The organism is Micromonospora sp. LZ34, assembly GCF_052981855.1.
Genome location: NZ_JBRIQN010000020.1, coordinates 56776 through 112930, shown reverse-complemented (window position 1 = coordinate 112930; position 56155 = coordinate 56776). Strand labels below are relative to the sequence as shown.

Sequence of the window (56155 nt, the reverse complement as noted above, 5' to 3'; positions counted from 1 at the left end):
CCCGCTCTACATCGAGCTGCCCACCAGCGTCGTGCTCGAGGTGACCTACACCGAGCCCGGCCTGCAGGGCGACCGCTCCACCGGCGGCAACAAGCCGGCCACCGTCGAGACCGGCGCGACCGTGCAGGTGCCGCTCTTCATCACCACCGGTGAGAAGATCAAGGTCGACACCCGCGACGGCCGTTACCTCGGCCGCGCCTGATGGCCGAGGGTCCCAAACAGCAGATGCCGGCGCGCCGCAAGGCGCGCAAGCGGGCGCTGGACGTGCTCTACGAGGCCGACCTGCGCGACCGGCCGCCGGTGGAGGTGCTGGCGGGCTACCTCGAGCGGATCGAGAAGCCCCGCCCGGAGCACCTCGACTACACGGTGAGCCTGGTCGAGGGCGTCGCCGCCCACCTCGACCGGATCGACGAGCTGATCGCGAGCTACGCCGAGGGCTGGACGCTCGACCGGATGCCGGCGGTCGACCGCAACCTGGCCCGGACCGCCGTCTACGAACTGCTCTACGTCGACGAGATCGACGACGCGGTGGCGATCAGCGAGGCGGTGGAGCTGGCCCGGCAGATGTCGACCGACGACTCGCCGCGCTTCCTCAACGGCGTGCTCGGCCGGATCGCGGAGTACGCCACCCGCTGACCGCGGCCGGTCCGCCGCCCGGGTGAAGCGACACCGACCACGAAAGGGCCCGTGCCGGACGGCACGGGCCCCTTCGGTGCGACAGCGGTCAGGAGGCGAAGAAGGCCCGCGGGTCGGCGACCAGCACACCGTGCTCGGTCAGCCGCTCGATCAGGCCGGACGGCGAGGCGTCGTAGACGATCGCCAGCGCGCGCAGGTCGTCGGCGCGGATGGAGAGCACCCGGCCGTTGTAGTCGCCGCGCTGCTGCTGGATGGCACGGGCGTACCGGGCGACGTAGGCCAGGTCCTCCGAGGCCTCGTCGTAGAGCCGCTCCAGGTCCAGGACGATCTTGCTGGTCGGCTCGTGGCGCACCCCGCTGCCGTCGGGCAGCAGCTCCGAGACGGGAACTCGGTAGAAGTCGGCCAGCTCGGCCAGCCTGGACACCGTGACGGCCCGGTCGCCGCGCTCGTACGAGCCGACCACCACCGCCTTCCACCGCCCGTTCGACTTCTCCTCCACCCCCTGCAGGGACAGGCCCTGCTGCTGGCGGATGGAGCGCAGGCGGGCGCCCAGCGACTTGGCGTATTCAGAGGGCATTCGGACACTCCCAGTGCTGCTCGGGGTTCTCCCAGCTATCGCTACGGAGCGTGACGGTACGGGGATTGCGACACCTGGTCAAGTGGTCGTGACCTTCCCGTTGGGTACGCCGGGGGAGTTATCCCCATTTCGCCGGGCTGACCAGGTGCTCAGTGGCCGGCGGCGGTCCGGGCCGTGACCACTGGTAACGTGGCTGAAGCCCTCGCCGGGCCGGGTGCGGTGCGGCGGGAGGTTCCGACGTCCTTTAACGACCCGTCCCGTGAGGCGGGGAAGGAGGTCCGCCGTGGCCTACCCACCGGCTGCCCGGTCGCCGATCGCCCGACAACCCTCGGTGAAGGTGATCCTCACCAGCGCCGACGTCCAGCGCGTGGTCGACCGGATCGCCCACCAGATCCTCGAGAAGACGCAGGGCGCCGCCGACACCGTACTGCTCGGCATCCCCACCCGGGGCGCCCCGCTCGCGAAGCGGCTCGCCGCCCGGATCAGCACCTTCGAGGACGTGGCCGTCCCGGTCGGCGTGCTCGACATCACCCTCTACCGCGACGACCTGCGCCGGCACGCCACCCGCGCGGTCGGGCCCACCCAGTTGCCGCCCGGCGGCATCGACGGCAAGCGGGTCGTCCTCGTCGACGACGTGCTCTTCTCCGGCCGCACCGTGCGGGCCGCCCTGGACGCGCTCAACGACGTCGGCCGCCCGGCCTCGGTGCAGCTCGCCGTCCTGGTCGACCGCGGCCACCGGGAACTGCCGATCCGCGCCGACTACGTCGGCAAGAACATCCCGACCTCGCTGGCCGAGAGCGTCAAGGTGACGCTCGCCGAGACCGACGGCGCCGACGAGGTCAAGCTGTACGGGGGGACGCCCGCATGATCCGGCACCTGCTCTCCGGCGGCGACCTGGACGCCGCCACCGCCACCCAGATCCTGGACACCGCGGCCGAGATGGCCACCGTCGCCGGCCGCGAGGTCAAGAAGCTGCCCGCGCTGCGCGGCCGCACCGTGGTCAACCTCTTCTACGAGGACTCCACCCGCACCCGGATCTCCTTCGAGGCGGCGGCGAAGCGGCTCAGCGCCGACGTGATCAACTTTTCCGCCAAGGGGTCCAGCGTCGCCAAGGGCGAGAGCCTGAAGGACACCGCGCTGACCCTGCAGGCGATGGGGGCCGACGCGGTGGTGGTGCGCCACCCCGCCTCCGGCGCCGCGCACCGGCTCGCCAACTGGGTCGACGGCTCGGTGGTCAACGCCGGCGACGGCACCCACGAGCACCCCACCCAGGCGCTGCTGGACGCGTACACCATGCGCGCCCGGCTGGGCCGGCTCGCCGGCCTGTCGGTGGCGGTGGTCGGGGACGTGCTGCACAGCCGGGTGGCCCGCTCCAACGTGCTGCTGCTGTCCACCCTCGGCGCCAAGGTGACCCTGGTCGGGCCGCCGACGCTGATCCCGGTCGACATCGCGCAGGCGCTCGCTCCCGGCACCGCCGTCTCCTACGACCTGGACGCGGTGCTGCCCGCCTCCGACGTGGTGATGATGCTGCGGGTGCAGCGGGAGCGGATGAACGACTCCTACTTCCCGTCCGCCCGCGAGTACGCCCGCCGCTACGGCCTGGACGGCCCGCGGATGCGCCGGCTGCCCGAGCACGCGATCGTCATGCACCCCGGCCCGATGAACCGGGGCATGGAGATCACGCCGGAGGTCGCCGACTCGCCCCGCTCCACCATCGTCGAACAGGTCGCCAACGGGGTCTCCGTCCGGATGGCCGTCCTCTACCTGCTGCTCGGGGGGAACAACTCATGACCACGTACCTGATCAAGGGGGTCAGCGTGGTGGGGGCCGCGCCAACCGACCTGCTGATCCGCGACGGCGTCGTCGCCGAGGCCGGCGCCGGGCTGACCGCCGCCGGCGCGACGGTGGTCGACGCCACCGGACTGGTCGCGCTGCCGGGCCTGGTCGACCTGCACACCCACCTGCGCGAGCCGGGCCGGGAGGACGCCGAGACCGTGGAGTCCGGCTCCCGGGCCGCCGCCCTGGGCGGCTACACGGCGGTCTGCGCGATGGCCAACACCTCGCCGGTGGCCGACACCGCGGGCGTGGTCGAGCAGGTCTGGCGGCTCGGCCGGCAGGCCGGGCTGGTGGACGTGCAGCCGATCGGCGCGGTCACCGTCGGGCTGGCCGGCGAGCGGCTGGCCGAACTGGGTGCGATGGCCGACTCGGCGGCCCGGGTACGGATCTTCTCCGACGACGGGCACTGCGTGGCCGACCCGCGGCTGATGCGCCGGGCGCTGGAGTACGTCAAGGCGTTCGACGGGGTGATCGCCCAGCACGCCGAGGAGCCCCGGTTGACCGAGGGCGCGCAGATGCACGAGGGGGAGGTCTCCACCCGCCTCGGGCTGACCGGCTGGCCGGCGGTGGCCGAGGAGGCGATCATCGCCCGGGACGTGCTGCTCGCCGAGCACGTGGGCAGCCGGCTGCACGTCTGCCACGTCTCCACCGCCGGCAGCGTCGAGGTGCTGCGGCACGCGAAGGCCCGCGGGGTCCGGGTCACCGCCGAGGTGACCCCGCACCACCTGCTGCTGACCGACGAGCGCGCCGAGACCTACGACCCGGTCTACAAGGTCAACCCGCCGCTGCGCACCGCCGCCGACGTCGCCGCCCTGCGCGCCGCGCTGGTGGACGGGGTGATCGACATCATCGCCACCGACCACGCCCCGCACGCGGTGGAGGACAAGGAGTGCGAGTGGGCGTACGCCCGGCCGGGCATGCTCGGCCTGGAGACGGCGCTGTCGATCGCGCTCGACGTGCTCGGCCCGGAGTGGGACCTGATCGCCGAGCGGATGTCGCGCATCCCGGCCCGGATCGCCGGGCTGGACTCGCACGGCATCGACCCGGCCCCCGGCGCGCCGGCCAACCTGACCCTGGTCGACCCGGCCGCCCGCCGGGTGATCGAGCCGGCCGAACTGGCCAGCCGCAGCCGCAACACCCCGTACGCCCGCATGACGCTGCCGGGTCGCATCGTGGCGACCTTCCTCTGCGGCGAGCCGACGGTCCTGGACGGAAAGGCTGTCAAGTAGATGACGAAGCGCAGGCCCGCGATCCTGGTGCTGGAGGACGGGCGGACGTTCCACGGCGAGGCGTACGGCAGCGTCGGCGAGACCTTCGGTGAGGCGGTCTTCAACACCGGCATGACCGGCTACCAGGAGACCCTGACCGACCCCTCCTACCACCGGCAGGTGGTGGTGCAGACCGCGCCGCACATCGGCAACACCGGCGTCAACGGCGAGGACGACGAGTCCGGCCGGATCTGGGTGGCCGGCTACGTGGTCCGCGACCCGGCCCGGATCGGCTCCAACTGGCGGGCCACCGGTGGGCTGGAGGACCGGCTCGCCACCGAGGGCGTGGTCGGCATCAGCGGGGTGGACACCCGCGCGCTGACCCGGCACCTGCGCGAGCGCGGCGCGATGCGCGTCGGGGTCTCCAGCGTGGAGACCGACCCGCGGGCGCTGCTGGCCCGGGTCCGGCAGTCCCCGCCGATGGTCGGCGCCGACCTCTCCGCCGAGGTGAGCACCGCCAAGCCGTACGTGGTCGCCGCCGAGGGCGAGCACCGGTACACGGTGGCCGCGCTGGACCTGGGCATCAAGCGCAACGTGCCGCGCCGGCTGGCCGCGCGCGGGGTCACCACGCACGTGCTGCCCGCCGGCTCGACCATCGATGACCTGCTGGCCACCGGCGCCGACGCGGTCTTCTTCTCACCCGGCCCCGGCGACCCGGCCACCGCGGACGGGCCGGTCGCGCTGGCCCGGGAGGTGCTGCGCCGCGAGATCCCGCTGTTCGGCATCTGCTTCGGCAGCCAGATCCTCGGCCGGGCGCTGGGCTTCGGCACCTACAAGCTCGGCTACGGCCACCGCGGAATCAACCAGCCGGTGCTCGACCGGGCCACCGGCAAGGTCGAGGTGACCAGCCACAACCACGGCTTCGCGGTCGAGGTCCCGGGCGCGCGGCAGGGCGCGGTGGTGCCCGACCAGGTGATCGAGACCGGGTTCGGCGGTGTCCAGGTCAGTCACGTCTGCCTCAACGACAACGTGGTCGAGGGGCTGCGGGCGAAGGACGTGCCCGCCTTCACCGTCCAGTACCACCCGGAGGCGGCGGCCGGCCCGCACGACGCGGAGTATCTCTTCGACCGCTTCGCCGAGCTCATCGAGGGCCGCAACCACAGCGAGGGGCGCACGAATGCCTAAGCGGACCGACCTCAAGCACATCCTGGTGATCGGCTCCGGGCCGATCGTGATCGGGCAGGCCTGCGAGTTCGACTACTCCGGCACCCAGGCCTGCCGGGTGCTGCGCAGCGAGGGGATCCGGGTCAGCCTGGTCAACTCGAACCCGGCGACGATCATGACCGACCCGGAGTTCGCCGACGCCACGTACGTCGAGCCGATCACCCCGGAGTTCGTCGAGCTGGTCATCGCCAAGGAGCGCCCGGACGCCGTGCTGCCCACCCTCGGCGGGCAGACCGCGCTGAACACCGCGGTCGCCCTGCACGAGTCCGGCGTGCTGGAGAAGTACGGCGTCGAGCTGATCGGCGCGAACATCGAGGCGATCCGCCGGGGCGAGGACCGGCAGCTGTTCAAGGACATCGTGGCCAAGGCCGGTGTCCGGCTCGGCCTCGACGACCCGGCCGGCCTGGTGCCCCGGTCCCGGGTCTGCCACTCGATGGACGAGGTCGAGGCCACCGTCGCCGAGCTGGGCCTGCCGGTGGTGATCCGGCCGTCGTTCACCATGGGCGGCCTGGGCTCCGGCATGGCGCACACCCCCGAGGAGCTGACCCGGATCGCCGGCGCCGGGCTGGCCGCCAGCCCGGTGCACGAGGTGCTCATCGAGGAGAGCGTGCTCGGCTGGAAGGAGTACGAGCTCGAACTCATGCGCGACCGTCACGACAACGTGGTGGTGGTCTGCTCCATCGAGAACGTGGACCCGATGGGCGTGCACACCGGCGACAGCGTCACCGTCGCCCCGGCCATGACCCTGACCGACCGGGAGTACCAGCGCCTGCGCGACCTGGGCATCGCGGTGCTGCGCGAGGTCGGGGTGGACACCGGCGGCTGCAACATCCAGTTCGCGGTCAACCCGGCCGACGGCCGGATCGTGGTGATCGAGATGAACCCGCGGGTGTCCCGCTCCTCGGCGCTGGCGTCGAAGGCGACCGGCTTCCCGATCGCGAAGATCGCCGCGAAGCTGGCCATCGGCTACACCCTCGACGAGATCCCCAACGACATCACCCTGAAGACCCCGGCCGCGTTCGAGCCGACGCTGGACTACGTGGTGGTGAAGATCCCGCGGTTCGCGTTCGAGAAGTTCCCCGGCGCCGACCCGGAGCTGACCACCACGATGAAGTCGGTCGGCGAGGCGATGAGCCTGGGGCGCAACTTCACCGAGGCGCTGAACAAGGCGATGCGCTCGATGGAGACCAAGGCGGCCGGGTTCTGGACCCAGCCCGACCCGGCCGGCGCGACGAAGGAGAACACCCTCGCCGCGCTGCGGATGCCGCACGACGGGCGGCTCTACACGGTGGAGCGGGCGCTGCGGCTGGGCGCGTCGATCGCCGAGGTCACCGCGGCCTCCGGCGGGATCGACCCGTGGTTCCTGGACCAGATCGCCGCCCTCGTCGAACTGCGCGCCGAGATCGTCGCCGCCCCGGTGCTCGACGCCGACCTGCTGCGCCGGGCGAAGCGGGCCGGTCTGTCCGACCGGCAGCTGGCCGCGCTGCGTCCGGAGCTGGCGGCCGAGGACGGGGTACGCACCCTGCGGCACCGCCTCGACATCCGCCCGGTCTACAAGACGGTGGACACCTGCGCGGCCGAGTTCTCCGCGGTCACCCCCTACCACTACTCCTCGTACGACCAGGAGACCGAGGTGGTCGGCTCGGCCCGGCCCAAGGTGCTGATCCTCGGCTCCGGGCCGAACCGGATCGGGCAGGGCATCGAGTTCGACTACTCCTGCGTGCACGCGGTGATGGCGCTGCGCACCGCGCCGGTCGTCGCCGCCGCCGGGTCCGGCGCCGCCGGCTACGAGACCGTCATGGTCAACTGCAACCCGGAGACGGTCTCCACCGACTACGACACCGCCGACCGGCTCTACTTCGAGCCGCTCACCTTCGAGGACGTGCTGGAGGTCTGGCACGCCGAGGACACCTCCGGCAAGGCCGCCGGCGGCCCCGGCGTGATCGGGGTGATCGTGCAGCTCGGCGGGCAGACCCCGCTCGGGCTGGCCCAGCGGCTGAAGAACGCCGGGGTGCCGGTGGTCGGCACCTCGCCGGAGTCGATCCACCTGGCCGAGGAGCGGGGCGCCTTCGGCGCGCTGCTGGCCCGGGCCGGGCTGCGTGCGCCGGCGCACGGCATGGCCACCTCGTACGACGAGGCGAAGGCGATCGCCGAGGAGATCGGCTACCCGGTGCTGGTGCGGCCCTCGTACGTGCTGGGCGGCCGGGGCATGGAGATCGTCTACGACGACCCGACGCTGCGCGACTACATCGGCCGGGCCACCGAGATCTCGCCGGACCACCCGGTGCTGGTGGACCGCTTCCTCGACGACGCGATCGAGATCGACGTGGACGCGCTCTGCGACGCCGACGGAGAGGTCTACCTCGGCGGGGTGATGGAGCACATCGAGGAGGCCGGCATCCACTCCGGCGACTCGTCCTGCGCGCTGCCGCCGATCACCCTGGCCGGCTCGCACCTGGCCGAGGTCCGCCGGTACACCGAGGCGATCGCCCGGGGGATCGGCGTGCGTGGCCTGCTCAACGTGCAGTACGCGCTCAAGGACGACGTGCTCTACGTGCTGGAGGCGAACCCGCGCGCGTCCCGGACGGTGCCGTTCGTCTCGAAGGCCACCGCGGTGCCGCTGGCCAAGGCGGCGGCCCGGATCGCGCTCGGCGCCACCATCGCCGAGCTGCGCGCCGAGGGGCTGCTCCCGGCCGGCGGGGACGGCGGCTCGCTGCCGGCGGACGCCCCGATCGCGGTGAAGGAGGCGGTGCTGCCGTTCAAGCGGTTCCGCACCCCCACCGGCAAGGGCGTGGACTCGCTGCTCGGCCCGGAGATGAAGTCGACCGGCGAGGTGATGGGCATCGACACCGCCTTCGGGCACGCCTTCGCGAAGAGCCAGTCGGCGGCGTACGGCTCGCTGCCGACCGGCGGCAAGATCTTCGTCTCGGTCGCCAACCGGGACAAGCGCGGCATGATCTTCCCGGTCAAGCGCCTGGCCGACCTCGGCTTCGAGATCGTCGCCACCACCGGCACGGCCGAGGTGCTGCGCCGGCACGGCATCGCCTGCGAGCAGATCCGCAAGCACTACGAGGCCGGCGAGGGCGAGGACGCGGTCTCGCTGATCCTCGGCGGCGACGTGGCGTTGGTGATCAACACGCCGCAGGGCTCGGGGGCCAGCGCCCGTTCGGACGGCTACGAGATCCGCAGCGCCGCCGTCACCGCCGACATCCCGTGCATCACCACCGTGCCCGGCGCGGCGGCGGCGGTGATGGGCATCGAGGCCCGTATCCGCGGCGACATGCAGGTCCGCCCCCTCCAGGAGTTGCACGCCGCGCTGCGGGCCGAGCAGTGATCTTCGAGCGGGCGGTGCGGCCGGGGCTGTTCCGGATCGGCGGCGGGGACGCCGAGGCGGCGCACGAGTGGACGCTGCGCCGGCTGGCGGGACTCTCCCGCCGGCCGGCGGCGCTGGCCGCCCTGCGCGCCCGGTACGCCGTCCGGGCGCCGCGCACGGTGTTCGGGGTCGAGTTCCCCAACCCGGTCGGGCTCGCCGCCGGGATGGACAAGGACGGCGTCGCGCTGCCCGCCTGGCCGGCGTTGGGCTTCGGCTTCGTGGAGGTCGGCACGGTCACCGCGCACCCGCAGCCGGGCAACCCCCGGCCCCGGCTGTTCCGGCTGCGCGCCAGCGAGGCCGTGGTCAACCGGATGGGCTTCAACAACGCCGGGGCGGCGGCCCTCGCGGCCCGGCTGGCGGCGCTGCCCCGCCCGCTGGGCGTGCCGCTGGGCATCTCGCTCGGCAAGTCCAAGGTGACCCCGCTAAACGAGGCGGTGGCGGACTACCAGGCCTCCTACCGGGCGCTGCGCGGGCACGGCGACTACTTCGCGGTCAACGTCTCGTCGCCGAACACACCCGGGCTGCGGGCGTTGCAGGACCGGGGGCACCTGGACGCGCTGCTCGCCGCGCTGGTGGGGGAGAAGCCGGTGCTGGTGAAGATCGCCCCGGACCTGACCGAGCCGGCCATCGCCGAGCTGCTGGAGGTCTGCCTGGCCCGGGGCGCGGCCGGGGTGATCGCCACCAACACCACGCTCGCCCGGGACGGGTTGGCCCCGGCGGACCGGCCGCGCGGCGCGGAGGCCGGCGGGCTCTCCGGGCGGCCGCTCGCCGCCCGGGCCCGGGAGGTGGTCGCCTTCGTGCACCGAGAGACCGGGGGCCGGCTGCCGATCGTCGGCGTCGGCGGCATCGTGGACCCGGATGACGCGGCCCGGATGTTCGACGCCGGCGCCAGCCTGGTCCAGCTCTACACCGGCTTCATCTACCGGGGCCCGGCCCTGGTCCGGGCGGTGGCCCGGGCGTCGGCCGCCGCTCCCGCGCCGGCCGGGACCGCGAGCCGGTGAGCCGCCGTCCCGGCGGGGTCCGACCCGCGGCGACGGAGTCCGCCGGCCGCGCCCGGCGCGGGGTGAGAGGACAGCAACCAGGAGGGACCCCCGCCGGCGCCCTTTGCTCTGCTTCACTCCACGCAACATTTTGGGGCAGCGACCTGTGCGTCCGTTGAAGCAGAGCAAAGGGCTCGGGTGGCAGGTCGGGTCCGCCGGCAGCGCATTCGACGAGGCTACGAGGGAGCGCGCGTGACACCCGACGAGATCCTGGCCGCGGACCGGGCGCACGTCTGGCATCCGTACGCGGCGCTGCCGCCGGCCAGCCCGCCGTACGTGGTCGACGGCGCGCAGGGCGTACGGCTGCGGCTGGCCGACGGCCGGGAACTGGTCGACGGGATGTCGTCGTGGTGGGCGGCGATCCACGGCTACCGGCACCCGGTGCTGGACGCGGCGGTGACCGACCAGCTCGGCCGGATGAGCCACGTGATGTTCGGCGGGCTCACCCACGAACCGGCGGTGCGGCTGGCGCAGACGCTGGTGGAGCTGGCCCCGGACGGGCTGGAGCGGGTCTTCCTGTGCGACTCGGGCTCGGTCAGCGTCGAGGTCGCGGTCAAGATGTGCCTGCAGTACCAACGGGCCACCGGCCGGCCGGAGCGCCGCCGGCTGGGCACCTGGCGGGGCGGCTACCACGGCGACACGTTCCACCCGATGAGCGTCTGCGACCCGGAGGGCGGCATGCACCACCTCTGGGGCGACGTGCTGCCCCGGCAGGTCTTCGCCCCGATCCCGCCGGGCGGCTTGGACACGCCGCCGGACCCGGCGTACGAGGCGGCGCTGGTCGACGCGGTGGAGCGGCACGCCCACGAACTGGCCGCGGTGATCGTCGAGCCGGTGGTCCAGGGCGCCGGCGGGATGCGCTTCCACCACCCGCACTACCTGCGGGTGCTGCGCGAGGTGACCCGCGAGCACGGGGTGCTGCTGATCTTCGACGAGATCGCCACCGGCTTCGGCCGGACCGGCACCATGTTCGCTGCCGAGCACGCCGGGGTGACGCCGGACGTGATGTGCGTGGGCAAGGCGCTCACCGGCGGCTACCTCACCCTGGCCGCGGCGCTGTGCACCCCGGAGATCGCCCGGGGCATCTCCGCGGCCGGCGTGCTGGCGCACGGCCCGACGTTCATGGGCAACCCGCTGGCCTGTGCGGTCGCCAACGCCTCCATCGGCCTGCTGCGGACCGGCGACTGGGCGAGGGAGGTGGCGAGGCTCCAGGCGGGGCTGCGGGCCGGCCTGGAGCCGCTGCGCGGCGCGCCGGGGGTGGCCGACGTGCGGGTGCTGGGCGGGATCGGGGTGGTCCAGCTGGACCACGAGGTGAACCTGGCCGCCGCCACGGCCGCCGCGGTGGGGCAGGGCGTCTGGCTGCGCCCGTTCCGCGACCTGGTCTACACCATGCCGCCGTACGTCACCGACGACGCCGACCTGGCCCGGATCGCGGCCGGCGTGGCGGCCGCGGTGAAGGCCGGCTGACCGCCCGGTCCGGGAACCCGGGCCGGGTACGCGGGCGGCCGACGCGGCCCGCGCGAGGAGCGAGGAGAGGAAGAGACGTGGAGAGCTTCGGCGCCCGCCTGCACCGGGCCGTCACCGAACGGGGCCCGCTCTGCGTGGGCATCGACCCGCACCCGGGGCTGCTGGCCCGCTGGGGGCTGCCCGACGACGTGACCGGACTCGACCGGTTCGCCCGGACCGTCGTGGAGGCCCTCGGTGACCGGGTTGCGGTGGTCAAGCCCCAGTCGGCCTTCTTCGAGCGGTTCGGCTCCCGGGGTGTCGAAATTCTTGAGTCAACTATCCGACAGTTACGGGATTCCGGTTCGCTCGTTCTGCTTGACGTCAAGCGTGGCGACATCGGCTCGACGGTCGCCGCGTACGCCGCCGCGTACCTTGATCCATCCAGCCCCTTGTATGCCGACGCGGTTACCGCGAGCCCGTACCTCGGGGTCGGTTCGCTCGCTCCGATGTTCGAGCTGGCCGCCGCGCACGGCGGAGGGGTCTTCGTGCTGGCGCTCACCTCCAACCCGGAGGGAGCCGCCGTGCAGCGGGCCCGGGCGGCCGACGGGCGGACCGTGGCGCAGACCGTGATCGACGAGATTTCCCAGCTCAACGCGGGTGCGGAGCCGCTCGGCAGCTTCGGTCTGGTGGTCGGGGCGACGATCGGCGACACCGGCCACGACCTCTCCGCGGTGAACGGTCCGCTGCTCGCTCCGGGCCTCGGCGCGCAGGGCGCCACCGCCGCGGACCTGCGCGTGGTGTTCGGCTCCAGCCTGCCCGCGGTGCTGCCCTCGTACTCCCGGGAGGTGCTGGGCGCGGGCCCGGACGTGGCCGCGCTGCGGGCCGCCGCGGAGCGCGCGCTGGCCGGCTGCCGGGCCGTCCTGGCTGCCCGTTGACTGACTGACGGCTCGGTCACTTTGTGGTGATCATGGCGCGCCCACGTTGCCGAAAGCTCCGTTGACCGCTAGTTTTCCCCGCGCTGGGAACCACGAACCCCTTGGTTCACAGCGACACCACGTTTCACAGATGCGGCGGTGCGTCCCGCCCGTCGCGATAGGGACCTGAGGAGTACTGGTGCCGCTCCCGTCACTGACCCCCGAGCAGCGCGCAGCCGCGCTGGAGAAGGCTGCGGAGATCCGCAAGGCCCGCGCTGAGCTGAAGGAGCAGCTCAAGCAGGGCAAGACCACCCTCGGAGCCGTCCTCGAGCGGGCCGAGTCCGACGACGTCGTCGGCAAGCTCAAGGTGTCCGCCGTCCTGCAGGCGATGCCGGGTATCGGCAAGATCCGGGCCACCCAGATCATGGAGAAGCTCAAGATCGCCGACAGCCGTCGCCTGCGTGGTCTCGGCGAGCAGCAGCGCAAGGCACTGCTTGGAGAGTTCTCCGCCAACTGAGCCTGGCGGCGTGTAGAAACAAGCAGTGAGCACGGAAGGCGAGGCGCGCCCGGCGGCTCGGCTCACTGTCCTGGCCGGACCTTCGGGCACCGGCCGGGAGAGTGTCGTCGAGCTGGTCCGGGCGCGTTCTCCCGCCGTGTGGACCCCGGTGCCGGCCACCACCCGCCAGCCCCGCGCGGGCGAGCGACCCGGCACCGACCGGCTCTTCTGCGACCCGGCCGAGTTCGACCGGATGGCCGCGGCCGGCGAACTGCTGGAGTGGAGCCGGATCGGCCCGTACGCGCGCGGCACCCCCGCGGCGCCGGTGCGCGCCCGGCTGGCCGCCGGGCAGCCGGTGCTGCTCCCGCTCGACCTGCCCGGCGCGATCGGCGTCCGGGCCGTGGTCCCCGACGCCTGCCTCGTCCTGCTCGTCCCGCCCGGTTTCCGGCCGGCGCCGGCCACCCTGGCGGAGACCGACGCCGTCGTGGTGCACGACCTGACCGAGCGGGTGGTCACCGAGCTGGTAGGCTTGCTCGGTTCTTCCTTACCGGCTCCGGCCCGTTCGCCGCTGAGCGGTCGGGTGACGTAGCCGCGTCCGCGCGGTTCTCCAGACGCAGAGGTTAATTCGTGGGATCCATCGCCAACCCCGAAGGCATCACCAACCCGCCGATCGACGAGCTCCTCGAGAAGACGACGTCGAAGTACGCGCTGGTCATCTTCGCGGCCAAGCGCGCGCGTCAGGTCAACGCCTACTACAGCCAGCTCGGTGAGGGCCTGCTGGAGTACGTCGGCCCGCTGGTCGAGACCACCCCCCAGGAGAAGCCGCTCTCCATCGCCATGCGCGAGATCAACGCGGGCCTGCTCACCGCCGAGCCGACCGACCAGCCGTAACCCGCCGCGCGTCGATGTCCGCCCGGATCGTCCTCGGGGTCGGTGGCGGCATCGCCGCCTACAAGGCGTGCGAGCTGCTGCGGCTGTTCACCGAGTCCGGCCACCGGGTCCGGGTCGTGCCGACCGCGTCGGCGCTCCGCTTCGTCGGGGCGCCGACCTGGGCGGCGCTGAGCGGGCAGCCGGTCGCCGACGAGGTCTGGTCGGACGTGCACGAGGTGCCGCACGTGCGCCTCGGCCAGCAGGCCGACCTGGTGGTGGTCGCGCCGGCCACCGCCGACCTGCTCGCCAAGGCCGCCCACGGCCTCGCCGACGACCTGCTCACCAACACCCTGCTCACCGCCCGCTGCCCGGTGGTGCTGGCGCCCGCCATGCACACCGAGATGTGGGAGCACGCGGCCACCGTCGCCAACGTCGCCACCCTGCGCGCCCGGGGCGTGCGGGTCATCGAGCCCGCCGTCGGCCGGCTCACCGGGGCGGACACCGGCAAGGGCCGGCTGCCCGACCCGGCGGAGATCTTCGCGGTCGCCCGCCGGGCCCTCACCCGTGGTGTCGCCGCCCCGGCCGACCTGGCCGGCCGCCGGGTGGTGGTCACCGCCGGCGGCACCCGGGAGCCGCTGGACCCGGTCCGCTTCCTGGGCAACCGGTCCTCCGGCAAACAGGGCTACGCGTTCGCCCGCACCGCCGTCGCCCGGGGGGCCCGGGTCACCCTGATCTCGGCCAACGTCGGGCTGCCGGATCCGGCCGGCGTGGACCTGGTCCGGGTCGGCACCACCGAGGAGTTGCGCCAGGCCACGCTCGCCGCGGCCGACGCGGCCGACGCGGTGGTGATGGCGGCCGCTCCGGCCGATTTCCGGCCGGCGACCTACGCGACTGGCAAAATCAAGAAGTCGGACGACGGCAGCGCGCCCACCATCGAGCTCGTTACCAACCCGGACATCGCCGCCGAGCTGGGGCAGCGCCGTCGGCCGGAGCAGGTGCTGGTGGTGTTCGCCGCCGAGACCGGCGACGCCGAGGCCAACGGCCGGGCCAAGCTCGCCCGCAAGCGAGCCGACCTCATCGTGATCAACGAGGTCGGGCCGGACAAGGTCTTCGGCGCCGAGACGAACGCGGCGACCGTCATCGGCGCGGACGGCTCGGTCAGCCGGATGCCCGAGCAGTCCAAGGAGGATCTCGCCGACGGCGTCTGGGACCTCGTGGTGACCCGGCTGGCCGGTCCTTCCTGACCGTTGGTACCGAACGCTGACCAGCGCGCGCTCCGCGGACGGTGGTGACTACACTGCCGCGGAACGACTTTTCCTTAGCTTAGGAGTGCCGTGACACGCCGCCTCTTCACGTCCGAATCGGTCACGGAAGGCCACCCGGACAAGATCGCCGACCAGATCAGTGACGGGATCCTGGACGCGCTGCTCAGTCAGGACCCACACAGCCGGGTCGCGGTGGAGACCCTCATCACCACCGGCCAGGTGCACGTGGCCGGCGAGGTCACCACCAAGGCGTACGCCGACATCCCGACCATCGTCCGGGAGACCATCCTCGGGATCGGCTACGACTCGTCGAAGAAGGGCTTCGACGGGGCCTCGTGCGGCGTGAGCGTCTCCATCGGCAACCAGTCCCCGGACATCGCCCAGGGCGTCGACAACGCCTTCGAGCTGCGCACCGGCGCCTCGGAGAGCGCCCTGGACGCGCAGGGTGCCGGTGATCAGGGCATGATGTTCGGCTTCGCCTGCTCGGAGACGCCCGAACTGATGCCGCTGCCGATCGCGCTCGCGCACCGGCTGGCCCGCCGCCTCTCCGCCGTACGCAAGGACGGCACGATCCCGTACCTGCGCCCGGACGGCAAGACCCAGGTCACCATCGAGTACGACGGTCTGCGCCCGGTGCGGCTCAACACGGTGGTCGTGTCCAGCCAGCACGCCGCGGACATCTCGCTGGAGTCGCTGCTCACCCCCGACGTGCGCGAGCACGTCATCGCCCCGGAGCTGGAGAGCCTCGGGCTGGACACCGAGGGCTACCGGCTGCTGGTCAACCCGACCGGCCGGTTCGAGATCGGTGGCCCGATGGGTGACGCCGGCCTGACCGGCCGCAAGATCATCGTCGACACCTACGGCGGCTACGCCCGGCACGGCGGTGGCGCCTTCTCCGGCAAGGACCCGTCGAAGGTGGACCGCTCGGCGGCGTACGCGATGCGCTGGGTGGCCAAGAACGTGGTGGCCGCCGGCCTGGCCGAGCGGTGCGAGGCGCAGGTCGCGTACGCGATCGGCAAGGCGCACCCGGTCAGCCTCTTCATCGAGACGTTCGGCACCGAGACGGTGCCGGTCTCCTCGATCGAGAAGGCCGTGACCGAGGTGTTCGACCTCCGCCCGGCCGCCATCATCCGGGACCTCAACCTGCTCCGCCCGATCTACCGGCAGACCGCAGCGTACGGCCACTTCGGCCGGGAACTGCCCGACCTGACCTGGGAGAGCACCGACCGGGCCGCCGACCTCAAGTCGGCCGCGGGAGCCTGACCGGCACCAGGCGCAGCGACCGGCGACCCGCGGACGGGTCGCCGGTCGCTCGCGTCTGCGTGGACGTACCGCTGGCCCACCTGGACCGGCCCTTCGACTACCTGGTGCCGGCCGAGCTGGACGCCGACGCGGCCCCGGGGGTGCGGGTGAAGGTCCGCTTCGCCGGCCAGCTGGTCGACGGCTGGCTGTTGTCCCGGGGCGACGACTCCGGGCACACCGGGCGGCTGGCCTACCTGGAGAAGGTGGTCTCGCCGGAGCCGGTGCTGGCCCCGGAGGTCGCCCGGCTGGCCCGCGCGGTCGCCGACCGGTACGCCGGCAGCCTCGCCGACGTGCTCCGCCTGGCCGTGCCGCCCCGGCACGCCCGGGTGGAGAAGGACGTCCGCGCCCGGGCCGGCCTCGCGCCCGGCGGCGAGTCCGCCGCGCCGGACGGCGCTGGCCCGGAGCCCGCCGACCCGGCTGCCGTGCCGGAGCCCGGCGGTTCGGACGCCGCGGCCGAGCCCGGCGGCCCGGATGCCGCGCCGGAGCCCGCCGGGTCGGAGGCCGCGGCGGAGCCCGTCGGCCCGGTGGCCCCGCACGACCCGGACGGCTGGCGGGACTATCCGGCCGGGCCGGCCCTGCTCCGGGCGCTGGCCGACGGCCGGGCGCCCCGGGCGGTCTTCTCGGCGCTGCCGGGGGAGGACTGGCCCGCCCGCTACGCCGAGGCGGTCGCCGCGACCGTGGCCGGCGGCCGGGGCGCGGTGGTGGTGGTCGCCGACAACCGCGACCTGGACCGCCTCGACGCCGCCCTGACCGCCACCCTGGGCCTCGGGCGGCACGTCTGCCTCTCCGCCGCGCTCGGTCCCGCCCGGCGCTACCGGGCGTTCCTCGCCGCCCGGCGCGGCGACGTGCCGGTGGTGATCGGCACCCGGGCGGCGATGTTCGCCCCGGTCGACCGGCTCGGCCTGGTCGCCATCTGGGACGACGGCGACGACCTGCACGCCGAGCCGCGGGCCCCCTACCCGCACGCCCGGGAGGTGCTGCTCACCCGCGCCCAGCTCGGCGAGGCGGCCGCGCTGGTCGGGGGGTACGCCCGCACCGCCGAGGCGCAGTTGCTGGTCGAGACCGGCTGGGCCCGGGAGGTGGTGGCCGACCGGGCCACCCTCCGGGCCCGGATGCCGGCGATAGCGCCGACCGGCGACGATCCTCAGTTGGCCCGCGACCCGCAGGCCGCCACCGCCCGGCTGCCCAGCCTCGCCTGGACCACCGCCCGAGACGCGCTGCGGGCCGACCTGCCGGTGCTGGTCCAGGTGCCCCGCCGCGGCTACCTGCCCGCGGTGGCCTGCGCCGACTGCCGGACCCCGGCGCGCTGCCCGCACTGCGCCGGCCCGCTCGCCCTGCCGTCGGCCGCCGGCACCCCCGCCTGCCGCTGGTGCGGCCGGGTCGCCGCCGCGTACGCCTGCCCGGAGTGCGGCGGGCGGCGGCTGCGCGCCTCGGTCACCGGCGCCCGGCGCACCGCCGAGGAGCTGGGGCGGGCCTTCCCCGGCGTGCCGGTCCGCACCTCGGGGCGGGAGGAGGTGCTCGCCGCCGTGCCGGCCGGCGCCGGCCTGGTGATCGCCACCCCGGGCGCCGAGCCGGTGGTCGAGGGGGGCTACGGCGCGGTGCTGCTGCTCGACTCGTGGGCCCTGCTCACCCGGGCCGACCTGCGCGCCGGGGAGGAGGCGCTGCGCCGCTGGCTGGCCGCCGCCGCGCTGGCCCGCCCCGCCGCGGCCGGCGGCCGGGTGGTGGTGGTCGCCGACGGCGCGCTGGCCCCGGTCCAGGCGCTGCTGCGCTGGGACGCCGCCTGGTTCGCCGGCCGGGAGCTGGCCGAGCGGCGCGAGCTGGGCTTCCCGCCGGCGGTGCGGATGGCCAGCGTGACCGGCCCGCCGGCCGCGGTCGCCGACCTGCTGGCCGAGACGCGGCTGCCGGCGGACGCCGAGCTGCTCGGGCCGGTGCCGGCCGACGGGGAGAAGGAGCGGATGCTGGTCCGGGTGCCCCGGGCCCGGGCCGCCGCGCTGGCGGAGGCGCTGCACTCCGCCGCCGGGGTGCGCACCGCCCGCAAGGCCGCCGACCCGGTCCGCCTCCAGGTCGACCCGCTGACGCTCTTCTGAGCGCGCCGGCCGCCCGGCCACCGGGTCACCGGGTCGCGGATCCGGGCCGCCACCCGCCCTGGTCGCACCCGGTGTCCGGGAAACCGCTGGCCGCGAGGTGGTAGCATCGCCCGTCATGCCCGGGCGTACGACGGCTCCAGGTCGCCGCACGGCGTCGGACGCGCCGAGCGGGAGCTGTCGCAGGATGGCGACGATGGCGGGAACGCGTCGGTCGGACGCGGTGTCGAGGATCTCTAACAGCCGGTGATCAGGGGTGGACCAGTCGTGACCGTTCGTCAGTCGATCGTCTTCAACGGTGACCTCGGCAGCGGCAAGAGCACGGTGTCGGTGGAGATCGCCAAGCGGCTGGGGCTGCGCCGGGTCAGCGTCGGCGACCTCTACCGCGAGATGGCGCAGCAGCGGCAGATGACCGCGTTGCAGCTCAACCTGCACGCCGAGCTGGACCAGGCGGTCGACGGCTACGTCGACCAGCTCCAGCGGGATATCGCCGCCTCGGGCGAGCGCCTCGTCATGGACTCCCGGCTGGCCTGGCACTTCTTCACCGACGCGGTCAAGGTCCACATGATCACCGAGCCGACCGAGGCGGCCCGCCGGGTGCTGGCCCGCCCGTCCGGCCCGGCCGAGAGCTACACCTCGCTGGAGGAGGCCCGGGCCAAGCTCAAGGAGCGCAGCGAGAGCGAGCGGAACCGGTTCCTGGTCCGCTACGGGGTGGACAAGGCCCGGCTGCGCAACTACGACCTGATCTGCGACACCACCCGGGCCTCGGCCGCCGAGGTGGTCGAGCACATCATCGACGCGTACGAGGGCCGGCTCGGCGCGGACGTGCTGCGCGACGCGCCGCCGCTGCTGCTGCTCGACCCGGCCCGGGTCTACCCGACCGAGGACATCGCCACCCTGCGCGGGCTCTGGGACTCCGAGTTCGTCGGCGAGGTCGCCTCCGCCGGGGACGAGGCGCTGGAGCCGCTGAAGATCGGCTACACCGGTGAGTACTTCTTCGTCGTCGACGGGCACCGCCGGCTCAGCGCCGCCCTGCAGAACGGCTTCCACCTGGTGCCGGCCCAGCTGGTCGCCGAGGTGGACGAGCCGGTGGTCGGCGGGATGAGCGCGGTGGAGTACTTCACCGCCCAGGTCCGGCCGGGCATGGTCTACGACTGGGAGGCCGCCCACAAGATCGAGCTGCCGCTGCCGGAGCACGCCCGGCACGCCGGCGACGCGGTGCTGGCCGGGGACCCGGCCGCCGGCGCCTGACCCGACCGGCGTCAACCGGGCGGCGGCACCGGCGCGTCGGCCGGCGACGGCCGGGCCGCCACCGCCGCCGCGAAGTCCCGCACCATCGGGTGCGGCTCGTCGCCGTCGCCGGCCAGCTCCGGCTGGAAGAGGGTGGCCAGGAAGAACGGGTGCCCGGGCAGCTCGGCCACCCGCACCTGCCCCTGCGGGTCGTGCCCGGTGAACCGGATACCGTGCGCGACCAGCGTCTCCAGGTATCGCGGGTTCAGCCCGTAGCCGCACTGGTAACGCTCCGTGCTGCGGTCGACGCCCATCGCCCGCTGCGCCAGCGAGCCGGCGGCGAACACCACCGGCGCCTCGTGGCCGCGCAGTGCGCAGGCGAGCGGCTCGATCAGCAGGTCCCCGGCGCCCGGCGCGTTCTCGCCGTGGGCGACGTCGGTCAGGCCGCAGACCGCGCGGGCGTACTCGAGCAGGGTGTGCTGGAACCCGCCGCAGGTGGCCAGCAGCGGGATGCCACCGGTACGGGCAGACCGCACGGCGTGCAGCGCGCCCTCCTCGCTGCGGTAGGGGCTGCCCGGCAGCAGCCAGATCCCGTCGAAGTCGCCGAGCCGGCTCGCCGCCGCGTCGTCGGTGGGGATCCAGTACGCGTCCAGGTCGATCCCGTGCCGGTCGCGGAGCGCGGCCAGCAGGGCGGGCACCCGGGCGTGCGAGCGGACGGCGGGGGAGCGGTCGCCGACGAGGGCGAGCCGGGCAACGGCGGAGGTCATGCCGCCCATCGTGGGCACCCCGACCGGATCACGTCCAACGATGATCCGTACTGGCCGGATCAGGGACACTTATCGGTCGTGGACCCGCACCTGCTGCGCACCTTCACCGCGGTCGCCCGCCTCCGGTCCTTCTCGGCGGCCGCCGCGGAACTCGGCTACACCCAGTCGGCGGTGAGCCAGCACATCGCCGCCCTGGAGACCGACCTCGGGGTACGCCTGCTGGGCCGCCGCCCGGTGGCGCCGACCGCCGCCGGGACCCGGCTGCTCGGGTACGCCGAGCCGATCCTGCTCCGGCTCGCCGCGGCCCGGGCCGACCTGGCCCGGCTGGCCACCCCGCGGCCGGGCCCGCTGCGCGTCGGCGCCACCCCGCTGGTGGCGGCGACGGCGGCGCGCCTCGCGGCCGGCGAGCGGCGCACCGCGCTGACCCTGCACGTCACCACCCGCGCCGACCTGCCGCGCCGGGTCGCGACGGACGAGCTCGACCTCGGGCTGCGCGACGGGTTCGCCGCCCCCAACGACCCGCTGCCCGGCACCGACCTCGGGCCGACCGAGGTCCGGGTGCACGGGGTGGAGCCGGCCGTCGTGGCGCTGCCGCGGGCCCACCCGCTGGCCGCCCGCCGGTCCCTGGCGCTCGCGGACCTCGCCCTCGCCCGCTGGGTCGACGCGCCGGAGGTCGCCGTGCCCCTGGCACAGCTGCGCGGCGCCACCGGTGCGGACGGGTTCCACGCCGACGTGAGCTACCCCGGCACGGACGTCGCCGGGCTGCTGGCGGCGGTGGCCGCCGGCCACGGGCTCGCCGTGCTCCCCGCCGGGGTGGTGCGGGGGTGTGCCGACCTGGTCGGGGTGGACCTGCAGGCCCCGCGCCTGGTGCACCGGGTGGAGCTGCTCCGGCCGGCGCCCGTGCCGCGGGATCGCCGGCCGGCCGGATCGGGGGCATGATGAGGTCCGTCGATCGGGCACCGGGAGGCCGACCATGGACGCTGCCGAGGCACTGACGCTGCTGATGTCGCCGCAGGGCCGCGTCGACCCGTACCCGACCTACGAGCGGCTGCGCGCGTTCGGGCCGGTGATCGAGGCGGCCCCGGCGTACTACGTGGTGACCGGCTACCAGGAGGCCGACGAGATCCTCCGCGATCCCCGGTTCGGGGTGCTCGACGACGCCCTGCGCGACGCGTACTGGCCCGGCTGGCGGGACAGCCCGGCGGTGGTGTCGATCTCCCGGTCGATGCTGCGCACCAACCCGCCGGACCACAGCCGGATGCGCCGGCTCGCCTCCGGCGCGTTCACCCCGCGCCGGATCGGGGCCCTGCGCGAGGTGGTCGCCGCCCAGGCCGACGAGCTGGTCGACGCGCTGCGCGAGCGGGGCCGTGACGGCGCGCCGGTCGACTTCATGACCGAGTTCGCCTACCCGCTGCCGGTCGGCGTGATCTGCGCGCTGCTCGGCGTGCCCGCCGCCGACCGGCCGCTGTTCCGGCGCTGGGCCGCGGACCTGACCGGGGTGCTGGAGCCGGAGATCACCCCGGCCGAGCTGGCCGTCGCCGACCAGGGCGCCCGCGAACTCAGCGCCTACTTCGCGGAGCTGGTCGCGGCCCGCCGGCGGGCCCCGGCCGACGACCTGACCACCGCGCTGGTGCAGGCGCACGACGCCGACGGCGGCCGGCTCTCCGGCGACGAGCTGCTGGCCAACCTGGTGGTGCTGCTGGTCGCCGGCTTCGAGACCACCACCAACCTGCTCGGCAACGGCCTGGTGGCGCTGCTGCGCCACCCGCACCGGGCCGACGCGCTGCGCGCGGACCCCGAGCTCGCGCCCGACTACGTCGAGGAGATGCTGCGCTACGACTCGCCGGTGCAGCTGACCAGCCGGCTCGGCACCGCCCCGGCGACCGTCGGCGGCGTCGCGCTGCCCACCGGGAGTTGGGCCCTGCTGCTGCTCGGCGCGGCCAACCGGGACCCCCGGCGCTACCCCGAGCCGGCGCGCTTCGACCCCTGGCGGGCGCAGCAGCAGCCCCTCTCCTTCGGGGCCGGCCCGCACTACTGCCTCGGCGCCGGGCTGGCCCGGCTGGAGGCCCAGGTCGCCTTCCCGCTGCTGCTGCGCCGGCTGCCCGGCCTGGCCCTGGCCGGCGAGCCGCGGCACCGCACCCGGCTGACCCTGCGCGGCTACGACACCCTGCCGGTGCGCGTCGCGGCGGTGGCGCCGGGCACCGATCGCGGTACGCCGGCCGGGAGCCGTCCCGGCACTCCGTAGACTGGTACGGCACAGTTCGTCCCACCGTGAAGGAGCCACCCCGCGTGACCGTCCAGCCCATCCGTCTGTTCGGCGACCCGGTGCTGCGCACGCCGGCCGATCCGGTGGTCGACTTCGACGCCGAGCTGCGCAAGCTCATCGCCGACCTGACCGACACCATGCGCGAGCAGAACGGCGCCGGCCTCGCCGCGCCGCAGCTCGGCGTGGGGCTGCGGGTGTTCACCTTCGACGTCGACGACGTGCTCGGTCACCTGGTCAACCCGGTGCTCGAGTTCCCCGACACCGAGGAGCAGGACGGCCCGGAGGGCTGCCTGTCCATCCCCGGGCTCTACTTCGACACCAAGCGCCGGCAGAACGTGATCGCCAAGGGCTTCAACGGCTACGGCGATCCGCTGCAGATCGTCGGCACCGGCCTGATGGCCCGCTGCGTGCAGCACGAGACCGACCACCTCGACGGCGTGCTCTTCGTCGACCGGCTCGACCCCGCCGGGCGCAAGGAGGCGATGAAGGCGATCCGCCAGGCCGAGTGGTACGACCCGGCCGCCCCGCCGACGGTCAAGCTGAGCCCGCACGCCGCCGGCAGCAGCCCGTTCGGCCTGGGTCGGTGACCGCCCGGTGCGTGTGATCTTCGCCGGCACCCCGGCCGTCGCCGTCCCGGCCCTGGCCGCGGTGGCCGCCTCCCGCCACGAGCTGGTCGCCGTGGTCACCCGGCCGGACGCGCCCGCCGGGCGGGGCCGTGGCCTGTCCCGGTCCCCGGTCGGCGCCTGGGCCGACGAGCACGGCGTGCCGGTGCTCACCCCGGCCCGCCCGCGCGAGCCGGAGTTCCTGGCCCAGCTGCGCGAGCTGGCCCCGGACTGCGTTCCGGTGGTCGCCTACGGCGCGCTGGTGCCGCCGGCCGCCCTGGAGATCCCCCGCCACGGCTGGGTCAACCTGCACTTCTCGCTGCTGCCCGCCTGGCGCGGCGCGGCGCCCGTGCAGCACGCCGTGCTGCACGGCGACGAGATCACCGGCGCCAGCGTCTTCCAGCTGGAGGAGGGGCTCGACACCGGCCCCGTCTACGGCACGCTGACCGACGAGATCCGCCCCACGGACACCTCCGGCGACCTGCTGGAGCGGCTCGCCCACTCCGGGGCGGGGCTGCTGGTGGCGGTGCTCGACGGGATCTCCGACGGCACCGCCCGGGCCGAGCCGCAGCCCGCCGACGGCGTGTCGCTGGCGCCGAAGCTCACCGTGGAGGACGCCCGGGTGCGCTGGTCGGAGCCGGCCTTCGCGGTGGACCGGCGGATCCGCGCCTGCACCCCGGCGCCCGGCCCCTGGACGACCTTCCGGGGCGAGCGGGTCAAGCTCGGCCCGGTCACGCCGGTGGCCGACGGCCCCGAGCTGAAGCCCGGCGAGCTGCTGGTGGAGAAGTCCCGGGTGCTCGCCGGCACGGCCACCGTGCCGGTGGCCCTCGGCGAGGTGCGCGCGGCGGGTAAGCGGGCCATGCCGGCGAGCGACTGGGCGCGGGGCGCCCGGGTCGCGGCCGGCGAGGTGCTCGCGTGACGGGCCCGGTCGAGCGACCCTCGGGCGACCGTTCTTCCGAACGACGCGACTCCTTCCCTGAGCGACGCGAGGGGCGGCCCGGCGGCGGCCGGCCCGGTCGGGACGAGCGCGGTGAGCGCCCCTCGGGTGGCCGCCGTGCCGAGCGACCGTACGGCGCCGACCGGCGGGCCGGCGGCCGGGCGCCGCGGCCCGCGGTGGACCTGCCCCGGTACGCGGCGTACCAGGCGGTCGCGGCGGTGCACCGCGACGACGCGTACGCCAACCTGGTGCTGCCGACGATCCTGCGCGACGTGGGGCTGACCGGCCGGGACGCCGCCTTCGCCACCGAGCTGACCTACGGCACGCTGCGCCACCTCGGCACCCTGGACGCGATCCTCACCGACGCCGCCGGCCGCGACGTGCAGCGGATCGACCCGCCGGTACGCGACGCCCTGCGGATCGGCGCCTATCAGCTGCTGCACACCCGGGTGCCCGCGCACGCGGCGGTCTCCTCGACGGTCGACCTGGTCCGCGCGGTGGGGCCCGGGGCCACCGGGTTCGCCAACGCGGTGCTGCGCGAGGTGGCCGGCCGGGACGCCGACGCCTGGGTGCAGCGGCTCGCCCCGCCGCTGGAGAGCGACCCGATCGGGCACCTCGCGCTGGCGTACAGCCACCCGCAGTGGATCGTGCGGGCCTTCGCCGAGGCGCTCGGCGGCGACCTCGGCGAGACCACCCGGCTGCTGATCGAGGACAACGAGCGCCCGCCGGTGCACCTGTGCGCGCGTCCGGGGCTGGCCGACCCGGTAAAGCTGGCCGACGAGGTCGGCGGCGCCCCGGGCGCCTTCTCGCCGTACGCCGTCTACCTCTCCGGCGGGGCGCCCGGTGACCTGCCGGCGCTGGCGCAGGGGCGGGCGCACGTGCAGGACGAGGGTTCCCAGCTGGTGGCGAACGCGCTGGCGACGGCCCCGCTGGACGGACCGGACGGGCGCTGGCTCGACCTATGCGCCGGCCCGGGCGGCAAGTCCGGGCTGCTCGGCGCGCTGGTCGCGCAGCGCGGCGGGCGGCTCACCGCGGTCGAGGTGGCCGAGCACCGGGCCCGGCTGGTGTCCCAGGCCACCCGGGGGCTGCCCGTCACGGTGCTGAACACCGACGGGCGCACGGTCGGCGCCGACCCGAAGCTGCCGGAGGAGCACTTCGACCGGGTGCTGGTCGACGCGCCGTGCACCGGGCTCGGCGCGCTGCGCCGCCGGCCGGAGTCGCGCTGGCGGCGGCAGCCGTCCGACCTGCCGCCGCTGACCCGGTTGCAGCGCGAGCTGCTCGCCGCGGCGCTGCGCGCGGTCCGGCCCGGCGGCCTGGTCGCCTACGTGACCTGCTCGCCGCACATTGTGGAGACGCACGTGACGGTCACCGAGTCGGCCCGCCGGGCCGGCGTCCCGGTGGACTACGTCGACGCGCGGCCGCTGCTGCCGGCCGGCATGCCCGGGCTGGGCGACGGCCCGACCGTGCAGCTCTGGCCGCACCGGCACGGCACCGACGCGATGTTCCTGGCGGTGCTGCGCCGCACCTGAGCGACGGCACGGCGGGGCGGCCGGCGCCGGTCGCCCCGCCCGTGCCGGACGCTGGTCAGGTGATCGGCAGGCCCTTGCTGCCGGCACCCTTCACCGACCGGGTGAGGCTGCGGTCGCTGACCCAGAGGAAGCACTGCACCCCGCGGTTGCCGTTCTTCCAGTCCTGCTCGAACGGGTGGTAGAAGATCGTGCCGGCCCGGTACTGCAGGTCGCCGTTGTCCGGCACCTTCGCGTACCTGGCGATCAGGGTGCGGCAGGCCCGGTGCACCCGCTTGCTGGTGCGCCGGAACTCGGCGTAGCTGATGTCGGGGGCGTGCCAGACGCCGACGAACTCGGCGCGGTGCTTGCCCGAACAGGACGCCGGCACCATCTCCCGGATGTCGTCCTTGACCAGCTTCGGGTTGAAGCAGCGGTAGGCCAGCGGGGAGTTGCCGGTCAGCGCCCCGCGCAGGCTGCCGGTGCGCAGGCCGACGGAGGTGTCGTCGAGGCTCTGGATCTCACTGACGTCGCAGCGGAACCAGCGCGCTCCGCCGGCCCAGCCGGGCGGGGACGGAAAGACCACGGTGAGGCCGAGCTTGCCGGAGCGCCAGTCGCCACCGACCGCCTCGTTGACCGCCTTGTCGCACTCGGCGTGGGCCGCCCGCATCCCCGTCGAGCCGGCCTTCGGGGGCGTGCCGCGGTTGGCGTCCGGGCCGGACAGGGTGCCCACGTACAGGGTTTCCACCCGGTGCGACGTGCCGCACTCCACCGGGTTGTACCCGCTGAGGTAGCCGACCTCCTGGAAGGCGATGTGGCAGGCGTCGGCGGCGGGGACGAACGGCTGCGGCGCGACCGGGGCCGGCCAGTCGTCGGTGAGGTTCGCGTCCACTCCCGCCGGTGCCCCGCAGCCGGCCAGCGCCAGCGCCGTCACCGCGCCCAGCCCGACCACCGTCCACCACCGTCGCATCGCCGACCTCCCCCGCCGATCGTGGTCCGCCCGCCGGCTCGCCGGCCGGCCGTTGCGCCACGGTGCGGCAGCATACGGCACGCCGCTCAGATCGCGGGCAGTCCCTTCGGCCCGACGCCGCGCATCGACCGGGTCAGCTTCCGGTCGTCGCTCCACAGGAAACAGCGCACGCCCCGGTCGCCCTCCTCCCACTCCCGCTGGGACGGGGGGTAGAAGATCGAGCCCGCCCGGTACGGCAGGTCGCTGTTGTTGGGCACGTCGGCGAACGCGGCGATCAGCGCCATGCAGCGCCGGTGCGCCTGCGGTGCGGCGCGGCTGAACTCCGCCCAGGTCATGTCCCGCTCCACGTACACCCCGACGAACTCGGCGCGGTGCGGCTCGGTGCACAGCACCGGGGCCATGTAGTTGAGGTTCTCGCCGATCAGCTTGGGGTCGAAGCAGCGGTGCACCAGCGGGGAGTCGCCGAGCATCGCCCCGCGCAGGCTGCCGGTCCGGTTGACCGGCCGGGTGTTGTCGATGCTGTCGGTCTCGCTCAGGTCGCAGCGGAACCAGCGGGCACCGCCGCGCCAGGCCGGGGCGGACGGCAGCGCGATGTTCAACGTCAGCCGGGCGGAGTGCCAGTCGCCGCCGAGCACCTCGCGGGCCCGCTCGTCGCACTCCCGGCGGGCGGTGCCGAGCGCCGGTGAGCCCGGCTCGGGCCGGTCACCCTCGGCGGCCGCCCCGGTGAAGGTGCCGACGTGGATCGCCTCGGCCAGGTGGTTGCGCGCGCAGTCCACCGTCTCGTAGGTGCTGGCCTGCACGATCGCGGTGATCCGGGGCAGGCAGGCGCCGCTGGCCGGGACGAACAGCTGCGGGGCGCGCAGGGCCGGCCAGTCGTCGGTGAGGTCGCCGTCCGACCCGCCCGGCCGGACACACCCGGCCAGCAGCGCCGTCGCCGCGCCGGTCAGCGTCAGCGCCAGGAGCCACCGTCGCATCGTCCGCCCTTTCCGGGAGCCGACGGCCGTCACCGCGTTCGCCGGCGCGGCGCCGGCGGACGGGCGGTTCACGTCACCGTCCCTGATGGAGTCTTGCCGCGTTTCCGTCGTTCGGCCAGTCGCCGATGGCTCTTCGTCCGATTTCCCGGCCCGAGACGGCCAATTCTGCACCACTGGTCACCGCCGGGTCACGGGGTGTCCCGCATGGTGCCGCGCTGCGGGCGGCGGATGGCCGCGTTCGTACACTGGCCCGGTGACCGTACCGCCGCCGATCGTCGCGCCGAGCATCCTGGCCGCCGATTTCGCCCGCCTCGCCGAAGAGGTCCGCGCCGTCGAGAACGCCGCGGACTGGTTGCACGTCGACGTGATGGACAACCACTTCGTACCGAACCTGACCATCGGGCTGCCCGTGGTGCAGAGCCTGCGCGCCGCCACCCAGCTGCCGTTCGACGTGCACCTGATGATCGAGGATCCGCGGCGCTGGGCCCCCGGCTACGCCGACGCCGGGGCGTACAACGTCACCTTCCACGCGGAGGCGTGCGACGACCCGGTGGCGCTGGCCAAGGACCTGCGCTCGGCCGGCGCCAAGGCCGGGCTGGCCATCGACCGGGACACCCCGATCGAGCCGTACCTGGAGCTGCTGCCCAGCTTCGACACTCTGCTGATCATGACGATCAAGGCCGGCTTCGGCGGCCAGCGGTTCATCCCGCAGTTGCTGGAGAAGGTCCGCACCGCCCGCCGGCACGTCAACGGCGGCCACCTGGAGCTGCGCATCGAGGTCGACGGCGGGATCGCCGCCGACACCATCGAGCAGGCCGCCGCCGCCGGTGCCGACGCCTTCGTCGCCGGCACTGCGGTCTACGGCGCGGCCGACCCGGCCGAGGCCGTACGCCACCTGCGGGCGCTCGCGGAACGCGCGGCCACCGGGGCCTGACGTGGACCCCGACGGCGACCGCCCGGACGTCATCCTCGTCGTCGACGACGACGAGGACATCGCGCGCTTCGTCGAGTTCAACCTCCGGCTGCAGGGCTTCGAGGTGCTGCACGCCAGCGACGGCCAGGAGGCGCTCGAGGTGATCGAGCGGCAGCGGCCCGACCTGGCGGTGGTGGACCTGATGATGCCCCACATCGACGGTCTGGAGCTGACCCGCCGGCTGCGCGCGGACCCGATGACCTCGGCCCTGCCGGTGATCATGCTGACCGCCAAGGGGATGACCTCGGACAAGGTCAACGGCCTCAGCGCGGGCGCCGACGACTACCTGGTCAAGCCCTTCGACACCGCCGAGCTGGTGGCCCGGGTCAGCTCCACGCTGCGCCGCAACAAGGAGTTCCGCGAGGTCTCGCCGCTGACCGGGCTGCCCGGCAACAGCCGGATCCGCCGGGAGATCGCCGACCGGGTCCGCAGCGGCGCCGACTACGCGGTCGGCTACATCGACATCGACCGGTTCAAGAGCGTCAACGACCGGTACGGCTTCGTCCGCGGCGACGACTTCATCTCCGCCCTGGCCCGCTGCCTGCACCGGGCGGTGGTCTCGGTGGGCCTGCCCCCGGCCTTCCTCGGCCACGTCGGCGGCGACGACTTCGTCATCGTCTGCACCCCGGAGCAGGTCCTGCCGCTGACCTCCCGGGTCTCCACCGACTTCGAGCGGGCCGCCGACGCGCTCTACGACCCGGACGACGCCGCCCGCGGCTACGTCGAGCTGAAGGACCGCCGGGGCAACATCCGCCGGGCGGCCCTGGTCACCCTCTCCATCGGCGTCTCCGTCTCCGACGCCGGCAAGCGCTTCACCGACCCGCTCGAGGCGATCGCGGTCGCCTCGGAGATGAAGTCGGTGGCGAAGAGCCAGCCGGGATCGTACGTGGCGGTCGACCGGCGCCGCGGGGTCAGCGACCCCCACCGTCATGTGAAGTAGCTCGCCTCGGTGGCGACACCCCCCGTCGAGCGTGTAAGACTGCCGGTGTACCCACCACGCGCTGGCGGGACTCGGTGTAATTCCGAACCGGCGGTGATCCACGGCCTTCCGTGGTAAGCCCGCGACCCGGACGGCTCTGCCGCCCGGTGGACCTGGTGAGAATCCGGGGCCGACGGTTGGGTGCGGGCACGCCCGCTCCCAGACAGTCCGGATGGGAGACAGCGCGCGGGACGGATGGGCCGTGCCCGGCCGCCGATGTCGGCGTGCCGTGCCGCCCCCCGGGTCGGCTGTGCCGTACCCGGATCTCCGCCGCCGCCTGCCTGCGGCCTACCGGCCGATGCCTCCCCGACCGCCCGCGCACGGACCGGCGAGTGAGAGGGCAGGGCAGGGCGATGACCGGCGTCTCCGTCGACGAGGCGATGCGTCGCGCGATCGAACTAGCCGCGCGCGGGCTCGGCACGACCAGTCCCAACCCGGTGGTGGGCTGCGTACTGCTGGACGCGGGCGGCGAGGTCGTCGGGGAGGGCTTCCACGCGTACGCCGGCGGGCCGCACGCCGAGATCGTCGCGCTCGCCCAGGCGGGGGAGCGCGCCCGCGGCGGCACCGCGGTGGTCACCCTGGAACCCTGCGACCACACCGGTCGCACCGGCCCCTGCAGCACCGCGCTGGTCCAGGCGGGCGTGGCCCGGGTGGTGATCGCGGTGCCCGACCCGAACCCGGTCGCCTCCGGCGGCGCCGCCACCCTGCGCGCCGCCGGCATCCAGGTCGACCTGGGCGTCCGCACCGCCGAGGCGGAGGCCGGCAACATCGCCTGGCTCACCTCGATGCGCCGCGGCTGGCCGTACGTGATCTGGAAGTACGCGGCGACCCTGGACGGCCGGTCCGCCGCAGCCGACGGCACCAGCATGTGGATCACCTCCGAGGCGGCCCGGATCGACGTGCACGCGCTGCGCAGCACCGTGGACGCGGTGCTGGTCGGGGTGGGCACCGTGCTCGCCGACGACCCCCGGCTCACCGCCCGTAACCTGCGCGACGGCACCCTGGCCATCCGGCAGCCGTTGCGGGTGGTGGTGGACAGCGCCGGGCGTACCCCGGCCGACGCCCGGGTCCGCGACGGCGCCGCCCGGACCTGGATCGCCACCGCCGACGAGGTCGGGGCCGGCCCGGACGGCCGGGTCGACCTGCCCGCGCTGCTCGCCGCGCTGCACGTGCGCGGGGTCCGCGCGGTGTTGCTGGAGGGCGGCCCCCAGTTGGCCGGCGCGTTCCTCGCCGCCGGCCTGGTCGACAAGATCGTCGGCTACGTCGCGCCCCGGCTGCTCGGCGCCGGCCCGACCGCGCTGGTCGACGCAGGTGTGACGACCATCGCCGAGGCAATCGACCTGGAGTTCATCGACGTTACCCAGATCGGTCCCGATCTGCGGATCACCGCGCTGCCCCGGAAGAGGGAGGGCTGACATGTTCACCGGCATCGTCGAGGAGTTGGGTGAGGTCGTCCGGGTGACCGAGACGGCGGGGGACTCGGCGCTGGTCGCGGTCCGCGGCCCGCTGGTCACCTCCGACGCCCGACACGGGGACTCGATCGCGGTCAACGGCGTCTGCCTGACCGTGGTCGACGTCGCCGACGGGATCTTCACCGCCGACGTGATGGGCGAGACGCTGCGCCGCTCCGCGCTCGGCGCGCTGCGCCCGGGCGACCCGGTCAACCTGGAGCGGGCCGCCGCGCTCGGCAGCCGGCTCGGCGGGCACCTGGTGCAGGGCCACGTCGACGGGGTCGGCGAGGTGCTCTCCCGGGAACCGGCGGAACAGTGGGAGACGGTCCGGTTCCGGCTGCCCGCCGCCCTCGCCCGGTACGTGGTGGAGAAGGGCTCGATCACCATCGACGGGGTCTCGTTGACCGTCGCCGACGTGGGGTCGGACTGGTTCGCCGTCGGGCTGATCCCGACCACCCTGAAACTGACCACGCTCGGTGCCCGGGGCGTCGGCGACCCGGTCAACCTCGAGGTGGACGTGCTGGCCAAGTACGTCGAGCGGCTGCTCGGCGACCGGCTCCCGGTCGCCGACCCGCCGACCGGCCCCGGCGGCGCCCCAGCCGACGCCGCCCCGGAGCAGGCCGGCGGGGTGGACGGCGCGGCGCCGATGGGCGGGGTGGCCTGATGGGCCCGCTGCACTGGCTGCTGGACGCGCAGGTGAGCATCGCCGGGTCGCCCGTGCTGGTCCGGGAGATCGTCGGCAACGGCTTCGGGCTCGCCTCCGCGCTGTTCGGCCTGCGCCGGCTGGTCTGGGCCTGGCCGGTCGGCATGATCGGCAACGCGCTGCTGTTCACCGTCTTCCTCGGCGGGGTGTTCGCCACCCCGCAGGCGCACGACCTCTACGGGCAGGCCGGCCGGCAGGTCTTCTTCTTCGCGGTCAGCCTGTACGGCTGGTGGCGCTGGTCGCGGACCCGCCGGCTCGGCGCCGCGCCGGACCGGGCCGCGGTGGCCCCCCGCTGGGCCACCGCCCGGGAGCGGGTCGGCCTGCTGGCCGCCGCCGCCCTCGGCACCGCCGCGGCCTACCCGGTGCTCGCCGCGCTCGGCTCCTGGGGGCCGCTGCCGGACGCCTGGATCCTCACCGGCAGCCTGCTCGCCACCTACGGCATGGCCCGCGGTTGGGTGGACTTCTGGCTGATCTGGATCGCCGTCGACGCGGTCGGCGTGCCGCTGCTGCTGCGCGGCGGCTTCTACCCGTCTGCGGCCATGTTCCTGGTCTACGGCGCCTTCTGCGCCTGGGGCCTGGTCAGCTGGTGGCGCACCTCGCGGGCGCTCCGGCCGGCCACCACCGCAATCCCGTCGACCTACTCGGAGGCAGTCGCATGACCACCACCTTCGCCAGCATCGAGCAGGCGGTGGCGGACATCGCCGCCGGGCGGCCCGTCGTCGTGGTCGACGACGCCGACCGGGAGAACGAGGGCGACCTGATCTTCGCCGCCGAACTGGCCAGCACCGAACTGGTCGCGTTCATGGTCCGGTGGACCTCCGGCTACATCTGCGTGCCGCTGACCGAGAGCGAGTGCGACCGGCTGGACCTGCCGCCGATGCACCACACCAACCAGGACCGGCGCGGCACCGCCTACACGGTGACCGTGGACGCCCGGGAGGGGGTGAGCACCGGCATCTCCGCGGCCGACCGGGCGCACACCATCCGGCTGCTCGCCGACCCCGGCACCGACCCGACCGACCTGGCCCGCCCGGGGCACGTGGTGCCGCTGCGTGCCCGCGAGGGTGGCGTGCTGCGCCGGCCCGGGCACACCGAGGCGGCCGTCGACCTGACCCGGCTGGCCGGCCTGCGCCCGGCGGGCGTGCTCTGCGAGCTGGTCAACGACGACGGCACCATGATGCGGGTGCCGGACCTGGAGAAGTTCTGCGCCGAGCACTCCCTGACGATGATCACCATCGCCGACCTGATCGCCTACCGGCGGCGTACCGAGAAGCAGGTCGAGCTGGTCGCCGAGGCGCGGATGCCCACCGAGCACGGGGTGTTCCGGGCGCTCGGCTACCGCAGCGAGCACGACCCGGCGGAACACGTCGCGATGGTCTACGGCGACCTCGGCGACGGCCAGGACGTGCTGGTCCGGGTGCACTCCGAGTGCCTCACCGGGGACGTGTTCGGCTCGCTGCGCTGCGACTGCGGCCCGCAGCTGAACGCCGCGCTGGCCCGGGTCGCGGCGGAGGGCCGGGGGGTGGTGCTCTACGTGCGCGGGCACGAGGGGCGGGGCATCGGCCTGCTGCACAAGCTGCAGGCCTACCAGCTGCAGGACCTGGGCCGGGACACCGTGGACGCGAACCTCGACCTCGGCCTGCCCGCGGACGCCCGGGACTACGGCACCGGCGCGCAGATCCTCTACGACCTCGGTGTGCGGTCGATGCGCCTGCTCACCAACAACCCGGCCAAGCGCGCCGGGCTGGAGGGCTACGGCCTGACCATCAATGGTCGCGAGGGGCTGCCGGTCCGGCCGCACCCGGAGAACGTGCGCTACCTGCGGACCAAGCGGGACCGGATGGGGCACCTGCTGGACGAGTTGGACGAGGTGACCGAGGCGCCGGCGAGCCGGCTGGCCACGGGCGACGAGATCGGAGCGTAGGCATGGCGGGATTCGGCGAACCCGGGGTGGGCGTGGTGGACGCCGCCGGGATGACGGTCGGCGTGGTCGCCGCCCGCTGGCACGGCGAGCTGACCGACCACATGCTCGACCGGGCGGTGGCCGCCGCCGAGGCGTGCGGGGCGCGGGCCGTGGTGGCCCGGGTGGCCGGCTCGGTGGAGCTGCCGGTGGTGGCCCAGGCACTCGCCCGCCGCTGCGACGTGGTGGTCGCTCTCGGCGTGGTGGTGCGGGGCGCGACCGCGCACTTCGACTACGTCTGCCGCTCGGTCACCGACGGCCTGACCCGGGTGGCGCTGGACGAGGGGAAGCCGGTGGCGCACGGGGTGCTCACCGTGGACACCATCGAGCAGGCCCGGGACCGGGCCGGGCTGCCCGGCTCGGCCGAGGACAAGGGCTGGGCGGCCACCGTCGCCGCGCTCGACGCCGCGCTGGCCATCCGTGGCTTGGCCGCCGGCAACGGGCACCGGGTCGGCTTCGCCGGCTGACCCGTACCTGACGAGGCGCTGACGGGCCGCCGGTGGGCGGCCCGTCAACGCTCTTCGACGGCGGCGTCGCCGCTCGTGCGTCGGCGCCTCAGCCGCGCCGGCGCAGGCGCACCGCGAAGGCGATCGACGCGAGCAGCGGCCACAGCACCCAGCCGTAGAGCCCGACCATCCAGGTGGTCTGGAAGACCGGCGACGGCACGAGCAGCCCGATGACGCTGCTCACGCCGGTGGCCGCGAGGACGATGCCGAGCCAGCACAACCAGCGGGCCACGATGCGTTCCCGGAGGGCGGCAAGGGAGAACGCCCCCATCAGCAGCGACTGGGCCACCACGGCGACCTCGCCCAGCATCTGGCCCAGGTGGGCGGCGGCGTACCAGGTCTGCACAGTGGCGTCGTCGAGCGTCGCCAGATCCGGCAGCACCCAGAGCAGCGTGAAGCCGGTGACGAGCGTGTTGATCACGGCCAGCAGACCGCCGCCGAGCAGTGTGATCCCGCCGAGCACCGAGTCCGGCGCGGCCCGTCGCGCCAGACCGGCCAGCGCCGCGGTGAGCACGAGCAGCGCGACGACGGAGAGGACCCCGGCGAACGCGTTGAGCTGCAGGGTGCTCGCGGCCTCCGCCGCCCAGGCCCGGATGCCGGCGGCGTCGGTCCGGCCCACCTCCGGGGACTCCGGGGTCCAGGTGCCGAACATCAACGCGAAGAGGGCGAGCGCGGCGCCGGCGGCGACGCCCAGGCCGGCTCGCGCGGGAGCCTGCGGTGTGATCGGCGCGACGTCGGCGCCGCTGGTGACGGTGGACATGCGATCTCCAAGGTGGTGAGAGGGTGCTGCCTGGCCATCGACTCTCCTTCGGCTCGCGCCCCGGGCGCGATGGACGACCGTCCCCGCCCTGCCCGGCTGAGCGCCCGCCCGGAACGGGACGAACGTCCCGGGACGCCGGGACGCGGGCGACGTTAGGGTCATCGCCACCGCCGAGTGCGAGGAGAGGTTCGTGGCAGGTCGGGGCAGCGCCCGTGTGGTCGCCGTCAGCTGCCTCGGTCTGTCGATCGTCTGCTACGGCCTGACCGCCGTGGGCGCCGGTTTCGTCTCCGGCGTGACCCCGCCGACCGCCGCGGACCTCGTCTGGTTCACCGGATTCCTGGCGTTCCCGCTGGTCGGCGTGGTGATCGCGGTGCATCGCCCGGCCAACGGCGTCGGTTGGCTCTTCCTCGCCGTAGGGGTGCTCCAGTTCGGCGCCGCGATCCTCGACGGGCTCGCCCAGCACGCCCTAGCGACCTGCCCGGGCTGTTCGACCGGCCCGGTGCTGGTGCTTGCGCAGAACGCGCTGTTCGCGGTCGCCTGGGTCTGCGCCACCACCTATCCGCTGCTGCTCTTTCCGGACGGCCGCCCACCGTCGCCCCGCTGGAGCTGGGTCCGCCGCGCCACGACGGTCGCCCTGGTGGTGCTCGTCGCGGCGGTGGTCGTCACCCCGGGCCGGGTGACCGAGGACGACCCGGCGCCCAACCCGTTCGGCGTGTCGGCCCTGGCGGGCCTCGCTCCGCTCGTCACGAACGTCACGCTGTTCGCGCTGCTCGCCCTGACCCTGGCCGCGATGGCCTCGTTCATCGTCCGCTGGCGCCGGGCCGGCGGAGTGGACCGGCGCCGGCTGGCCTGGCTGGCGCTCGCCGCCCTGATCTTCATCGGCACGACCCTTACCGGGCTGCTCATCGACGGGTGGACCCGGCCCTGGGTGGGCGCCCTGCTGGAGAGCGTCGGAATCGCCGCTCTTCCGATGGCCACCGGGATGGCCATCCTCCGGGCCGATCTGTTCGACATCGCGATCGTGCTCGACCGCACGATCACCTACGCCGCCCTGTCCGCCATCGTGGTCGTCACCTATCTCGGCAGCCTCGCGTTAACCTCCACCCTGCTCGAGCCGGAGGGGAGCCGGGGCGCGTCGCTGGTGGCGACCGCCGTGGTCGCGGTCTCCCTCAATCCGGTGAAGGACCGCCTGATGAGCGGAATCGACCGGCTGCTCTTCGGGGACCGGGACCGCCCCTACGAGGTCGTCACCGGGCTCGCCGATCGGCTGTCCCGGACGGAGGCGCTGGAGGAGCTGCTGCACACCGTCACGGAGACCCTGACCACCATGCTGCGCGTGCCGTACGCCAGGGTCGTGCCCGGCGAGGACGTCGACCCGCCGGCCGACGCGCATCCGTTCCCGCTGGTCAGCAACGGCCGGCAGGAGGGCACCCTGCTGGTCGGGCGGCGCAGCGGCGGGACGCCCTTCGACGCGCGCGAGCTGGACCTGCTCGCCGACGTCGCCGGACAGATCGCGGTCGCCGTACGGGCCGCCCGGCTGGAGGAGGACCTGCGCGAGTCGCGGGAGCGGATCGTCCGGGCGCGGGAGGAGGAGCGGCGACGGTTGCGGCGGGACCTGCACGACGGGCTGGGGCCCCTGCTCGCGGCGGCCAGCCTCCAGGTCGACGTGCTCGCCGAGCGGGTCGCCACGGACCCGGCCGCGCATCCGCTGGCGGCGAAGATCAAGGACGTGATCAGCCAGTCCGTGTCGGACGTACGGGAGATCGTGCACGGCCTGCGGCCGCCGTCCCTGGACGACCTCGGCCTGCCGGGCGTCGTCCGCGAACACGCTGCCGCGTTGCGGGCCGCCGGGCTGGACGTCGAGGTGGACTGCGCCGACCAGCTGAGGATCACCAGCGCGGCGGTGGAGGTCGCCGCGTACCGCATCGTCACCGAGGCGATGACCAACGTGGTCCGGCACGCCCGCGCCACCACGTGCCGGGTGCGGATGAGCCAGGGGGGCGGCTGGCTGCGGCTTGAGATCACCGATGACGGGTGCGGGTTGTCGGTCCCGCACCGGGACGGTGTCGGCCTGTCGTCGATGCGGGAGCGGGCCGACGAACTGGGTGGCACCGTCACCGTCGCACCGCGACCGGGCGGGGGTACGAGAGTCCGGGCGGACCTGCCGGTGCCGGTCGCCGCGGGGAGGAAGTGAGATGCCCGAACCGGTGCGGGTGCTCCTGGTCGACGATCACCCGATCTTCCTGGACGGGCTGCGGACGGCCCTCGAGGGCCTGCCCGACATCGAGGTGGTCGGCACCGCCGCCGACGGTGAGACGGCCCTCGTGGCGGTCCGGGAACTGCGCCCCGACGTCGTGCTGATGGATCTCGCCATGCCGGGCATCGGCGGCGTCGAGGCCACCCGGCGGATCACCGCACGGGGCGACGCGGCGGTGCTGGTGCTGACCATGCACGCCGACGACGAGTCGGTCTACGCCGCGATCCGCGCCGGCGCGGCCGGCTACCTGCTCAAGGGCGCCGCCCGGGGCGACGTGACGCGGGCGGTCTCGGCGGTGGCGGCCGGCGAGGCGGTCTTCGGCACCGAGATCGCCCAGCGGGTGCTGCGCTTCTTCGCCGAAGGGGGCCGGTCCTCCCCGGCCCGGCCGTTTCCCGAACTCACGCCCCGGGAGATGGAGATTTTGGACCTGGTGGCGCACGGGCTGGGCAACCAGGCCATCGCCCGCAAGCTGTCCGTCGCGCCGAAGACCGTCCGCAACAGCGTGTCGACAATCCTGGGCAAGCTGCACGCCGTCGACCGGGGGGAGGCCGTGGCCCGGGCCCGCGCCGCCGGGCTCGGCCAGTTGCCCGGCCCGGCGGGACCCGGCCCGCGCTGACCGTCGGCGACCAGGGTGATCCGACGTCTCGCAGGGTGGCCGGGTCGGACCCGGCGGACCCCCGGGTCCCCGGCGGCTGCGAGAATCGGGGGCGTGAAGACGTTCGAGGAGTTGTTCGCCGAGCTGCAGGCCAAGGCCGCCGCCGGCACCCCGGGCTCGGGCACGGTCGCCGCGCTCGAGCGGGGCGTGCACTTCATCGGCAAGAAGGTCGTCGAGGAGGCGGCCGAGTCGTGGATGGCCGCCGAGCACGAGGGCCGGGAGCGGGCCGCCGAGGAGATCTCGCAGCTGCTCTACCAGACCCAGGTGCTGATGCTCGCCACCGGTCTCGAACTCAAGGACGTCTACCGACATCTGTGAGTGCGCCCCGCCGTTGATCCGTCACGATCGAAGGAGCACTCCGTCATGCTGCGTGTCGCCGTACCCAACAAGGGCACCCTGGCCGAGCCGGCCGCCCAGATGCTGCGCGAGGCGGGCTACCGCCAGCGCACCGACCCGAAGGACCTGGTCTGCCGGGACGAGTCCAACGACCTCCAGTTCTTCTACCTGCGCCCGAAGGACATCGCCACCTACGTCGGCTCCGGTGACCTCGACCTCGGCATCACCGGCCGGGACCTGCTGATCGACTCCGGGGCGCCGGCCGAGGAGGTGGTCGACCTCGCCTTCGGCCGGGCCACCTTCCGGTTCGCCGCCCGCCCCGACGACATCGACTCGGTGCAGGAGCTGGGCGGGCACCGGATCGCCACCGCGTACCCCGGGCTGGTCGAGCGGCACCTCGCCGACCTGGGCGTCAAGGCCGACGTGATCCGGCTGGACGGGGCGGTGGAGAACGCCGTCCGGCTCGGCGTCGCCGACGTGGTGGCCGACGTGGTGGAGACCGGCGCCACGCTCCGCCAGGCCGGGCTGGTGGTCTTCGGCGAGCCGCTGCTGCGCTCCTCGGCGGTGCTGGTGCGCCGCGCCGGCGCCGACGCCCACCCGCAGGCCGAGCAGCTGCTGCGCCGGCTGCACGGGGTGCTGGTCGCCCGCCGCTACGTGATGCTGGCGTACGACGTGCCGGCCGGGCTGCTCGACCGGGCCAGCTCGCTGACCCCGGGCATCGAGTCGCCGACGGTCTCCCCGCTGCACCGGGAGGGCTGGGTCGCGGTGCAGGCGATGGTGCTCCGCGACGACGTGCACCGGATCATGGACGAGCTGTACGAGCTCGGCGCGCGCGCCATCCTGGTCACCAACATCCACGCCTGCCGGCTGTGACCCGGCCGGCGCCGCCGCCCGGGCACCGTCCCGCCCGTCCCGAGACGCCGGCGGCGACCCGGCCGGCGCCCGAGGTGGCTCGGCCGGCCGGGTCGGCGGTCCCGCCACCGCGCCGTACGGCCGGGCCGGCCCGCCCGGGGGCGGCGCGCGGACCGCTGCCCTCGTGGGTGGCGCTCGCCCTGGTCACCCTCGCCGGTGTCGCCTCCGCGGCCCAGGGGGCGGCGAACGGGGAGCTGGGCACCCGGGTCGGGCACGCCACGCTGGCCGCGGTGGTCAACAACCTCGGCGGCACCCTGCTGGTCGTCCTCGGGCTCGCCGCCCTGCCGTCCATGCGGACCGGGCTGGCCGCACTCCGTCACCAGCGGCTGCCCTGGTGGTCCTACCTGGGCGGGCTGGGCGGGGCGGCGATCGTGGTGCTCGGCGCGTACGTGGTGCCGGCGCTCGGGGTCGCGGTCTTCACCATCGCCCAGGTCGCCGGGGGCAGCCTCGGTGGCCTGGCGGTGGACCGGGCCGGGCTCGCCCCGGTCGGCCGGCTCGCCCTCACCGGTCCCCGGGTCGCCGGTGGGCTGCTCGGCGTAACGGCGGTGACGCTGGCCCAGCTCGGCCAGCCGGTCGGGGAGCTGGCCGTCGGCCTGGTCCTGCTCGCCGTCGCCGGCGGGGTCGCGGTCGCCCTCCAGTCCGCGCTGAACGGCCGGGTCTCCGCGGCCAGTTCGGCCGCCGCCGGCGTGGCGGTCAACTTCGCGGTCAGCACCCCGGCGGTCCTGCTGGTCGCCGCGCTCGCCGGCGCCCTCACCGGGCCGGCCCCCCGCTGGCCCGCCGACTGGTACCTCTACACCGGCGGGCTGCTCGGGGTGGCCATCGTGGCCGGCCTGGTGATCGGGGTCCGCGCGGCGGGGGTGCTGCGCACCGGGCTGGCCCTGGTCGCGGGCCAGCTCGGCGGGGCGCTGCTGCTGGACACGCTGCTGCCGGGCGGCCCCGGTGCCCGGCCGGCGGTGCTGGCCGGCGCGGCGCTGACCCTGCTGGCGGTCGTGGTCGCCGGCCGCGGGCCCCGCCGCCCCCGTGTGGCGGCGGAACCCCCGCCGGGGGCGGGTGGCAGACTGGTGGGGTGAGCGACACCGAGCTGATCCGTCTCCGGCCCCGCCGCATCCGGCTGGTCTGCTGGACGTCGGCGGCCCTGCTGCTGATCGTCTTCAGTCTGGTGGCCACCTCGCTGAGCGGCCCGACCGGTGACGGCTACGGCACCTTCCAGCGGGGCGACCAAATCGCCATGGTCGGTCTCGGGGTGTTCGGCGCGCTCGGCTTCCTGCTCTTCACCCGCCCCCGGGTCGAGGCGGACGCGCGCGGCGTGCGGGTACGCAACGTCATCGGCTCGTACGACCTGCCGTGGGAGGTCGTCCGGGGTGTCCGGTTCGACCGGGGCGCCCCGTGGGCCAGCCTGGAGCTGCACGACGACGACCTGGTCCCGATGGTCGCCCTGCAGGCGGCCGACAAGGAGCTGGCCGTCGAGGGGGTCCGCGCCCTGCGCCGCCTGCACCAGGCCCACCAGGCCCACCTGGCCCAGCCCCCCACCCCCCGCTGACCCGCCCCGGAACCGCCCGCGGGGTGGTCGGATTGGGTGCTGGCGCGGCGAGGGTGTAGTGTTGTCGAGTCGACCAAGCTGTCTCCGCGTGCGAGCAGACAGCCATGAAAGTGGAGCGCCTGCTCCCACCCGAGTCGCCGCCACGGTGGCCGGGTCCGGTCCCCGGTTCCGGGCACACCCCGGCGTCGGATGCGCGATCATGTGATCGTGCCGACCGGTCGAGCGGGCCCTGGCATGCGCCGGGGCCTTCTGCTTTCCGGGTCGGTTCCCACCCGGGGACCGCGGGGTCGGCACGCAGCAGACACTCGACTCGAGGAGGCCCCATCAGCGTCGAACCACGCGTGAACGAGCAGATCCGGGCACGTGAGGTCCGACTGGTCGGCCCTGAGGGTGAGCAGGTGGGCATCGTCCCGCTGGAGCGCGCCCTTCAGCTGGCCGCGGACGTCGACCTGGACCTGGTCGAGGTTGCGCCGATGGCGCGCCCGCCGGTGTGCAAGCTCATGGACTTCGGCAAGTTCAAGTACGAGAGCGCACTCAAGGCGCGCGAAGCGCGGCGTAACCAGCAGCAGACCGTCATCAAGGAGATGAAGCTCCGGCCGAAGATCGACCCGCACGACTACGAGACCAAGAAGGGTCACGTGGTGCGGTTCCTCAAGGCCGGCGACAAGGTCAAGGTGACGATCATGTTCCGCGGTCGCGAGCAGAGCCGCCCGGAGCTGGGCTACCGGCTCCTGCGACGGCTCGAGTCGGAGATCTCGGAGCTGGGGTACGTCGAGGCCGCGCCGAAGCAGGACGGCCGAAACATGATCATGGTGCTCGCGCCGCACCGCGCCACCAAGGCGGCCGCCACGGCCGCCCGCGGCGGCGTACTGCCGCGGGGCGAGCGGGAATCCGGCGCCCCCGAGGCGGCGCCGACGGCCGAGGCGGCCGGACCCGCCGGGACCACCGGCGAGTAACAGGGGAGAAGACGTTCCACATGCCGAAGATGAAGAGCCACACGGGGATGGGCAAGCGGGTCAAGGTGACCGGCAAGGGCAAGATCGTTGCCCAGCAGGCCGGCCTCCGGCACAACCTGGAGAAGAAGTCCTCCACCCGGACCCGCCGGCTGACCGGCACCGTCGAGCTGGCCAAGGCCGACGTGAAGCGCATCAAGAAGCTGCTCGGCCGCTGACGCGCGCCACCTGACGTAAGAAGGAGTTGAGATGGCACGCGTCAAGCGGGCTGTGAACGCCCAGAAGAAGCGCCGTACCCTGCTGGAGACCGCGAGCGGCTACCGCGGTCAGCGCTCCCGGCTGTACCGCAAGGCCAAGGAGCAGGTGCTGCACTCGATGCAGTACGCCTACCGGGACCGTCGCGACCGCAAGGGCGACTTCCGGCAGCTGTGGATCCAGCGGATCAACGCGGGCGCCCGGGCCAACGGGATGACCTACAACCGCCTGATCCAGGGCCTGAAGCTGGCCGGCGTCGAGGTCGACCGCAAGATTTTGGCCGACCTGGCCGTCAACGACGCCGCCGCGTTCGCGGGGATCGTCGAGATCGCCCGGGCCGCGGTCGCGGCCGAGGGCACCGGCGGCGCGGCGGCCCAGGCCGCCTGATCACCGGCAGCTGAGCGAGGCGCCCCTTGTCACCAGGGGGCGCCTCGTCCATGCCGGAGGAGACCATGCTCTTCACCCCGCGTACCCCCAGGGTGGTCGCCGCCCGCCGGCTGCACCGCCGCCGGGACCGCGAGGCCACCGGCCGGTTCCTGGCCGAGGGGCCGCAGGCGGTCCGCGAGGCGCTGGCCCGGCCCGGGGTGGTCACCGAACTGTTCGGCACCCCGGCCGCGCTGGACCGGTACGCCGACCTGGCCGCCCGCGCCGCCGGCGGTGGCGTGCCGGTCTCCCCGGTGACCGAGGACGCGCTCACCGCGCTGGCCGAGACCGTCGCCCCGCAGGGGCTGGTGGCGGTCTGCCGGCACCTCGACGTGCCGCTGGAACGGGCGTTGACCGCGGCGCCCCGGCTGGTCGCCGTGCTCGCCGAGATCCGCGACCCGGGCAACGCCGGCACGGTGCTGCGCACCGCCGACGCCGCCGGAGCCGGCGCGGTGATCTTCGCCGGCGACGCCGTCGACCCGTACAACGGCAAGTGCGTGCGGGCCTCGGCCGGCAGCCTGTTCCACGTCGACGTGGTCCGCGCGGCGGACCCGGTGGCCGTGGTCACCGCGCTGCGCGCCGCCGGGCTCGCCGTCCTCGCCACCACCGGGTACGGCGAGGACGACCTGGACGACCTCGCCGACGCCGGCCGGCTGGCCGCCCCCACCGCCTGGCTCTTCGGCTCCGAGGCGCACGGGCTGTCCGAGGCGCTCACCGCCGCCGCCGACGCCCGGGTCCGGGTGCCGCTGCACGGGCGCGCGGAAAGCCTCAACCTGGCTGCGGCCGCGGCGGTCTGCCTGTACGCTTCAGCGAGAGCACAGCGGCGGCCGTGACCCGGCCGCCCGAGGCACAGACCGCAGGGGAGAGCGTCCGTCCATGAACGCGCCACGGCGTTCGTTTAGCCAGCCCGCCGGTGTCGGCGGGCGGCGGGCCTGACCTGCTTTCCGCGCAACTCCCACCGGCGGGCTGCGGCACAGCCGCGCGTCCGTAGACTCGCTTCGCCGGCCCGTGAGGGCTTGGCGCCGCCGTGAGGGAGTGCCCGTACGCCATGAGCTACCGCAACGATCCGTACGACCCGAAGCAGGTCGCCCTGCTCGATCCGGCCGCCCTGGCCGAGGCCGTCGCCGCCGCCGAGAAGGCCTTCGCCGCGGCCGGTGACCCGGACGCGCTCACCGCGCTGCGCCCGGCGCACCTCGGTGACCGGGCCCCGGTCTCGCTGGCCCGCCGGGAGATCGGCGCGCTGCCGCCGGCCGCGAAGGCCGACGCCGGCAAGCGGGTCAACGAGGCCCGCCGCGCCATCGAGACCGCGTACGCCGCCCGCCAGGAGATCCTGGAACGGGAGCAGGCCGAGCGGGTGCTGGTCGAGGAGCGCGTCGACGTGACGCTGCCCTACGACCGCCGTCCGCGCGGCGCCCGGCACCCGATCAGCACGCTGATGGAGCAGATCAGCGACCTGTTCATCGGGATGGGCTACGAGGTGGCCGAGGGCCCCGAGGTCGAGCTGGAGTGGACCAACTTCGACGCCCTCAACATCCCGGCCGACCACCCGGCCCGCGGCCTGATGGACACGTTCCACATCGCACCCGCCGACGGGCCGGCCGGGGCGTCCGGCGACGCGGCGGGCTCCGGTCTGGTCCTGCGTACGCACACCTCGCCGGTGCAGGCGCGCACCATGCTGACCCGCCAGCCGCCGATCTACGTGGTGGTGCCCGGCCGGGTCTACCGCACCGACGAACTGGACGCCACCCACGCCCCGGTCTTCCACCAGGTGGAGGGCCTGGTGGTGGACAAGGGCATCACGATGGCGCACCTGCGCGGCACGCTGGACCACTTCGCCCGGGCCATGTTCGGCGAGGGTGCGAAGACCCGGTGGCGGCCGCACTACTTCCCGTTCACCGAGCCGTCCGCCGAGTTCGACGTCTGGTTCCCGGAGCACCGGGACGGTCCGCAGTGGGTCGAGTGGGGCGGTTGCGGCATGGTCAACCCGCGGGTGCTGCGCGCCTGCGGCATCGACCCGGAGGTCTACTCCGGATTCGCGTTCGGCATGGGCATCGACCGGACGGTGATGGTCCGGCACGGGGTCAGCGACATGCGCGACCTGGCCGAGGGCGACGCGCGGTTCACCCGTGCGTACGGGGTCGAGGCGTAGGGCGATGCGGGTACGAGTTACGGAGACGGTGGTCTGAGTCATGCGAGTTTCTGTCAGTTGGCTGCGGGAGTACGTCGACCTCCCCGCCGACCTGCCCACCGGCGACCTGGAGCAGGCCCTGGTCGACCTCGGCATCGAGGTCGAGTCCGTGGTGGACCTGCGGGAGACCGTCACCGGCCGGCTGGTGGTCGGCGAGGTGCGCGAGATCGAGGAGCTGACCGGCTTCAAGAAGCCGATCCGGTTCTGCCGGGTCGACGTCGGGGACGCCAACGGCACCGGTGAGCCGCAGGAGATCGTCTGTGGGGCGACCAACTTCGCCCCCGGCGACCGGGTCGTGGTGATCCTCCCGGGTGGGGTGTTGCCCGGCGGTTTCGCCATCGGCGCCCGCAAGACCTACGGCCGCAACTCCAACGGCATGATCTGCTCCGCGAAGGAACTGGGGCTGGGCGACGACCACTCCGGCATCCTGGTGCTGCCGGCGGACAGCCCGGCCAAGCCGGGCGACGACGCGCGGCCCGTGGTGGGGCTCGACGACGTCGTGGTCGAGGTGGAGATCACCCCGGACCGGGGGTACGCGTTGAGCGTGCGCGGCCTGGCCCGGGAACTGTCGCACGCGCTCGGCGTGCCGTTCCGCGACCCGGGCCTGGTGCCCGCGCCGGCCGGCACCGAGGCGCCGGCGTACCCGGTGGAGGTGCGCGACACCGTCGGCTGCGACCGGTTCGCCGCCCGGATGGTGCGCGGCGTCGACCCGACCGCGCAGAGTCCTGCGTGGATGCAGCGGCGGCTCACCCAGGCCGGCGTGCGGGCCATCTCGCTGGCGGTCGACATCACCAACTACGTGATGCTCGAACTCGGCCAGCCGATGCACGCCTTCGACGCCGACCGGATCACCGGTCCGCTGGTGGTGCGCCGCGCCGAGCGGGGCGAGAAGCTGACCACCTTGGACGGCGTGACCCGCGTGCTCGCCGCCGAGGACATGGTGATCTGCGACGACACCGGGCCGATCTCGCTCGCGGCGGTGATGGGCGGCGAGACCAGCGAGGTGGTGGCGAGCACCACGAACGTGCTCTTCGAGGCCGCCCACTGGGACCCGGTGATGGTCGGGCGCACCGCGCGCCGGCACAAGCTGTTCAGCGAGGCCGCGAAGCGCTGGGAGCGGGGCGTCGACCCGGCGCTGCCGCTGGTCGCCCTGGAGCGGGCGGTCCGGCTGCTCACCGAGCATGGCGGCGGCACCGCCGGCGCGGAGATCCTGGACATCGACCACGTCCGGCCGCGTACCCCGGTGGTGCTGCCGGTCGACCTGCCCAGCCGGCGGGTCGGCGTCACGTACCCGCCGGCGCGGGTGGTCGCCCTGCTGGAGCAGGTCGGTTGCACGGTGGCCCAGGGCACCGACCGGCTGGCCGAGGACCCGGGCGAGGTCGGCGTCACCGCCGGCGACGGGGCGGTGCTGACCGTCACCCCGCCGAGCTGGCGGCCCGACCTGCTGCACCCGGCCGACCTGGTCGAGGAGGTGGTCCGCCTCGACGGGTACGACCGGGTGCCGTCGGTGCTGCCGCTCGCGCCCGCCGGCCGCGGGCTGACCTGGCAGCAGCGGCGCCGCCGCGCGATCTCCCGGTCGCTGGCCGAGCGGGGGTACGTCGAGGTGCTCGCGCACCCGTTCGTCGCCCCGGAGCTGGCCGACCTGCTCGGCCTGCCGGAGGACGACCCGCGGCGGCGCGCGGTGCGGCTGGCCAACCCGCTGTCCGAGGAGGAGCCGCTGCTGCGCACCACGCTGCTCGGCCCGCTGCTCGGCATCGCCAAGCGCAACCTTGGCCGGGGCCTGCGGGACCTCGCGCTCTACGAGATCGGCGCGGTCTTCCAGCCGCGTCCGGGCGCCGGCCGGCCGCCCGCGATGGGCGTGGCGCACCGGCCCACCGAGGCCGAGTTCGCCGCCGCCGACGCGGTGCTGCCGCACCAGCCCCGGCACGTCGCGGTGGTGCTCACCGGCGACATCGAGCCGGCCGGCTGGTGGGGCGCCGGTCGGGCGGCCGGCTGGGCGGACGCGGTCGAGGCCGGCCGGGGGGTGCTCGCCGCCGCCGACATCCCGGAGGACCGGATCGAGGTCCGGGCCGCCGAGTACGCGCCGTGGCACCCGGGCCGCTGCGCCGAACTGCTGGTCGACGGCGAGGTGGTCGGGCACGCCGGTGAGCTGCACCCGACGGTCGTGGCGGCGCTGGAGCTGCCCCGGCGTACCTGCGCCATGGAGCTGGACCTGGATGCGGTGCCGGCGGCGCCGGTCGCGCCCGCGCCGACCGTCTCCAGCTTCCCGCCGGCGCTGATCGACGTGGCGCTGGTGGTCGACGAGTCGGTGCCCGCGGCGCAGGTGCAGCGGGCGCTTGTCGAGGGCGCCGGCGAGCTGCTGGAGGGGGTGCGGTTGTTCGACGTGTACGCCTCCGAGCAGCTCGGCGCGGGCCGCAAGTCGCTGGCGTACAAGCTCACCTTCCGCGCCCCGGACCGGACGCTGACCGTGGAGGAGGCGGTGGCCGCCCGGGACGCGGCGGTCGCCCGCGCCGCGGACCTGGTCGGCGCCACCCTGCGCGGCACCTGAGCCGCTGCCGCTGCTCGGTTGGCTCGCGGTGGCCGGCGCGCTCGCGTCGGCCACCGCCGGGCTGTCGGCTCAGCCGGCGACCACCGCCTCGCCGTCGCGCCGCTGGTCGGCACCGTCGCCCGGGCGCCGGTCGAGCCCGTCGACCGCTACCGGGTGCGCGGGCCGGGGAAACCACTCCTCGGCCGACCGGTCGGGGGCGTCCTGGCCGCCGTCCGCGGCGGGCTGCCGGTCGGTGCCTGCCGCCCACACCCCGGTGTCGGTCCGGCTCGCCGCCCGGGTGGCCGGCGCGCCCTGCACGGTGGTCGCCCGCCCGGCGTCCACAGTGGTCTCGTCGGCCTCCGCGGTGGTCGTCCGCCCGGCGTCCGGAGTGGCTCCCGCCTCCGGCGCGGTCCGGTCGGCGTCGGCGGCGACCGCCCGTCCGGCGTCCGGAGTGGCCCGGTAGCCCTCCGGGGTGTCCGGGTCGGCGTCCGCGGTGGTCGCCGGCGTGGCCCGGTCGGCTTCCGGGCCGGCCGCCGACCGGCCGCTCTCCGGGGCGGCCGGCTCCGCGGCCTCGTTGCCGGGGCGGGCGGCCACCATCGGGTACTCCGCGGTCTCGCTGCCGCCCGCGGCCGCCGCCATCACCGCCGCCGCGGCCAGGTCGGCCACCCGCTTGGCCTCGCGGCGCACCCGGGCGCGGACCTCCCGGGCGTGCTGTTCGGCGGCCTCGGCCGCCTGCCGGGCCGCGTCCAGCCGGGCCGCCTCGTCGGTCAGGTCCCGGTGGACCTCGCTGAGCCGCCGCTGCAGCTGCACCAGCTCCCGCTCCGCGCCCGCGCAGTCCTGGCGGGCCTGGGCGAGCTGCTGCTGGGCGGTCTCCAGCTCCGCGCGCACCTGGGCCAGCGCCTGCCGCCGCTCGGTGATCTCCTGCTGGACGACGGCGAGCTGTTCCCGGTGCGCGGCGTCCTGCTCGTCGGCGTGCTCGCGCAGCTCGGTGGCGTACCGCTGCGACTCGACGACCAGCGACGCCAGTTCCTCCTCGACCGCCGCGCGCTGGTCGGCCAGCTCCTGCTCGACCGCGGCGCGCCGCTCGGTGAGCTCCCGCTCCACGCCCGCCCGCCACTGGGTCAGCTCCTGCTGACCGCGGGCGCGGGCCGCCTGCACCTCCTGCTGGATCTGGGTACGGGCGGCCTTGGTCAGCGCCTCGGCGGCGTTGCGGGCCTGCTCCACCTGCTGTGCGCTCTGCTCGCTGAGCCGCTGCGCCTCCTGCACCGCCCGCTGGTGGGCGGCCTCGCCCTCGGCCCGGGCCTGCTCGGCCGCCGCGCGGATCTCGGCCAGCTCCGCCTCGGCCGCCGCCTGCCGTTCCGCGTACGCCTGTTCCTGCTCGGCGCGGCGGGCCGCCGTCTCCTCCTCAAGGGACTGCAGGGCCTGGGTGACGCGCTCCCGGGCCGCGGCCAGCACCGCCTCGGCCTCGGTGTGCAGCTCCGCGGCGCGCTGCTCGGCCGCGCCGGTGATCGCCTCGGCCTGCTTCTCGGCCAGCCCGATGATCTGCTCGACCATCGGCCCGAGGTCGCTGAAGGAGGCCCGCTCCACCTGTGCCGGGCGCTGGCGCAGCTCGGCCAGCTCGGCGCGGAGCCGCTGCACCTGCGCATCGAGGGCCCGGATCTCGGCGGTCGCCTGTTCCCGTTCGGCGGTCACCGCCGCGAGCCGGCCGTCGAGCTGCTCGACGTAGCGGTCCACCTGCCGCTTGTCGTAGCCGCGCAGCGCGGTCTCGAACCCCGGCCGCCCGGCCGAGTCGTCGCGCACCGGGTGCGGCTCTTCGCCGTTGGACATGGGCCATCCTCCGTACGATTCCCGAGCGTCCCGCCGACGTGCCGAACCGCCCACCGGCGACGATGTCGCGCAACGCTACCGCCGCCCCGGGCGGGGCGCCGTCCCACCCCACCCACCGCACAGGCCGTCACCTCGTGGGTGCGGACCGGATCTCGTCGAGCAGGGCGGCGAGGAACTCCCTGACGGCCGGAGCCAGTGCGGCGTCCACCACCGGGGCCGGGTTGTCCGTGTACGACGTCACGGTCAGGTAGACGAAGAGGTTCCCCGTCACCAGCCGAACGTCGTACCTGCCGTCGCCCCCTTCGCTCGGGCTCCGGTAGCCCCAGCTCAGCTCGTCGGCGGCCAGCTCGGCCTGACCAGGCGGCGGGGCCGTGCCGGTGGCGGTGGGCGGGTGGGCGTGGAAGAAGTCGACCGCCGCCTGGGCGGTCGGATGGTGCCCGATCCACACGCGGACGCCGGCGCCCCGGTACCGGCGGTCCCCGTCCCGGCGTCCCTTGGTCAGCGTCTGGCAGAACGCACCGGCGTCGACGAGCTGCTCGTCCGGGTAGCCCGGAAGCGGCTCGCCGAGCCCGGGTCGGAACGCCGCGATCGGCAGCCGGCGGCAGAATCCCGCTCCCGGCGGCTGGTAGGTGGGACCGGGCGCGGCCGGCACCCACCGTGGAGCGGGCCGCGCGGGGCCCTGCCGGAGCTGGCGCACCGTGTGGGCGATGAAGGTGCCCACCGCGCGCTTCAGCGTGTCGTCCCCGGCGGGGATGGCGTCGGACTGGACGTCGACGGTCATCACCAGGTTGCGGTCGAGCACCACCGCCAGCAGCCGCGTGGACCGCCCCATGTCGGCGGACCGGTCCCGCCAGGTGACCGCGTCGACGTCCGCGTCGGTCGGCAGCTCGGCACCGGTCGGCAGGGTGCCGACGTGGGTTGCGGCCTCGTCGGTGCTCGAGTGGGTGTACAGATTCACCCGCACCGCCCCGGTGGGCGCCCGCTCCCCGGTCCGGGCGGTGACCATGTCGCAGGTGGCCACCATCGTGCGGTCCAGGCCGATCACCTCGGTGGCGCCGAACGCGACGTGCCGGACGTTGAAGTCCGTGAAGCGGGGGCCCACGTGCTGCTCGATGATCTGGAAGGGGAGGGACTGGCACACTCCGTGGGTCGGATCGGCGTAGAGCCCTCTCCCCTCCGGCTCCGCCGGGCTGTGCCGCCCGCCGCACCCGCCGGCGGCGACGATGCTCACCGCCGCGACGACGGCCGCCCACCGCCCGCCGCGCCACGCCGCATCCCTCGTGCTGCCCATCCCGACCTCCCACGCCCATTCGCGGCGGGACACACGCTAGTCGGTTTCGATCATGACCGGGTGCCGCCGGAAGGGTCAGCAGGTGACCGGCGACACGCCCGATTCTCATGCAATGGACTGCATGAACTTGCAGGAGGCGATGATCGTTGTTAGCCTTCATTGCATAGTCATGCGGAGGTGAGTATGGGCATCCGAGTCGCGGTCGCCGGGGCCAGCGGCTACGCCGGCGGCGAGCTGCTCCGCCTGGTGGCCGGGCACCCGGAGTTCGACCTGGTCGCCGCCACCGCGCACAGCCAGGCCGGGCACCGGGTCGACGCGGTCCACCCGCAGCTCAACGGGCTCGACCTGGTGCTCACCGAGACCGACCCGGCCACCCTGGCCGACGCGGACCTGGTCTTCCTGGCCCTCCCGCACGGCCAGTCGGCGACGCTGGCCGCCCAGCTTCCGGCCGGGCTTCGGGTGGTCGACCTGGGCGCCGACCACCGGTTGGCCAGCCCCTACGAGTGGGCCCAGTACTACGGCGGCACCCACGCCGGGCAGTGGACCTACGGCCTGCCGGAGCTGCCCAGGCAGCGGGCGGCGATCGCCGGCTCCACCCGGGTGGCCAACACCGGCTGCTATGCCGCCGCGATCACCCTGGCGCTCGCCCCGCTGATCGCGGCCGGCGCCGCCGAGCCGGCCGACGTGGTGGTCGTCGCGGCGTCCGGCACCTCCGGCGCCGGCAAGGCGGCCAAGCCGCACCTGCTCGGCAGCGAGGTGATGGGCGACCTGTCGCCCTACCGGGTCGGCACCCACCAGCACGTGCCGGAGATCAAGCAGGCCACCGGCGCGACCAGCCTCTCCTTCACCCCGGTCCTCGCGCCCATGCCGCGCGGCATCCTGGCCACCGTCACCGCCGTGCCGGCCCGCGGCGTCGACCCGCAGGCGGTGCTCGCCGAGGCGTACGCGGACGCGCCGTTCGTGCACGTGCTGCCCGAGGGGCGCTGGCCGCACACCGCCGCGACCCTCGGCTCCAACTCCTGCCACCTGCAGGCCACCGTCGACGTCGACTCCCGCCGGATGGTCGTGCTCAGCGCGCTGGACAACCTGGGCAAGGGCGCCGCCGGCCAGGCCGTGCAGTGCGCCAACCTGATGCTCGGCCTGCCCGAGACCACCGGCCTGTCCGTCTGGGGGGTCGCACCGTGAGCGCGAGGAGTGCGGCGCGGCGGAGCCCGGCAGTCGCGAACGAAGGGACGGCACCGTGAGCGAGAGGAGTGCGGCGCGGCGGAGGTCCGCAGTCGCGAACGAAGGGACGGCACCGTGAGCGTCACCGTTCCCCGGGGGTTCCGGGCGGCCGGGGTCGCGGCCGGGCTGAAGGCCAGCGGCGCCGCCGACGTGGCGCTGGTGGTCAACGACGGCCCTGACGCCGGCGTGGCCGGGGTGTTCACCGCCAACCGGGTCAAGGCCGCGCCGGTGCTCTGGAGCCAGCAGGTCGTCCGCGGCGGGGTGGTCCGCGCCGTGGTGCTCAACTCCGGTGGCGCCAACGCCTGCACCGGCCCGGCCGGCTTCCAGGACACCCACGCCACCGCCGAGCACGCCGCCGCCGCGCTCACCTCGGCCAGTTCCCGGCTGATGCTGGGCGCCGGCGAGGTCGCGGTCTGCTCCACCGGCCTGATCGGCGAGCGGCTGCCCATGCCCGCGCTGCTCTCCGGGGTGAGCAAGGCGGTGCGCGAGCTGTCCCGGGAGGGCGGTGCCCCGGCCGCCGAGGCCATCATGACCACGGACACCCGGCCGAAGACCACGGTGGCCCGGGGCAGCGGCTGGACCGTCGGCGGGATGGCCAAGGGCGCCGGCATGCTGGCCCCGGCGATGGCCACCATGCTCTGCGTGCTGACCACCGACGCGGTCGCCGGGCCGGAGGTCCTCGACGCCGCGTTGCGCGAGGCGTGCCGGGTCACCTTCGACCGGATCGACTCCGACGGCTGCATGTCCACCAACGACACGGTGCTGCTGCTGGCCAGTGGGGCCAGCGGCATCGCCCCCGGCGCGGCCGAGCTGACCGCCGCGGTCACCGCCGCCGCCCACGACCTGGCCCAGCAGCTCGTCGCCGACGCCGAGGGCGCCACCAAGCAGATCGCCGTCGACGTGGTCGGCGCGGCCAGCGAGGACGACGCGGTCGAGGTCGGCCGCTCGGTGGCCCGCAACAACCTGGTCAAGACCGCGCTGTTCGGCAACGACCCGAACTGGGGCCGGATCCTCGCCGCCGTGGGCACCACCGCCGCCGCGTTCGAACCGGACGGGGTCGACGTCGCGGTCAACGGGGTCTGGGTGTGCCGCTCCGGCGCCGCGGCCGAGGACCGGTCGAAGGTCGACCTCACCGGTCGGGACGTCACCATCCGGATCGACCTGCACGCCGGCGCCACCGAAGCCACCATCTGGACCAACGACCTCTCGCACGCGTACGTGCACGAGAACTCGGCGTACTCGACATGAGCCTCTCCACCGACCTCACCCGGGCCCAGGCCAAGGCCGCCACGCTGATCGAGGCGCTGCCCTGGCTGGCCCGCTTCTCCGGCTCGACCGTCGTGGTCAAGTACGGCGGCAACGCGATGGTCGACCCCGAGCTGCGGCGCGCCTTCGCCGCGGACATGGTCTTCCTCCGCTACGCCGGCCTCAAGCCGGTCGTGGTGCACGGCGGCGGTCCGCAGATCTCCGCCATGCTCGGCCGGCTCGGCATCGACAGCGAGTTCCGCGGCGGCCTGCGGGTCACCACCCCGGAAGCGATGGACGTGGTCCGGATGGTGCTGGTCGGCCAGGTCGGCCGGGAGCTGGTCGGGCTGATCAACGCGCACGGCCCGTTCGCGGTCGGCCTCTCCGGCGAGGACGCCGGGCTGTTCACCGCGGTGCGCCGGCCCGCGTACGTCGACGGCCGGCCGGTGGACGTGGGGCAGGTCGGCGACGTGGAGTCGGTCGACGTCTCGGCGGTCACCGACCTGATCGCGGCCGGCCGGATCCCGGTGATCTCCACCGTCGCCCCGGACGCCGACGGCGTGCTGCACAACCTCAACGCCGACACCGCCGCCGCCGCGCTCGCGGTCGCCCTGGCGGCGCGCAAGCTGGTCGTCCTCACCGACGTGCCCGGCCTCTACGCGGACTGGCCGGACACCGACAGCCTGGTCTCCGAGATCACCACCGACGACCTGGCGAAGCTGCTGCCGACACTGGAGTCGGGCATGGTGCCCAAGATGGAGGCCTGCCTGCGGGCGGTGCGGCAGGGCGTGCCCGCCGCGCACGTCGTCGATGGCCGGGTCGCCCATTCCACGCTGCTCGAGGTCTTCACCTCGGAAGGGTTCGGAACAATGGTGATCCCGTCGTGAGCACCCTCGTCGAGCGCTGGTCGCAGTCCATGATGGACAACTACGGCACGCCGCCGCTGGCGCTGGTCGCCGGCTCCGGCGCGGTCGTGGTCGACGACGCCGGCCGGGAGTACGTCGACCTGGTCGGCGGGATCGCGGTCAACGCCCTCGGCCACGCCCACCCCGCCGTGGTGGCCGCCGTGTCGAAGCAGGTCGCGACGCTCGGGCACGTCTCCAACCTCTACGTCGCCGAGCCGCCGGTGGCCCTCGCGGAGCTGCTGCTGGCGCTCGCCGGCCGGCCCGGCCGGGCCTTCTTCGCCAACTCCGGCGCGGAGGCGAACGAGGCGGCGTTCAAGCTCTCCCGGCGTACCGGCCGCGGCCACGTGGTCGCCACCCGGGGCGGCTTCCACGGCCGCACCATGGGGGCGCTCGCGCTCACCGGCCAGCCGGCCAAGGCAGACCCGTTCCGGCCGCTGCCCGGCGACGTGACCCACGTCGACTACGGCGACGCCGCCGCGCTGGAGGCGGCGGTCACCGACGCCACCGCGATGGTCATTTTGGAGCCGATCCAGGGCGAGAACGGCGTGGTCGTCCCCCCGCCCGGCTACCTGGCCGCCGCCCGGCGGATCACCGCCCGGCACGGCGCGCTGCTGGTGCTGGACGAGGTGCAGACCGGCATCGGGCGCACCGGGCACTGGTTCGCCCACCAGGCCGAGGGGGTCGAGCCCGACGTGGTGACCCTGGCCAAGGGGCTCGGCGGCGGGTTGCCGCTCGGCGCCTGCCTGGCCTTCGGCCGGGCCGCCGAGCTGCTCGGCCCCGGCTCGCACGGCACCACCTTCGGCGGCAACCCGGTCAGCTGCGCGGCCGCCCTCGCCGTGGTGGCGACCATCGCCAACGAGGGGCTGCTCGACCACGTCAAGCGGGTCGGCGAGCGGCTGCGCCGGGGCGTCGAGGCGCTCGGCCACCCGCTGGTCGACGAGGTACGCGGCGCCGGGCTGCTGCTCGGCGTGGTGCTCACCGCCCCGGTCGCGGCGGTGCTCGCCGAGGCGCTGCGGGAGGCCGGCTTCCTGGTCAACGCGGTGCAGCCCGGCGTGGCCCGGCTCGCCCCGCCGCTGATCCTCACCGCCGCCCAGGCCGACGCCTTCCTCGCCGCGCTGCCCGCCGCGCTCGACGCGACGGCGCCCGCCGCGGCCGGCGCCACCCCGGCTTCGGATGCTGCCGGGAAACGGCCCGCGGCGGGGCCGGGAAGTACCAGGATCGCGACGACGACCACCACGACCGCGGCCGCGACGGAGACGAACGCATGACCCGGCACTTCCTGCGCGACGACGACCTCAGCCCCGCCGAGCAGTCGGCGGTGCTGGAGTTGGCCGCGCGGATGAAGGCGGACCGGTTCGCGTACCGGCCGCTGGCCGGGCCGCGGTCGGTGGCGGTGCTCTTCGACAAGCAGAGCCTGCGCACCCGGATCTCCTTCGACGTCGGCATCGCCGAGCTGGGTGGGCACCCCCTCGTGGTCGACACCCAGGTCACCCACTTCGGCCGGGGGGAGACCCTGGCCGACGCCGGGCGGGTGCTCTCCCGCTACGTCGCGGCGATCGTGCTGCGCACCCACGGCGACGACCGGATCGCCGAGGTCGCCGAGGCCGCCACCGTGCCGGTGGTCAACGCGCTCACCGACGACTACCACCCGTGCCAGCTGCTGGCGGATCTGCTCACCGTCCGGGAGCGCTTCGGCGGCACCGCCGGGCGGACCCTGGCGTACGTCGGGGACGCGGCGAACAACATGGCGCACTCGTACCTGCTGGCCGGGGCGACCGCCGGGATGCACGTCCGGATCGCCGGGCCGGCCGGTTTCCAGCCCCACCCGGACGTGGTGGCCCGCGCCGAGAAGATCGCCGCGGGCACCGGCGGGTCGGTGCGCGTGCTCGTCGACCCGGTCGAGGCGGTCGAGGGCGTGGACGTGCTCACCACCGACACCTGGACCTCGATGGGCCAGGAGGACGACGGGCTGGACCGGATCACCCCGTTCCGGCCGTACCAGATCAACGCCGAGCTGCTCGGCCACGCCGCGCCGGGCGCGATCGTGCTGCACTGCCTGCCCGCGCACCGCGGCGAGGAGATCACCGACGAGGTGCTCGACGGCCCGCGGAGCGCCGTCTTCGACCAGGCGGAGAATCGGCTGCACGCCCAGAAGGCGCTGCTCACGTTCCTCCTCGAGGCCGCGGCCGCGGCCCCGGATGCGGCGGCGCCGGGAGCCACCGCGACCAGGGAGACCCGATGACCGCCCCGCTGACCCGTGCCGCCCGGCACGGCCGCATCGTCGAGCTGATCCGCGACAAGGCGATCCACTCGCAGACCGAACTGGCCGACCTGCTCGCCGGCGACGGCATCCAGGTCACCCAGGCCACCCTCTCCCGCGACCTGAAGGAGCTGGGGGCGGTGACCGCCCGCGGCGGCGACGGGCGGGCGGTCTACCTGATCCCCGAGGACGGCCAGCGGCCGCTGCGCGACGCCGAGGCGGCCCCGGCCCGGCTGGTGCGGCTGCTGCACGAGCTGCTCAACGGGGTCGACTCCAGCGGCAACATCGCCGTGCTGCGCACCCCGCCGGGCGCGGCCCACTACCTGGCCAGCGCGGTGGACCGGGCGGGCCTGTCCGAGGTCGTCGGCACCATCGCCGGCGACGACACCATCCTCGTCGTGGCCCGCGAGGCCGACGGCGGGGCCGCGCTCGGCGAGAAGCTCGCCGGCTGGGCCCGCCGCGAAGAGAACGTTGAAGGGAGCACCACCCCATGACCGAGCGGG

General features: G+C 74.7%; 55 protein-coding genes and 1 riboswitch (2 of these 56 running past the window's edge). Of the genes, 48 read left to right on the top strand and 7 right to left on the bottom strand.

From position 1 onward, the window contains the following. Together efp and nusB are read left to right on the top strand one after the other, a co-directional pair. Positions 1–202, top strand: partial view of an elongation factor P gene (efp, locus tag ACVCAH_RS21545; RefSeq protein WP_111245702.1) — the final stretch only. 356 nt of this gene lie to the left of the window's left edge; only the last 202 of its 558 coding nucleotides appear in the window; the start codon falls outside the window, past its left edge; the stop codon is at positions 200–202. A 23-nt stretch (positions 203–225) separates the two neighbouring features. Then, a complete protein-coding gene (gene nusB, locus ACVCAH_RS21540; protein ID WP_447137993.1) occupies positions 226–636 on the top strand; it encodes a transcription antitermination factor NusB in 411 nt (136 codons plus the stop codon). 88 nt (positions 637–724) lie between these two features. Here nusB and bldD read toward each other — a convergent pair whose 3' ends face one another. Further along, a complete protein-coding gene (bldD, locus tag ACVCAH_RS21535) occupies positions 725–1213 on the bottom strand; it encodes a transcriptional regulator BldD (RefSeq protein ID WP_013285505.1) in 489 nt (162 codons plus the stop codon). Positions 1214–1496: 283 nt separating this feature from the next. On the opposite strand from bldD, the gene pyrR reads away from it, so the two are divergent. From pyrR to ACVCAH_RS21460, 15 genes are all read left to right on the top strand, one after another. Beyond that, positions 1497–2081, top strand: a complete 585-nt coding sequence (gene pyrR, locus ACVCAH_RS21530; protein WP_447137972.1) for a bifunctional pyr operon transcriptional regulator/uracil phosphoribosyltransferase PyrR — start codon at positions 1497–1499, stop codon at positions 2079–2081. Continuing rightward, entirely contained in the window at positions 2078–3004 is a 927-nt protein-coding gene (locus ACVCAH_RS21525; protein WP_447137971.1) for an aspartate carbamoyltransferase catalytic subunit, read from the top strand. Before pyrR ends, ACVCAH_RS21525 begins: the two co-directional genes overlap by 4 nt. Then, entirely contained in the window at positions 3001–4278 is a 1278-nt protein-coding gene (locus ACVCAH_RS21520; protein WP_447137970.1) for a dihydroorotase, read from the top strand. Before ACVCAH_RS21525 ends, ACVCAH_RS21520 begins: the two co-directional genes overlap by 4 nt. Beyond that, positions 4279–5442 (top strand): glutamine-hydrolyzing carbamoyl-phosphate synthase small subunit, encoded by a 1164-nt coding sequence (carA, locus tag ACVCAH_RS21515; protein ID WP_447137969.1) that lies wholly within the window; start codon positions 4279–4281, stop codon positions 5440–5442. Then, positions 5435–8815, top strand: coding sequence for a carbamoyl-phosphate synthase large subunit (gene carB, locus ACVCAH_RS21510; RefSeq protein ID WP_447137968.1), 3381 nt, complete (start codon positions 5435–5437; stop codon positions 8813–8815). Before carA ends, carB begins: the two co-directional genes overlap by 8 nt. Next, a complete protein-coding gene (locus ACVCAH_RS21505; protein WP_447137967.1) occupies positions 8812–9855 on the top strand; it encodes a quinone-dependent dihydroorotate dehydrogenase in 1044 nt (347 codons plus the stop codon). Before carB ends, ACVCAH_RS21505 begins: the two co-directional genes overlap by 4 nt. Positions 9856–10086: 231 nt before the next feature. Then, a complete protein-coding gene (locus tag ACVCAH_RS21500) occupies positions 10087–11361 on the top strand; it encodes an adenosylmethionine--8-amino-7-oxononanoate transaminase (RefSeq protein WP_447137966.1) in 1275 nt (424 codons plus the stop codon). A 77-nt stretch (positions 11362–11438) separates the two neighbouring features. After that, positions 11439–12275 (top strand): orotidine-5'-phosphate decarboxylase, encoded by an 837-nt coding sequence (gene pyrF, locus ACVCAH_RS21495; RefSeq protein ID WP_447137965.1) that lies wholly within the window; start codon positions 11439–11441, stop codon positions 12273–12275. A gap of 178 nt (positions 12276–12453) precedes the next feature. Next, on the top strand, positions 12454–12771 hold the full coding sequence (gene mihF, locus ACVCAH_RS21490; protein ID WP_088994797.1) for an integration host factor, actinobacterial type: 318 nt from the start codon (positions 12454–12456) through the stop codon (positions 12769–12771). 25 nt (positions 12772–12796) lie between these two features. Then, positions 12797–13339 carry a guanylate kinase gene (locus ACVCAH_RS21485; RefSeq protein ID WP_447137964.1) on the top strand — a complete coding sequence of 181 codons (543 nt, stop codon included), beginning with the start codon at positions 12797–12799 and terminating at the stop codon, positions 13337–13339. Between the two features lie 38 nt (positions 13340–13377). Further along, on the top strand, positions 13378–13641 hold the full coding sequence (rpoZ, locus tag ACVCAH_RS21480) for a DNA-directed RNA polymerase subunit omega (RefSeq protein ID WP_007075826.1): 264 nt from the start codon (positions 13378–13380) through the stop codon (positions 13639–13641). Between the two features lie 14 nt (positions 13642–13655). Beyond that, positions 13656–14864 carry a bifunctional phosphopantothenoylcysteine decarboxylase/phosphopantothenate--cysteine ligase CoaBC gene (gene coaBC, locus ACVCAH_RS21475; protein WP_447137963.1) on the top strand — a complete coding sequence of 403 codons (1209 nt, stop codon included), beginning with the start codon at positions 13656–13658 and terminating at the stop codon, positions 14862–14864. A gap of 90 nt (positions 14865–14954) precedes the next feature. Next, positions 14955–16148, top strand: coding sequence for a methionine adenosyltransferase (metK, locus tag ACVCAH_RS21470; protein ID WP_447137962.1), 1194 nt, complete (start codon positions 14955–14957; stop codon positions 16146–16148). 59 nt (positions 16149–16207) lie between these two features. Then, positions 16208–18274 carry a primosomal protein N' family DNA-binding protein gene (locus ACVCAH_RS21465; protein ID WP_447137961.1) on the top strand — a complete coding sequence of 689 codons (2067 nt, stop codon included), beginning with the start codon at positions 16208–16210 and terminating at the stop codon, positions 18272–18274. 264 nt (positions 18275–18538) lie between these two features. Further along, a complete protein-coding gene (locus tag ACVCAH_RS21460; protein WP_447137960.1) occupies positions 18539–19522 on the top strand; it encodes an AAA family ATPase in 984 nt (327 codons plus the stop codon). Between the two features lie 11 nt (positions 19523–19533). On the opposite strand, the gene ACVCAH_RS21455 is transcribed toward ACVCAH_RS21460, so the two are convergent. Beyond that, positions 19534–20268: a CTP synthase C-terminal region-related (seleno)protein gene (locus ACVCAH_RS21455; protein WP_447137959.1), complete on the bottom strand. Its 735-nt coding sequence runs from the start codon at positions 20266–20268 to the stop codon at positions 19534–19536. A 78-nt stretch (positions 20269–20346) separates the two neighbouring features. On the opposite strand from ACVCAH_RS21455, the gene ACVCAH_RS21450 reads away from it, so the two are divergent. From ACVCAH_RS21450 to ACVCAH_RS21430, 5 genes are read left to right on the top strand one after another with little or no spacing between them, the layout of a single operon-like run. Continuing rightward, positions 20347–21207, top strand: coding sequence for a LysR family transcriptional regulator (locus ACVCAH_RS21450; protein WP_447137958.1), 861 nt, complete (start codon positions 20347–20349; stop codon positions 21205–21207). A 34-nt stretch (positions 21208–21241) separates the two neighbouring features. Next, positions 21242–22513 carry a cytochrome P450 gene (locus ACVCAH_RS21445; protein WP_447137957.1) on the top strand — a complete coding sequence of 424 codons (1272 nt, stop codon included), beginning with the start codon at positions 21242–21244 and terminating at the stop codon, positions 22511–22513. 44 nt (positions 22514–22557) lie between these two features. Then, the gene (gene def / locus ACVCAH_RS21440; RefSeq protein WP_447137956.1) at positions 22558–23121 is read left to right on the top strand and encodes a peptide deformylase; all 564 of its coding nucleotides are present in this window, start codon (positions 22558–22560) and stop codon (positions 23119–23121) included. 7 nt (positions 23122–23128) lie between these two features. Then, positions 23129–24055: a methionyl-tRNA formyltransferase gene (fmt, locus tag ACVCAH_RS21435; RefSeq protein WP_447137955.1), complete on the top strand. Its 927-nt coding sequence runs from the start codon at positions 23129–23131 to the stop codon at positions 24053–24055. After that, positions 24052–25602 (top strand): RsmB/NOP family class I SAM-dependent RNA methyltransferase, encoded by a 1551-nt coding sequence (locus ACVCAH_RS21430; RefSeq protein WP_447137954.1) that lies wholly within the window; start codon positions 24052–24054, stop codon positions 25600–25602. The genes fmt and ACVCAH_RS21430 overlap by 4 nt, the downstream gene beginning before the upstream one ends. Positions 25603–25657: 55 nt before the next feature. On the opposite strand, the gene ACVCAH_RS21425 is transcribed toward ACVCAH_RS21430, so the two are convergent. Continuing rightward, a complete protein-coding gene (locus ACVCAH_RS21425; RefSeq protein WP_447137953.1) occupies positions 25658–26548 on the bottom strand; it encodes a septum formation family protein in 891 nt (296 codons plus the stop codon). A gap of 86 nt (positions 26549–26634) precedes the next feature. Continuing rightward, on the bottom strand, positions 26635–27522 hold the full coding sequence (locus ACVCAH_RS21420; RefSeq protein ID WP_447137952.1) for a septum formation family protein: 888 nt from the start codon (positions 27520–27522) through the stop codon (positions 26635–26637). Between the two features lie 253 nt (positions 27523–27775). Here ACVCAH_RS21420 and rpe point away from each other — a divergent pair, with 253 nt between their 5' ends. The 7 genes from rpe (at position 27776) to ribH (ending at position 34055) form a co-directional block, all read left to right on the top strand. Beyond that, positions 27776–28456: a ribulose-phosphate 3-epimerase gene (gene rpe, locus ACVCAH_RS21415; RefSeq protein WP_447137951.1), complete on the top strand. Its 681-nt coding sequence runs from the start codon at positions 27776–27778 to the stop codon at positions 28454–28456. Continuing rightward, positions 28374–29435, top strand: a complete 1062-nt coding sequence (locus tag ACVCAH_RS21410) for a GGDEF domain-containing response regulator (RefSeq protein WP_447137992.1) — start codon at positions 28374–28376, stop codon at positions 29433–29435. The genes rpe and ACVCAH_RS21410 overlap by 83 nt, the downstream gene beginning before the upstream one ends. A 56-nt stretch (positions 29436–29491) precedes the next feature. Next, positions 29492–29662, top strand: a riboswitch (FMN riboswitch). Positions 29663–29827: 165 nt separating this feature from the next. Next, complete coding sequence (ribD, locus tag ACVCAH_RS21405; RefSeq protein ID WP_447137950.1) at positions 29828–30889, top strand: bifunctional diaminohydroxyphosphoribosylaminopyrimidine deaminase/5-amino-6-(5-phosphoribosylamino)uracil reductase RibD; 1062 nt, start codon at positions 29828–29830, stop codon at positions 30887–30889. Position 30890: 1 nt separating this feature from the next. Next, positions 30891–31589, top strand: coding sequence for a riboflavin synthase (locus tag ACVCAH_RS21400; RefSeq protein ID WP_447137949.1), 699 nt, complete (start codon positions 30891–30893; stop codon positions 31587–31589). After that, the gene (locus tag ACVCAH_RS21395; RefSeq protein ID WP_447137948.1) at positions 31589–32287 is read left to right on the top strand and encodes a nicotinamide mononucleotide transporter family protein; all 699 of its coding nucleotides are present in this window, start codon (positions 31589–31591) and stop codon (positions 32285–32287) included. Before ACVCAH_RS21400 ends, ACVCAH_RS21395 begins: the two co-directional genes overlap by 1 nt. After that, positions 32284–33552 (top strand): bifunctional 3,4-dihydroxy-2-butanone-4-phosphate synthase/GTP cyclohydrolase II, encoded by a 1269-nt coding sequence (locus ACVCAH_RS21390; RefSeq protein WP_447137947.1) that lies wholly within the window; start codon positions 32284–32286, stop codon positions 33550–33552. Before ACVCAH_RS21395 ends, ACVCAH_RS21390 begins: the two co-directional genes overlap by 4 nt. A gap of 2 nt (positions 33553–33554) precedes the next feature. Continuing rightward, the gene (ribH, locus tag ACVCAH_RS21385; protein WP_447137946.1) at positions 33555–34055 is read left to right on the top strand and encodes a 6,7-dimethyl-8-ribityllumazine synthase; all 501 of its coding nucleotides are present in this window, start codon (positions 33555–33557) and stop codon (positions 34053–34055) included. A gap of 88 nt (positions 34056–34143) precedes the next feature. Here the strand turns inward: ribH and ACVCAH_RS21380 are convergent, their stop codons facing one another. Continuing rightward, positions 34144–34854, bottom strand: a complete 711-nt coding sequence (locus ACVCAH_RS21380) for a hypothetical protein (protein WP_447137945.1) — start codon at positions 34852–34854, stop codon at positions 34144–34146. A 190-nt stretch (positions 34855–35044) separates the two neighbouring features. Between ACVCAH_RS21380 and ACVCAH_RS21375 the strand changes: the two genes are divergently transcribed. The 12 genes from ACVCAH_RS21375 to pheT all read left to right on the top strand — a co-directional run bounded on the left by ACVCAH_RS21375 (position 35045) and on the right by pheT (position 46921). Beyond that, on the top strand, positions 35045–37048 hold the full coding sequence (locus ACVCAH_RS21375; protein WP_447137944.1) for a GAF domain-containing sensor histidine kinase: 2004 nt from the start codon (positions 35045–35047) through the stop codon (positions 37046–37048). Between the two features lies 1 nt (position 37049). Beyond that, complete coding sequence (locus tag ACVCAH_RS21370) at positions 37050–37727, top strand: response regulator (RefSeq protein WP_447137943.1); 678 nt, start codon at positions 37050–37052, stop codon at positions 37725–37727. Between the two features lie 93 nt (positions 37728–37820). Then, complete coding sequence (locus ACVCAH_RS21365) at positions 37821–38084, top strand: phosphoribosyl-ATP diphosphatase (RefSeq protein WP_120331238.1); 264 nt, start codon at positions 37821–37823, stop codon at positions 38082–38084. A 45-nt stretch (positions 38085–38129) separates the two neighbouring features. Then, positions 38130–38975 carry an ATP phosphoribosyltransferase gene (gene hisG, locus ACVCAH_RS21360; RefSeq protein ID WP_447137942.1) on the top strand — a complete coding sequence of 282 codons (846 nt, stop codon included), beginning with the start codon at positions 38130–38132 and terminating at the stop codon, positions 38973–38975. Further along, positions 38972–40084 (top strand): DMT family transporter, encoded by a 1113-nt coding sequence (locus tag ACVCAH_RS21355; RefSeq protein ID WP_447137941.1) that lies wholly within the window; start codon positions 38972–38974, stop codon positions 40082–40084. The genes hisG and ACVCAH_RS21355 overlap by 4 nt, the downstream gene beginning before the upstream one ends. Beyond that, complete coding sequence (locus tag ACVCAH_RS21350) at positions 40081–40554, top strand: PH domain-containing protein (protein WP_447137940.1); 474 nt, start codon at positions 40081–40083, stop codon at positions 40552–40554. The genes ACVCAH_RS21355 and ACVCAH_RS21350 overlap by 4 nt, the downstream gene beginning before the upstream one ends. Before the next feature lie 341 nt (positions 40555–40895). Continuing rightward, the gene (gene infC / locus ACVCAH_RS21345) at positions 40896–41510 is read left to right on the top strand and encodes a translation initiation factor IF-3 (protein ID WP_447137939.1); all 615 of its coding nucleotides are present in this window, start codon (positions 40896–40898) and stop codon (positions 41508–41510) included. Between the two features lie 20 nt (positions 41511–41530). Continuing rightward, positions 41531–41725 (top strand): 50S ribosomal protein L35, encoded by a 195-nt coding sequence (rpmI, locus tag ACVCAH_RS21340; RefSeq protein WP_441158206.1) that lies wholly within the window; start codon positions 41531–41533, stop codon positions 41723–41725. 31 nt (positions 41726–41756) lie between these two features. Then, the gene (gene rplT / locus ACVCAH_RS21335; RefSeq protein WP_447137938.1) at positions 41757–42149 is read left to right on the top strand and encodes a 50S ribosomal protein L20; all 393 of its coding nucleotides are present in this window, start codon (positions 41757–41759) and stop codon (positions 42147–42149) included. 50 nt (positions 42150–42199) lie between these two features. Continuing rightward, entirely contained in the window at positions 42200–43018 is an 819-nt protein-coding gene (locus tag ACVCAH_RS21330; RefSeq protein WP_447137937.1) for a TrmH family RNA methyltransferase, read from the top strand. Between the two features lie 215 nt (positions 43019–43233). Beyond that, a complete protein-coding gene (pheS, locus tag ACVCAH_RS21325; RefSeq protein WP_447137936.1) occupies positions 43234–44334 on the top strand; it encodes a phenylalanine--tRNA ligase subunit alpha in 1101 nt (366 codons plus the stop codon). A 40-nt stretch (positions 44335–44374) separates the two neighbouring features. After that, on the top strand, positions 44375–46921 hold the full coding sequence (gene pheT, locus ACVCAH_RS21320; RefSeq protein WP_447137935.1) for a phenylalanine--tRNA ligase subunit beta: 2547 nt from the start codon (positions 44375–44377) through the stop codon (positions 46919–46921). A 69-nt stretch (positions 46922–46990) separates the two neighbouring features. Here pheT and ACVCAH_RS21315 read toward each other — a convergent pair whose 3' ends face one another. Together ACVCAH_RS21315 and ACVCAH_RS21310 are read right to left on the bottom strand one after the other, a co-directional pair. Continuing rightward, positions 46991–48727 carry a hypothetical protein gene (locus tag ACVCAH_RS21315; RefSeq protein WP_447137934.1) on the bottom strand — a complete coding sequence of 579 codons (1737 nt, stop codon included), beginning with the start codon at positions 48725–48727 and terminating at the stop codon, positions 46991–46993. Between the two features lie 127 nt (positions 48728–48854). After that, a complete protein-coding gene (locus ACVCAH_RS21310; protein WP_447137933.1) occupies positions 48855–50018 on the bottom strand; it encodes a hypothetical protein in 1164 nt (387 codons plus the stop codon). A 183-nt stretch (positions 50019–50201) separates the two neighbouring features. Between ACVCAH_RS21310 and argC the strand changes: the two genes are divergently transcribed. From argC to ACVCAH_RS21275, 7 genes are all read left to right on the top strand, one after another. Then, positions 50202–51203, top strand: a complete 1002-nt coding sequence (gene argC / locus ACVCAH_RS21305) for an N-acetyl-gamma-glutamyl-phosphate reductase (RefSeq protein WP_447137932.1) — start codon at positions 50202–50204, stop codon at positions 51201–51203. A gap of 114 nt (positions 51204–51317) precedes the next feature. Then, positions 51318–52490, top strand: coding sequence for a bifunctional glutamate N-acetyltransferase/amino-acid acetyltransferase ArgJ (gene argJ, locus ACVCAH_RS21300; protein WP_447137931.1), 1173 nt, complete (start codon positions 51318–51320; stop codon positions 52488–52490). Further along, on the top strand, positions 52487–53374 hold the full coding sequence (gene argB, locus ACVCAH_RS21295; protein ID WP_447137930.1) for an acetylglutamate kinase: 888 nt from the start codon (positions 52487–52489) through the stop codon (positions 53372–53374). Before argJ ends, argB begins: the two co-directional genes overlap by 4 nt. Then, a complete protein-coding gene (locus tag ACVCAH_RS21290) occupies positions 53371–54660 on the top strand; it encodes an acetylornithine transaminase (RefSeq protein ID WP_447137929.1) in 1290 nt (429 codons plus the stop codon). Before argB ends, ACVCAH_RS21290 begins: the two co-directional genes overlap by 4 nt. Then, the gene (gene argF, locus ACVCAH_RS21285; protein ID WP_447137928.1) at positions 54657–55634 is read left to right on the top strand and encodes an ornithine carbamoyltransferase; all 978 of its coding nucleotides are present in this window, start codon (positions 54657–54659) and stop codon (positions 55632–55634) included. The genes ACVCAH_RS21290 and argF overlap by 4 nt, the downstream gene beginning before the upstream one ends. Then, the gene (locus tag ACVCAH_RS21280; RefSeq protein ID WP_447137927.1) at positions 55631–56146 is read left to right on the top strand and encodes an arginine repressor; all 516 of its coding nucleotides are present in this window, start codon (positions 55631–55633) and stop codon (positions 56144–56146) included. Before argF ends, ACVCAH_RS21280 begins: the two co-directional genes overlap by 4 nt. After that, on the top strand, positions 56143–56155 hold the 5' end (the start) of the coding sequence (locus tag ACVCAH_RS21275) for an argininosuccinate synthase (RefSeq protein ID WP_447137926.1). It continues 1199 nt past the right edge of the window; the window shows 13 of its 1212 coding nt (coding positions 1–13); its start codon is at positions 56143–56145; the stop codon falls past the right edge of the window. Before ACVCAH_RS21280 ends, ACVCAH_RS21275 begins: the two co-directional genes overlap by 4 nt.

Excerpts from the sequence above, each read along its gene's own strand:
- nusB (WP_447137993.1), top strand. The coding sequence starts at position 226 with ATGCCGGCGCGCCGCAAGGCGCGCAAGCGGGCGCTGGACGTGCTCTAC.
- bldD (WP_013285505.1), bottom strand. The coding sequence starts at position 1,213 with ATGCCCTCTGAATACGCCAAGTCGCTGGGCGCCCGCCTGCGCTCCATC.
- ACVCAH_RS21525 (WP_447137971.1), top strand. The coding sequence starts at position 2,078 with ATGATCCGGCACCTGCTCTCCGGCGGCGACCTGGACGCCGCCACCGCC.
- ACVCAH_RS21520 (WP_447137970.1), top strand. The coding sequence starts at position 3,001 with ATGACCACGTACCTGATCAAGGGGGTCAGCGTGGTGGGGGCCGCGCCA.
- carA (WP_447137969.1), top strand. The coding sequence starts at position 4,279 with ATGACGAAGCGCAGGCCCGCGATCCTGGTGCTGGAGGACGGGCGGACG.
- carB (WP_447137968.1), top strand. The coding sequence starts at position 5,435 with ATGCCTAAGCGGACCGACCTCAAGCACATCCTGGTGATCGGCTCCGGG.
- coaBC (WP_447137963.1), top strand. The coding sequence starts at position 13,656 with ATGTCCGCCCGGATCGTCCTCGGGGTCGGTGGCGGCATCGCCGCCTAC.
- ACVCAH_RS21455 (WP_447137959.1), bottom strand. The coding sequence starts at position 20,268 with ATGACCTCCGCCGTTGCCCGGCTCGCCCTCGTCGGCGACCGCTCCCCC.
- ACVCAH_RS21445 (WP_447137957.1), top strand. The coding sequence starts at position 21,242 with ATGGACGCTGCCGAGGCACTGACGCTGCTGATGTCGCCGCAGGGCCGC.
- ACVCAH_RS21425 (WP_447137953.1), bottom strand. The coding sequence starts at position 26,548 with ATGCGACGGTGGTGGACGGTGGTCGGGCTGGGCGCGGTGACGGCGCTG.
- ACVCAH_RS21420 (WP_447137952.1), bottom strand. The coding sequence starts at position 27,522 with ATGCGACGGTGGCTCCTGGCGCTGACGCTGACCGGCGCGGCGACGGCG.
- ribD (WP_447137950.1), top strand. The coding sequence starts at position 29,828 with ATGACCGGCGTCTCCGTCGACGAGGCGATGCGTCGCGCGATCGAACTA.
- ACVCAH_RS21400 (WP_447137949.1), top strand. The coding sequence starts at position 30,891 with ATGTTCACCGGCATCGTCGAGGAGTTGGGTGAGGTCGTCCGGGTGACC.
- ACVCAH_RS21395 (WP_447137948.1), top strand. The coding sequence starts at position 31,589 with ATGGGCCCGCTGCACTGGCTGCTGGACGCGCAGGTGAGCATCGCCGGG.
- ACVCAH_RS21390 (WP_447137947.1), top strand. The coding sequence starts at position 32,284 with ATGACCACCACCTTCGCCAGCATCGAGCAGGCGGTGGCGGACATCGCC.
- ribH (WP_447137946.1), top strand. The coding sequence starts at position 33,555 with ATGGCGGGATTCGGCGAACCCGGGGTGGGCGTGGTGGACGCCGCCGGG.
- ACVCAH_RS21380 (WP_447137945.1), bottom strand. The coding sequence starts at position 34,854 with ATGTCCACCGTCACCAGCGGCGCCGACGTCGCGCCGATCACACCGCAG.
- ACVCAH_RS21370 (WP_447137943.1), top strand. The coding sequence starts at position 37,050 with ATGCCCGAACCGGTGCGGGTGCTCCTGGTCGACGATCACCCGATCTTC.
- hisG (WP_447137942.1), top strand. The coding sequence starts at position 38,130 with ATGCTGCGTGTCGCCGTACCCAACAAGGGCACCCTGGCCGAGCCGGCC.
- rpmI (WP_441158206.1), top strand. The coding sequence starts at position 41,531 with ATGCCGAAGATGAAGAGCCACACGGGGATGGGCAAGCGGGTCAAGGTG.
- rplT (WP_447137938.1), top strand. The coding sequence starts at position 41,757 with ATGGCACGCGTCAAGCGGGCTGTGAACGCCCAGAAGAAGCGCCGTACC.
- ACVCAH_RS21330 (WP_447137937.1), top strand. The coding sequence starts at position 42,200 with ATGCCGGAGGAGACCATGCTCTTCACCCCGCGTACCCCCAGGGTGGTC.
- pheS (WP_447137936.1), top strand. The coding sequence starts at position 43,234 with ATGAGCTACCGCAACGATCCGTACGACCCGAAGCAGGTCGCCCTGCTC.
- pheT (WP_447137935.1), top strand. The coding sequence starts at position 44,375 with ATGCGAGTTTCTGTCAGTTGGCTGCGGGAGTACGTCGACCTCCCCGCC.
- ACVCAH_RS21315 (WP_447137934.1), bottom strand. The coding sequence starts at position 48,727 with ATGTCCAACGGCGAAGAGCCGCACCCGGTGCGCGACGACTCGGCCGGG.
- ACVCAH_RS21310 (WP_447137933.1), bottom strand. The coding sequence starts at position 50,018 with ATGGGCAGCACGAGGGATGCGGCGTGGCGCGGCGGGCGGTGGGCGGCC.
- argC (WP_447137932.1), top strand. The coding sequence starts at position 50,202 with ATGGGCATCCGAGTCGCGGTCGCCGGGGCCAGCGGCTACGCCGGCGGC.
- argB (WP_447137930.1), top strand. The coding sequence starts at position 52,487 with ATGAGCCTCTCCACCGACCTCACCCGGGCCCAGGCCAAGGCCGCCACG.
- argF (WP_447137928.1), top strand. The coding sequence starts at position 54,657 with ATGACCCGGCACTTCCTGCGCGACGACGACCTCAGCCCCGCCGAGCAG.
- ACVCAH_RS21280 (WP_447137927.1), top strand. The coding sequence starts at position 55,631 with ATGACCGCCCCGCTGACCCGTGCCGCCCGGCACGGCCGCATCGTCGAG.